Source organism: Pseudomonas sp. PAGU 2196 (genome assembly GCF_022179005.1).
In the GTDB taxonomy this organism is placed as follows: domain Bacteria; phylum Pseudomonadota; class Gammaproteobacteria; order Pseudomonadales; family Pseudomonadaceae; genus Aquipseudomonas; species Aquipseudomonas kermanshahensis.
Genome location: NZ_BNTL01000004.1, coordinates 1 through 45,406 on the forward strand (window position 1 = coordinate 1; position 45,406 = coordinate 45,406).

The following is a 45,406-nucleotide window of genomic DNA, read 5'->3' on the forward strand; positions in this document are numbered from 1 at the left end:
TAGGGGTTTTGTCTTTTCCGGCCGTCAACACTGGCCGTGATGATGAAACATGCGTCATCCATGCCTGATAAAACCTGAGGTAATGCTACCCTCGCGGAAATACTCAGCATGGATACCCATCATGGAAATGAACTGGCACCAGGCCCTGCAAGAGAGCCTGAGCTGGCTGGCAATCGCCTCGTTCATCACCCTGGTCTGCTTCACCGCAGCGGCGACACTGGCAGTGCGCTTTACACGCTGGGGCAGCCAATTCTGGCAGCTCGCCGGGTCGTATTTCAGCTTCAGGCGCAGCTGGCGGCCGCTGTTGGTGTTTGCCCTGTTATTGGTGATGACGCTGTTCTCGGTGCGCCTGAACGTGCTGTTTTCGTTCTGGTACAACGGTTTCTACAGCGCCCTGCAAGGCCTTGATCAGAGCGCCTTCTGGTACCTGCTAGGCGTATTTGCGGTGCTCGCCACCATCCACGTGCTGCGCTCGCTGTTCACGTTCTACGTGACCCAGGCCTTCAGCATTCACTGGCGAGTCTGGCTCACTAAGCGCCTGACGCGCGACTGGATGCACGGCGATGCTTACTACCGCGGCCAGTTCCTCGCCGAGCCCGTAGACAACCCCGACCAGCGTATCGAGCTGGACGTCAATGCTTTCGTCACCAACTCCGTGTCGCTTGCCCTCGGCGCAGTCAGTGCGCTGGTGTCGTTGGTGGCATTCACGGGCATCCTCTGGGGCTTGTCGGCACCGCTGGCAGTGGCGGGGGTCGAGATCCCACGGGCGATGGTCTTTGCTGTGTACCTGTACGTGATCGTCGCCACTTGGATTGCCTTTCGCCTTGGACGCCCGTTGATTCGTCTGAACTTCCTCAACGAGAAACTCACCGCTAACTTCCGTTACGCGCTGATGCGCCTGCGTGAAAATGCCGAGAACATCGCCTTCTATCAAGGCGCACAGGTAGAGCGGGGCACATTGTTGGGTCGCTTTGGCGCATTGATTGTCAACGCTTGGGCATTGGTCTTCCGAAACTTGAAGTTCAGCGGCTTCAACCTGGGTATCAGCCAGGTTGCCGTGGTGTTCCCCTTCATCCTTCAGGCGCCGCGTTTCTTCAGTGGCGCTATCAAGCTTGGCGACGTAATGCAGACCTCCCAGGCCTTTGGCCAGGTGCAGGATTCGTTGTCCTTCTTCCGCGAATCCTACGACGCATTTGCCCAGTACCGCGCCACCCTCGATCGTTTGACGGGCTTTCTCGATGCCAATGAACAGGCCAGTTCGCTGCCGCGCGTCACTACCGAGCAACAGCCGCATGCCCTGGACATTGCCGGTTTGCAGGTACTGCGCCCCGATGGCCATCCCCTTATTGCCGACCTTGATCTGAGCCTGCGCGCTGGCCAGGCGCTGTTGATCAAAGGGCCTTCAGGGAGTGGTAAAACCACCTTGTTGCGTGCACTGGCTGGGCTCTGGCCTTACGCTGAGGGTGAGGTCAGGCGCCCCGTGGGGCACCAGGCGCTGTTCCTGTCTCAGCGCCCGTACCTGCCACTAGGCGACCTAAGCACCGTTATCGCCTATCCATCGGCCAGCGCACCCGAGCATGAAGTGCGCATGCAGCAAGCCCTGCGCCAGGTCAACCTGGCCCACCTTGTCGAACGCCTGGACGTCAGTTGCGACTGGTCGCACATCCTCTCGGTGGGTGAGCAACAGCGCTTGGCGTTTGCCCGGGTGCTGTTCAACCAGCCCCAAGTAGTGTTTCTCGACGAGTCCACCTCGGCCATGGACGAAGGGCTGGAGCATACGTTGTATGGGCTTTTGCGCAGCGAGATGCCGCAGGCCCTGTTGGTGAGTGTTGGCCACCGCAGTACGTTGGCGGCGTTCCACACACATCGACTCGAGGTGGATGGGCATGGGGGCTGGTCGGTCATGGAGCAGCAACCGGCGCACGTTCCGGTTTAGCGGAGGGCTAGGAGGGTAATGACAGCGCAGCGTCAGGGTTGATGCTCGGCATCCTGCATCACGATCAACTCGGCCCCGTCGTTGCGCACATTCCCGACAGCCTTGCTCACCGGGAACCACTCGAACGCCTCGACCGGCAGGCACCGCTCTCGTGCCAGGCGCTCGGCTTCCTCGGCGGGTACGTCAGCGTCAATCCATATGCGCGCATCCGCCGGCTCAAGCACCAGAGGCCGGCGGTCATGGATGTCGACCATGCCCTCGTCACTGGCGGCGGTGATGATCACGAAGCCATCGCCTTCGTTAGGCGCCATCCCCGTGTGCACTTCGGCCAACGCGGCCATGAACATCGGTGCCTGGCTTTTCAGGCGGATGTAGTACGGCTGCTTGCGTTTGGCGTCATGTGGGTCGGCCACCCATTCGTACCAACCATCCGCCATCACCAACGCCCGCCCCTGCGGCCACAGGGCTTTGAAAAACTTGCCGGTGGTAACCGTCTCTACCCGGGCGTTGATCGGGGCGGGGCGTTTGCCGGTGGCCCAGAACGGTGCCCAGCCCCAGTGGCAGGGGTCGACGCACAGCCCGTCCTCGGCACGGTGCAGGATCAGCACCCGGCTGCCGGGGGCGACGTTGTAGCGACCGATCGGCAGGTTGTCATAGCCGCTGATTACGTCCTGTTCGGCGTTCAGTTCACGCAGGTAATCGGCCAGGCCTTGATATTGGGCGAAGCGTCCACACATGACATGTACCCCACTTGTCGAAATGTCCTACGCCGAAATTGACCTGATGCTCGGTAGAACGATACTGTATCTATATACAGTTAAATTCAAGGCCGTGCCATGACTTCCATCCTGGGTCCCATCACCTGCGGTAGCGGTGCTGTTTCGCGTTATCTGTTCCGCATCCCGGCTGGCTTTCCGTCGCCGGCGGCGGATCACATGGAGCAGCCCATCTCGCTCGATGAACTGTTCAACCTGCGTGCCCCGCATATGTATTTGGTCAGGATAGACGGCGACAGCATGCAGGGCGCCGGGATCTTCGACGGCGACCTGGTGCTGGTCGACCGCTCCCTCGAGGCGCGGCATGGCCAGATCGTGATCGCAGCGGTCAATGGCGAACCGCTGTGCAAGCGGCTGCATAAGGTGGGTGGGCAGGTGGTGCTGCGCTCGGAGAATCCGCGTTACCCCCCACGTTACATCCTCGAAGGCGATGAGTTGACGATCTGGGGTGTAGTGACCTTCAGCGTGCGCAGCCACGATCCGAAATAGCGGCCGTTCAGCGCAGCAAGCCAACCCCAGTCAGGGTAATCCCAGCGAACACTGCGCCCAGCAGAAAGGTGGCCTGGAACCCGACCCCATCCCACATCAGCCCGGCCACCACGCTGGCGACCAGCAGTGCAATGCCGGTCAGCAGGTGGAACAGGCCGAACGCGGTACCGCGCAGGTTGGCCGGGGCGCTGTCGGCGATCAGCGCGGCAAAGACGCCTTGGGTGAAACCCAGGTGCAGCCCCCAGGCCACTACCCCCAGCGCCAGCCCGGCCCAACCGGGCCACAATGCCAGCATCACGTCAGCCAGCAGCAGCAGCCCCAGCCCTGCCATCAGTACACCACGGCGGCCAAGCCTGTCCGACAGCACTCCGGCGGGGTAGGCCGACAGCGAATAGGCCAAGGCCATTACCACCAGAACCGCCGGTGCCCATAACGCGGCCAGGCCCATGTCCTGGGCGCGCAGCAACAAAAAGGCCTCACTGAAGCGTGCCAAGGTAAACACCATGGCCAATGCGATCAGTCGCCAGTAGCCGGCGCCAAGCCGCCTCAGTTGGTGCAGGGCCAGTGGCGAACGCACCGGTCGCGACGTGGCCGTGGCCTCGGGCTCGTGCACGAACACCACAAGCGTGCCGACCGCCACAAACGCAGGGATCACCGCCACCCAGAACACCGTCTGGAAATGACTGGCCGTGAGCCACATCAGCAAGATCGCCAGCAACGGCCCAAGGAAGGCGCCGACAGTGTCCAGTGCCTGGCGCAGGCCGAAGGCGGCGCCGCGCAATTCGGGCGGCGTCACGTCGGCCACCAACGCATCCCGCGGTGCCCCGCGGATGCCCTTGCCGATACGGTCGACAAAGCGTGCCGCGATCAACCAGTCCAGGCCCGAGGCCAAGGGGAATACGGGTTTGGTCAGCGCGCCCAGGCCGTAGCCCACGACCGTGAGCAGCTTGCGCTTGCCCAGCCGGTCGCTCAGTGCGCCGGAAAACACCTTGGTGATCGATGCGGTCGCCTCGGCGATGCCTTCGATAAAGCCGACCGCCACCACCGAGGTGCCGAGCACGGTCACCATGTAAAGCGGCAGCAGGGCGTGGATCATCTCCGAGGAAATGTCCATGAACATCGACACGAAGCCCAGCGCCCAAACACTGCGCGGGATCTTTGGCAGGCCATTGGCGGCAATCGTATGGCCGGTTTTTTCGGTGGTGCGCATTGGCCGTCTCGCGGGGGTTGCTACGTTCAGAACTGTAGGAGCCAGCGCGCAGGATGCAAATCGGATGAATGGAGGAGGCGATAGTGCGCTTATAGGGTGTACTGTATAAATATACAGTCAACGTAAGCCTTCCAGATGAACCCACAGCCCGTTTATGCCCTGATCGACTGCAACAGTTTCTACGCCAGCTGCGAGCGCGTGTTCCGCCCCGATCTGCTGCGCACGCCCATCGTCGTGCTCAGCAACAACGATGGGTGCATCATCGCCCGCAGTGCCGAGGCCAAGCAGTGGGTGAAGATGGGCCAGCCGTATTACCAGATGAAGGACCTGTTGCGCCGCCATGGCGTGGTGGCTTTTTCATCCAACTATGCGTTGTACGGTGACATGAGCCAGCGGGTGATGGCGGTAATCGAAGGCATGGTCCCGGCACTGGAGGTGTATTCCATCGACGAAGCCTTCGCCGACCTGACCGGCGTACCCGGAGACCTCGACTACCTGGGCCGCTGCATCCGCGAGCGGGTGCTCAAGCACACCGGCATCCCCGTCGGCGTCGGCATCGGGGGTACCAAGACCCTGGCCAAGCTGGCCAACCATGCGGCCAAACGCTGGGCCGTTCACAGCGGTGGGGTGGTCGACCTGCGCATCGTGTCGCAGGGTGAGTGGGTGTTGAAAAAGTGCGACGTGTCCGAGGTCTGGGGCATCGGCAAACGCCTCACCGCGCACCTGCAGGGCTTGGGAATCCGCTCCGCCTGGGACTTGTCACGCGCCGATCCAGGCCTGCTGCGCAAGACCTTCAGCGTGGTGGTGGAAAAGACCGCGCGCGAACTGGCGGGCACGCCGTGCCTGCAACTGCAGGACATCGACCCGCCACGCCAGGAAATCTGTTGCAGCCGCATGTTCGGCAAGCGCCTGACCGAGCTGGCACCCATCAAGGAAGCCGTGGCCACCTACGTGATGCGCGCCTCGGAGAAGTTGCGTAGCCAGCGCTCCCTGGCGAGCAAGATGCGCGTCAGCATCCGTACCGGTATGTTCAACCCGGACGAGGCCAAGTACGCCAACGGCGTGGTGGTGCAGTTGCCGTATCCGACAGATGACGTGCGGCTGCTCACACGCATGGCCCTGGAGGCGGTGGGGCGTATCTATCGGCAGGGCTTTCGCTACAGCAAGGCAGAAGTGTTGTTGCTGGAGCTGTGCCAGCGTGGGCAATTCACCGGCGACTTGTTTGCCCCGTCGCAGACGGTGCAGGCGGAGCGGGTAATGGGTGTGATTGACGGTGTCAACGCACGTTGGGGTAGGGGCACGCTGCGCAGTGCAGCGGTACCGGCGGCAGCAGAATGGGCAATGCGGCGCGAGTTGATGAGCGCAGGCTTCACGACGCAGATGGCCGGGTTATGGCGGGTTAATCGCTGAGTCTGACGAGGGCTGCATTGCAGCCCATCGTCGGAAACCCAGCTGAGTCCAGCCCGATTTACCGATCCTGCAGAACCTCGCGGAACACGTCTGGGCGAGAAGCTGCGATATGTAACAATGAACGAGCTGCACCAGAAGGGGTGCGGCGGCCTTGTTCCCACTCTTGGAGGGTACGCACCGAAACGCCTAGCAGCTCTGCGAATTTGAGCTGTGAAAGCCCCGTTCTGCTTCGGGCTTCGGCTGCCTCGGTCACCTCCACCTGGTGCACAGCGCCGTAGCGGCCCGCCTTCACATCCCGGATGGACTCCAGTAATTCTTCACCGATATTGCGAGTGGCATCGCGCAACATCAGGTCTTTTTCAGTCAGGGGCATGGGTGAGCTCCTTTGCAATCTTGCGCAGTACGTGCGCGGGGATATTCTCGGTGGCGCTTTTACAGTAAATCAGCAGTGCAACCAACGTACCGTTGGTGAGCTGGGCTGTGTAGATCACCCGGACCGCTCCTCGTTTGCCTTTGCCGTCCAAGCACCAGCGTACCTTGCGGCATCCCCCTGAGCCGGGAATAACCGTTCCGGCATCAGGGTCATTCGCAAGGTAGGACATGAATGCCCCGTGTTCTTCTATGGACCAATAATCGGGCCATTGTCTTGAAAAAAGTGGGGCTTCAATGATTGTTAGCATACTGTATCCCTACGTCCTTGACGTAGGGATTTTGCTAGAGTTGGGCTAGATGACGAAGCGCAAGGTTGCATCAGGTGGTTGCTAATGAAGCAGTCCAGGCACTATCAAATACTCAACCGCACCGCCAAAGCCGCCAATGTCACCAGCAACACCGGCACCGTCAGCAACACCCCGACCTTGAAGTAATACCCCCAGCCGATGCTGACCCCTTTGCGCGCCAGCACATGCAGCCACAGCAGCGTGGCCAGGCTGCCAATCGGGGTGATCTTCGGCCCCAGATCACAGCCAATGACGTTGGCGTAGATCATCGCTTCGCGCACCACGCCTTGGGCCTCGCTGGCATGGATCGACAGCGCACCGATCAGCACGCTGGGCAGGTTGTTCATCAACGACGACAACAGCGCGGCAATCAGCCCGGTACCGAGCGAAGCCGCCCACACCCCATGGCCGGCCAGCCAGTTCAGCACGCTGCCCAGCGAGTCGGTCAGGCCGGCATTGCGCAACCCGTAGACCACCAGGTACATCCCCAGCGAAAACACCACGATCTGCCATGGTGCTTCGCGCAGCACGCGGCGTGTGGAAATCACGTGACCACGGGCAGCGACGGCGAACAGTACGGCCGCGCAGGCCGCGGCCACGGCACTGACCGGGATACCCAACGGCTCGAGCACGAACAGGCTGGCCAGCAGCGCCAGCAGCACCACCCAACCGACACGAAACGTTGCGCGGTCGCGGATGGCCATGGCTGGAAGCTTGAGCTCATCGGTGGCATAGCGCAGCGGGATGTCGCGGCCAAAGTACACCCTCAGCACCAGCAAGGTGGCTGCCACGGCCACCAGGTTCACCGGCACCATGACCGAGGCATAGGCGTTGAAACCCAGGCCGAAGTAGTCTGCCGAGACAATGTTCACCAAGTTCGACACCACCAATGGCAGGCTGGCGGTGTCGGCGATAAAGCCCGCACCCATGACGAAGGCCAGGGTGGCGGCTGGCGAGAAGCGCAGCGCCAGCAGCATCGACATGACGATGGGGGTAAGGATCAACGCCGCGCCGTCATTGGCGAACAGCGCCGACACAGCGGCGCCCAGCAGCACCATGAAGGCGAACAGGCGGCGCCCGTCACCTCCCGCCCATCGCGCCACGTGCAGCGCCGCCCACTCGAAGAAGCCAGCTTCGTCCAGCAGCAGGCTGATGATGATGAGGGCGATGAACGTCGCCGTGGCGTTCCAGATGATGGCCCAGACCGTGGGGATGTCGTGCAGCGACACCACCCCGCACACCAGCGCGAGCACGGCGCCCAAGGTGGCGCTCCAGCCGACGCCCAGGCCTTTGGGCTGCCAGATGACCAGGGTCAGGGTGAACAGGAAAATCAACGCGGCTGGGAGCATGAACACAAGGTCTCGAAGGGCCAAAGAAGCCGCCACAGAGTAGGGCAAGCACGGGCGTTTCAGCAAAGTTCCGTTACAAACATGTAAGTTTCGTAAATAAGATTTAAACTCATTTGAGAATCACTATATTTACCACCCCTGTTGGCCTCCACTTTGTAGTTGCGAGGCCGGTGGGCGAGGGCTCGCCGGCTTCCTGGCAGGGATGTGCCTTTTCGCTCATGAATCGCAGGAGATGTACCGATGCAATCCAGACCTTCACCCAACAGCCTGGCCCTGGCGTTCGTTGCGTTGGCCTCGCCGGCCATGGTCGCGACTGCCGCCCAGGCTGAAGAGCAACGCGCCGGTGAAGTGCTGGAGGTGCCTGCTGCGCAAAGCGCGCTGGTCATTCAGGACACCCTGGTCACCGCCGAGCGCGAAGCGCGGCAGGCGCTGGGTTCGTCGATCATCACCGAAGAGGACATCAAGCGTCATCCCCCGGCCAATGACCTGTCCGAACTGATCCGCCGCGAACCGGGGGTCAACCTGACCGGCAACAGCGCCAGCGGTGCGCGCGGCAACAACCGGCAGATCGACCTGCGCGGCATGGGGCCGGAAAACACCTTGATCCTCATCGACGGTAAGCCCTCCAGCGCCCGCAATGCCGTGCGCTATGGCTGGAACGGCGACCGCGATACCCGTGGCGAAACCAACTGGGTGCCGGCCGAAGCGGTCGAGCGCATCGAGATCCTGCGCGGCCCGGCGGCGGCGCGTTACGGCTCTGGCGCCATGGGCGGGGTGGTCAACATCATCACCAAGCGCCCGACCGATGAGCTCAAAGGCAGCGTCAGCCTGTACACGCAGATACCCGAAGACAGCGCCGAGGGGGCCAGCCGTCGTACCAACTTCAACTTGGGGGGCGGCCTTACCGAAAGCTTGGGTTTCCGCCTGTACGGTGGCCTGGCCAAGACCGACGCCGACGACCTGGACATCAACGCCAGCCATGCCAACAGTGCGCTGTCGGCCGGCCGCGAAGGCGTGCGCAACAAAGACATCAACGGGATGCTGAGCTGGAAACTCAACGACGAGCACCGCTTTGAAACCAGCGCCGGCTACAGCCGACAAGGCAACATCTATGCTGGCGACACCATGAACAGCAACGGCGGCAGCAATGTCGATCTGATCTCCAGCCTGTATGGCCACGAGACCAACGTGATGCAGCGCAACACCTACGACCTGACCCACCTGGGCGATTTCGTCTGGGGCACCAGCAAGACCACGCTGGCCTACGAGTACGTGCGTAACTGGCGCCTCAACGAAGGCCTGGCCGGGGGCCCGGAAGGCGCGATCAACGACAGCGGCGCCGCCATGTCGCGGCTGCGCAATACTCGTCTGAGCAGCGAAGTTAACCTGCCATTCGCCATGGGCAGCACCGAGCATGTACTGACCCTGGGTGGCGAATACCTGTACGAGTCGCTCAACGATCAGGGCTCGTTCCGCCCGCAGAGTTTTGACCCCAGTGGCGGTGGCAACGACGCGATCAGCGGCTTCGACCGCAGCAACTCGAAGATGACCGCCAAGAGCTACGCGCTGTTCGTCGAAGACAACATCATTGTCGGCGACACCACCGTCACCCCAGGCCTGCGCTTTGACCACCACGAGACCTTCGGCGACAACTTCAGCCCCAGCCTTAACCTGTCGCACAAGCTGACCGAGGCGCTGTCGGTCAAGGGCGGTATCGCCCGCGCCTACAAGGTGCCGAACCTGTACCAGTCCAACCCCAACTACCTGCTCTACAGCCGTGGTAACGGTTGCAGCGTGCAGCAGACCAACTCGGGTGGTTGCTACCTACAGGGCAACGCCGACCTCAAGCCAGAAATCAGCGTCAACAAAGAGATCGGCCTGCTGTACGACCGTGGCACCTGGCGTACCAGCGCGACCTACTTCCGCAACGATTACAAGAACAAGATCATCGGCGACACCGATGTGCTCTACACCATCAACAGCGGCCGCCGCGTGACGCAGTGGGAGAACGCCGGCGAAGCGCGCGTGGAAGGGATCGAGGGCAACTTCTTCATCGAGCTGAGCCCGACCCTGGACTGGAACACCAACCTGACCTGGATGCTCGACAATGACAACCGCGAGACGGGCGAGCCGCTGTCGGTGATCCCGGAGTACACGGTCAATACCACCCTCGACTGGCGCGCCACCGACAAACTGTCGTTCCAGGTGGCAGGCACTTACTTCGGCAAGCAGAAGTCGCCGACCTACAACTACCGCACCCAGGAAAGCTACGACCAGGAGGCGCAGCAGGATGTCGAAGCCTACGGCCTGGTGGACGTGAGCACAGGGTACAAGTTCAACACCAACTATGACGTGCGGGTGGGGGTGAACAACGTGTTCGATAAGCAGATCCTGCGAGGTGGCAATGCCAGCAGCTCGGGCGCCAACACTTACAACCAGCCGGGTCGGGCGGTGTTTGCTTCGTTGAATATCACCTTCTGATCCCAGGGCCGCGGTGCGGCCCAATCCCCCTGTAGGAGCAGCCTTGTGCTGCGAAGCGGTCGATGAAAGCCTCGCGAATCTTCGCAGCTATCACCGGCCTCTTCGCAGCACAAGGCTGCTCCTACAGGGCGATCGGGTTGCGCAGCAGCCCACCCAAGACACTCGAGGAGCTTCCGATGATCCAAGCCCCCGCCTGGCTGCAGATCTTCTCCCGCAGCACCGCGGCGTTGCTGGGCGGTTACGCGTTCAGCTACGCCGCCAGTGCCTGCCTGGCCCGGTTGCTGCCGCTGTCGTCCGCCGACGCGGTCATTGTCGCGACCCTGCCAGCCTTCATCTTCTACACCGGCGCAATCCTCTGGGCCTTTGCCAGCCGTGATGCCGTGCGTGCCTGGGCGCCGCTGGTGCTTGCTGCACCGCTGGCACTGATCGGCTTCTGGCCGCAGGCACTGAGGTGGCTGGCATGAAGAATACCTTCACCCAATCGATGGCCTGGTTGCACACCTGGGCCGGGCTGATTTTCGGCTGGCTGCTGTTTGCCATCTTCGTCACCGGCACCCTGGCGGTGTTCGACAAGGAGCTCAATCACTGGATGAAGCCGGAGGTCCCGGCAACCGAGGTGTCCCAGGCCGACGCCGCGCGGCGGGCCGTTGCCTATCTGCAAGCCCACGAACCGAAGGCCGGCAACTGGGGCATCAGCCTGCCCACCGAGCGTTCGCCCGGGTTGCGGGTGTCCACCGGCGAACGTCGCCATGGCGGTGGCGTGCAGCTCGACCCGCGTTCCGGCGAGGCCATCGAGGTGCGTGACAGTGTCGGCGGCAACTTCTTTTTCCGCTTCCATTTCACCCTCGACTTGCCGCGCAACTGGGGCATCTTCGTGGTCGGTGCGCTGGCGTTGGTGATGCTGGCGGCACTGGTCACGGGCATCGTGATCCACAAGAAGATCTTCAAGGAGTTCTTCACCTTCCGGCCCAACAAGGGCCAGCGCTCATGGCTGGACTTTCACAATGCCAGCGCCGTGCTGTTGCTGCCGTTCCACCTGATGATCACCTACACCGGGTTGGTGATCTTCATGCTCATCTACATCCCGGCAGGGGTCGATGCATTGTTCGAAGGCGACAGCCGCGCGTACTTCCAGGCGCAGGGCAATGCCCGCCTGGAGCAGCCACGGCAACTGGCCAGGCAGCCGGGCGAACTGGTTGATGTGGCGCCGTTGCTGGCTCAGGCCGAGGTGCGGCTGGGGCCGATTGGCGGCTTGAACATCCGCAACCCCAACACCGCAGGCGCGCGTATTGAAATCCGCCCCGAGCTGGGCAACCGGATCGCCCTCGCCAAAGGCCAGGCGATGGTCTTCGATGGTGTCAGCGGCGAGCTGCTTAGCGATGTGCCTGAGTGGCGTGCGGCCCCGCTGACCCAGCGGGTGATGGTCGGTTTGCACTTTGCCCAGTTCGGCGGCTACCCGATGCGTTGGCTGTACTTCATTTGCGGGGTGGTCAGTTGCGTAATGATCGCCAGTGGCCTGGTGCTGTTTTGCGTCAAGCGTGGGCGCAAATATGCCAGCGCCACGGCGCAGCCTTCGGCGCGGCGCTGGTACCGGGTGGCCGAAGTGTGCAATGTCGGCTTCGTCAGCGGGTTGTTACTGGCCTGCGTGGCCCTTCTGTGGGCCAGCCGCTTGTTGCCGGTTGAACTCGTGCAACGGGAAAGCTGGGAGGTGCGCGTGTTCTTTGGCACGTGGCTGCTGGCGCTGTTGCACGCGGGGGTGAGGCCGGCACGGCGCGCCTGGGTCGAGCAATTGCTGTTGGTGGCGCTGCTGTGCATCGGCTTGGCCGCGTTGGGTGGCATGGCTGACGCGATGCGCCTGGGTGTGGTGGCGTGTGCGATGGTGTTGGGCGTGTTGCTGGGGCTGGTGGCTTGGCGGGTACGTCAGGCTGCGTCGGCGCCGCAGAAGACTAGGGCAGGGCGAAGCGTGGAGGCGGGCGCATGATGATGTGGGTTACAGGCGGTGTGTTGTTTGCCTACGTCGGGATGCTCGCGTTGTGCCAGGGCTTGGAGCGGCATTACAAGCATGTCTGGAATCGGCCCTGCCCACGTGGCCTACGCCTGGGGTTGCGAGGGGCAGGGTGGCTGGCGCTGCTGGTCAGCCTGCTGCTGTGCGCCCAGGCCTGGGGTTGGGCCATGGGGCCGGTGGCGTGGTTCGGGGCGCTGTCGCTGGCAGGGATGCTGCTGGTGATGCTATTGCCCTACTGGCCGCGGCTGGCCGTCGGCTTGTCGGCGGCAGTGCCGGTGTGGGGTGTGATGTTGCTGCTGGCTTGACCCGCACAGGCCAGGCGCATTTCGTCGCGCAAAAAAAGTGACGGCATGCTAAACCATGCGCTTCCGCCTGCCATGAAGAGAGCACCGGTGAAAGCCGTTCGCCTGACCCTCGTTTGCCATGCCCTGACCCACGCGCAGAAGACCGGCTGCCTGCCCCGGCCGGAGGACGGCATCCTGGCGCTTGAGCAACCGCCCGTGTCAGCTGGGCCTGCCGTGCAGGTGCTGACTGCGCCGGAGCGGCGAGCCTGCGAGACGGCGGCATTTTTATCAGCGCATGCACGGCTCGAACCTGCATTGGCGGATTGCGACCTGGGGTGTTGGCAGGGCTTGTCGCTCAAGCAGTTGCAGGTAGCTCATCCACAGGCGTTGTCCGAATGGCTGGAAAACCCCGACAGCACACCGCATGGCGGCGAATCGTTCGCCCAGCTGTGCCAGCGCGTAGCGGTTTGGCTGGCGGCGTTCGACACGCCGGGTGAATGGCTGGCAGTGACTCACCCCATGGTCATCCGCGCCGTACTGGTCCAGCTATTGGGGTGTCCGATGAGCGCCCATCAGCGCGTTGATGTGCTGCCGCTATCGCGCCTTGAACTCAGCTTCGCCGGGCAGTGGCGTCTGCGTCTGGGTTGATAGCGGTGGCGGTCAGAAGGCCAGTTTGTAGCCGATCAGCAACAGCATCGCGGCCAGGCACGGGCGCAGCACGCGGTCGGAAATCCGCCCGGTAAGGTGGCTGCCCATGTAGATACCCGGCAGCGAACCAAGCAGCAAGTAACCCAACAGCGACCAGTCCATGTTGCCCATGCCGGCGTGGCCCAGGCCCGCGACCAACGTCAGCGGTACCGCGTGGGCGATTTCGGTGCCGACCAGGCGGCGGGTCACCAGGAATGGATAAAGCAGGAACAAGGCCACGGTGCCCAGCGCGCCAGCGCCGATCGAGGTCAGGGTGACCATGACGCCCAGCACGACACCGGTGAGCACGGTCAGCGTGTTCAGGCTGCGGTCACTGAGGTGATAGTGGTCACCGGCATGACGGCTGGCGAATGCCTGCAGGCGCGATTTGAACAGAATGGCCAGTGCGGTGAGGATCAACACCACGGCCAGGCCTTGCTTGATGATGGCGTTGAGCGCCGAGGTGTCGGTATGCAGGGTGCTGAGGAACCACAGGGTGAGTGCGGCGGCGGGCACGCTGCCCAGGCTCAGCAGGCCGGTGATTTTCCAGTCGATGTTCTTGTTGCGGGCATGCACCCAGACGCCACTGGCCTTGGTGATGGCGGCATAGAGCAGGTCGGTGCCGACAGCAGTGGCCGGGTTGATGCCAAACCACAAAAGAATAGGGGTCATCAGCGAGCCGCCACCTACGCCGGTCATACCGACGATGAAACCCACGACCAGCCCGGCAAGGGTGAAACCGAAAGAACCTACATCCATACGCTACTCGACTGCCCAACTTTGCCCGTTATCGGATGGAAGCCAGCATATAGAATTTTTAATAGCCAAATAGACTAGTTCGTTATTAGGTTATAACTACGTATTGCCTGTACGGCACCGCTTAGCGGTCCGTCATGACCACCATCACCTGCGCATCACCGCCGTCTTCGCTTTCCGACAGGTAAATATGCCCCACCTGGCTATTGAAGTAGGCCGTCTCCTGCGGCCCGATGCTGACGGCTTCACCCGTTTCGAACTCGATGCGCACACGCCCGCTGAGCACCAGTGCGAACTCTTGGCCCGGGTGGCGGATAAAATCGTCGAACTGCCCGCGTTCGCGGGCGATGATGCGGGCATAGGCGGGTGTCATGCGCCGCTCGGGGAATGCACCGGCGATCGGGTGGTAGTCGTAGGTACCCGTCGCGTAGCCTGAGACCGCGGCCAGTGAATCCACCACCACGGTGACCGGCACCGGCGTATCCGCCGTGCCGCTGGCACGGAACAACTGCGCGATATCGACATTCAGCGCGCGGGCAGCGGCGGCCAGTTTTTCGTAACTTACCGAGACCTGGGCAAGCTCCATTTTCGACAAGGTCGACACCGGCACGCCGCTGGCTTCGGACAATTGCTTGAGGGTCAGCTGGCGCGCCTTGCGCACCTGGCGCAGGCGCCTGCCGACGGCGGCGCGGTCTAGCAAGGGCAGTGCATCGGGACGGTCATCGGGCATTCGGGGCACTCGGCATACGGCGTTGGTCGGGCATATTACCTTGGACCCTTGCGCATTTCTAAATTCTCATATATTAGAATTCTCATAAATGATAATTATCGAAGCAGGAGCGTGCATGACCCCGATCTACGACACCCTGATCATCGGCGCAGGCATTGCCGGCGCCTCCCTGGGTTATCGCCTCGCTGGCCAGCAACGGGTGCTGCTGCTCGAGCGCGAGTCACAGCCTGGCTATCACTCGACCGGGCGCTCGGCTGCCATGTTCATGGAGGCCTACGGCACGCCGCAGATTCAGGCACTGACCCGTGCCAGCCGGGCGTTCTACGAAGCGCCGCCCGCAGGCTTCTGCGAACACCCTTTGCTTGAGCCGCGCGGCTGCCTCTATGTCGCCAGCCATGAACAACAGCAACTGCTCGAACAGACCCATGCGCAGAACCTGGCCAATGGCACTGAAGTCAGCCTGCTCGACCGCGACGCGGCGCTGGCGCTGGTGCCGAGCCTGCGGCCTGAAGTAGTGGCCGGCGCGGTGCTAGAGCCAGGCGCCATGGACCTGGATGTACACGCGCTGCACCAAGGGTTTTTGCGCGGCTATCGGGCTGCCGGGGGGGAACTGCGCTGCAACGCGGAATTGGCCAGGGCCCGCTTGCTCGATGGCGTATGGCAGGTGGAATTGAGCGATGGGAGCTGTGTCCAGGCTCATCATCTGGTCAATGCGGCAGGTGCCTGGGCCGACCGCGTCGCCGAGCAATGCGGCGTGGCGCCCATCGGCCTGCAGCCGTGCCGCCGCAGCGCGTTTACTTTCCCCGGCCCCGCCGAGCAGGACTTCGCCCGCTGGCCAGCGGTGATTGGCGTCGACGAGAGCTTCTACTTCAAGCCCGACGCCGGGCAACTGCTCGGCTCGCCCGCCAACGCCGACCCGGTCGAACCCCAGGATGCCGCGCCCGAAGAGCTCGATGTGGCGTTGGGCATCTACAACATCGAAGCCATGACCACGCTGACTATCCGCCGCCCAAGCCACAGTTGGGCCGGTTTGCGCTCGTTTGTTGCCGATGGCGACCTGGTGATTGGTTTTGATGCACGCATGCCTGCGTTTTTCTGGCTGGCGGCGCAAGGTGGCTATGGCATCCAGTCGGCCGCAGGCGCTTCGCGCCTGGCAGCAGACCTGCTGCTCGGCCAGCCGCTGTGCCCTAGCCTTGTCAGCCAGGGGGTGGCGCCTGAACGCCTGTCCCCGGCACGTTTCCAGCAACCGTGAAAGGAGCTTTCCATGAGCAATGATATCCAGCGTTTTCCCAGCAGCCTGCCATTTCCGTTTTCCCGTGGCGTAAAAGCCGGCGGCTTCCTGTTTCTGTCTGGCCAAGTACCGATGAGTGCCGGCGGCGAAGTGGTACGGGGTGACATCCAGACCCAGACCCGCGCGGCCTGCGAACGCATCGCCGAGAGCCTGGAGGCGTGCGGGGCACGCTTCGACCAAGTGGTGAAAGCCACGGTGTGGCTGTCGGACATGAGTCACTTCGCCGGCTTCAACGAGGTTTACAAGGAATTCTTCGGCGCCGCCTTGCCGGTTCGTTCGACGGTGGCCTCGGCGTTGGCGCTGGGGGTGGATGTGGAGATCGAGGTGCAGGCGTTTATCGGCCAAGCGTAACCGTTCACTGATCCAGCAGGAAATTGTAGGCGCCGCCTTGTGCTGCGAAAGGGGCCGGATTGCCCATGGCATTGCTGTGGTGCTGAAGGCCTCTTCGCAGCACAAGGCTGCTCCTACAGGGGTTCTTTGCCGCAGTGACGCACAACAACAATAAAACCAGAGGTTCACATGCAAGAGCAGCTGAAAATCGCCGGGGCCTTCGTTGGCGTGATCGTGGGGGCGGGCTTTGCTTCGGGGCGGGAACTGTTGTTGTTCTTTGTCGATTTCGGGGTGTGGGGGCTGGTCGGCGCGCTGGTCAGTGCCGCCTTGTTCACCTTCCTCGGCATGGCCCTGGCGGGCTTGGGCAACCGCCAGCGGGCCACATCGCACAAGGATGTGATACAGGCCATCTGTGGCCGTCACCTGGGCCTGTTCGTCGACTGGCTGATCACCTTCTTCATGTTCGCCGTCACCGTGGTCATGCTGGCCGGTGGGGGTGCACTGCTGGAGCAGCAGTTCGGCATCCCGGCGTTGACCGGCAGCGTGCTGATGACGGTCGTGGTGGTGGGCATCGTGTGCCTGGACGTGCGCAAGGTGATCCTGGCCATCGGCGCGATCACCCCGTTGTTGATCCTGGTGGCGTCGGCGATTGCACTGTACGCAGTGTTCACCCGCGAGCAGAGCTTTGCCGACCTCGATCACCTGGCGAGCCAGCAGCAGGCCGGTACCCGTCATTGGCTGTTGGGCGCGTTCTTGTATGTGTCCTACAACATCGTTGCCGGTGCGCCGATCCTGGCCATTCTGGGGGGCTCGGCCAAGGGCGAGAAGACTGCGGTGTGGGGCGGGTTGCTGGGCGGTGCAGCGCTCGGTGGCTTGATGTTGGTGATGAGCGCCGGGCTGTTGTCGCGCCTGGACAGCGTCGCCGATCTGCCGATGCCGATGCTGTCGATTGCCAATGAGGTGTCGCCGCTGCTGGGGCTGGTGATGTGCCTGATCATTTTCGGCATGATCGTGAACACGGCGGTGGGCACTATGTTCTCGTTCCTTTCGCGGCTGTTGCCGGCGGGCACGGCGACGTTTCGCTGGGGCTCGGTGGTGACCGGGGTGGTGGCGTTTGGCTGTAGCCTGGTGGGGTTCATCAGCCTGGTGGGCGAGGTGTATCCGCTGTTTGGCTACCTGGGTTTTGTGCTGATGGCGGCGGTGTTGCTGGCCTGGGTGCGGCGGGGTAAGGCGGTAAAAGCGGTGGTGGTTTAGGGGGGGGCTGCTGCGCAGCCCATTCGCGGGCAAGCCCGCTCCCACAGGGGGGAGCGGGCTTGCTGGCGAACGTGACAGTTAGATTCTGAAGCTGCCCACCAGCTGCTTCAATCGGCCAGCCTGTTGGGCCAGCTGATCGCAGTGCAGCAGTGTCTCGTTCAAGTTCTCGACGCCTTGCTGGTTGAGGGCGTTGATCTGGGTGATGTCCAGGTTGAGGCTCTCGACCACGGCAGTCTGCTCTTCAGTGGCAGTGGCCACCGACTGGTTCATGCCATCGATCTCGCCAATGCGCTGGGTCACGCTGGCCAGGCGCACACCGGCCTGGTTGGCCACTTGCACGGTCTGTTCGCTGGAGACCTGGCTGGTGTTCATGGTGTGCACCGCCTCGCGCGAGCCCACTTGCAGGCTGGTGATCATGCGATGGATCTCTTCGGCCGACTCCTGGGTGCGGTGCGCCAGGTTGCGCACCTCGTCGGCGACCACGGCGAAGCCACGGCCGGCTTCACCGGCACGCGCGGCTTCGATGGCGGCGTTGAGTGCCAGCAGGTTGGTTTGCTGGGAAATGCCTTTGATCACATCGAGAATCTTGCCGATTTCGTCGGTGCTGGCGTTGAGCGTTTCAATCTGCGCGCACGATTCGCTGATGCGCTGAGACAGGGCGGTCATGGCACTGATCGCTTCCTCGACCACTTCGCGGCCACCGTGGGCCTGCTCGCTGGCGCCGCTGGCATGCTGCGAGGCGTCGGCGGCGTTGCGCGCGATCTCCTGGGTGGCAGCGCCCAGCTCGTTGATCGCTGCCGCCACACTGTTGGTGCGCATGCTCTGTTCTTCGGAGCCGGTGATCGAAGCGTTGGAGGCGTTGACCACCTTTTCCGACAGGTCATGCACCAGGCGCGTAGCCGACGACACTTCACTGATCGAGGCATGGATGCGTTCAACGAACCGGTTGAACGACATCGCCAGTTCGCCGAACTCGTCCTTGTTCTGCACGGCCAGGCGGCGGGTGAGGTCACCTTCACCTTCAGCGATGTCGCGCATGGCACGGCCCATGGTGGTCAGCGGTTGCATCAGCACCGGGATCAACAAGCCCAGCAGGCCGGCGATGGCGGCCACGGCGATGAGCATGGCGATGATCGCCGAGGTGCGGAATTGGCTAAGGGCGGCGTAGGCCTTGTCCTTGTCGATCGACAGGCCGATGTACCACTGGGCCGACGGCAGGCCGTTGACCGGGGCAAAGGAGATCAGGCGGTCCTGGCCATTGAGGGTGACATCCTGCATGCCCGAGGCGACGCGCAGGCCACTGCCGGGGTAGATGTCCTTGAGGTTTTTCATCACCTGGTCTTTGTCCGGGCTGACGATGACCTGGCCATTGCTGTCAGCAAGGAAGGCATGGCCGATGCCGCCGAAATCGACCGAGTTGATGATTTCGACCAAGGTGTCGAGGGTCACGTCGCCGCCGACCACACCGATCAGTTCACCGTTGCCTTTGCCCTTCACGGGGGTCGCAATGGTGACCATCAAGCCGCCGACGGCGCCTTGGTAAGGTGCGGTCAAAACGGTCTGCCCGGCGCTTGCCGCGGTGCTGTACCACGGGCGTTGGCGGGGGTCGTAACCGGCGGGCATCTGCGCGTCTGGGCGCTGGGTGAATGCACCGTTGGCCTGGCCCAAGTAGGTGAACAGGAAATTACGCGTATAGGACGGTTGCTCGACCAGGCCGTTCAGGGTATCACCGGCGCCTTGCTGGCCGATGTCCTGGGCCAGGTTTTCCAGCACCAGGATGCGCCCGCTCATCCAGTTCTGCACGCTGCTGGCGGTCAGTGCGCCGGATTGCTGCACCGAGGACTCGATATTCTGGCGAATGGTGTTGCGTTGCAGGTAGTCGTTGTAGAGGGTGAACAGGGCAAAAGCCAGGACCACGACGCCGCACGCGCTGAGCAGGATCTTGTGGCGAAATTTCAGGTTCATGTTTCGAGACCTTGAGCCAATCAGGGGGGAGGGCATAGCGCACTCATGACGCGCTGCGCCCTGTCGTCTGGCTATCGGCTTGAGGGGTAAAAAATTGAAACACTTAGCGAAATTTCTTTAGGCCGTTTCGACGAACGGCATTCAGCGTTTACACAGCTGTTCGATCAACAGCCGCGCCGCCTGGCGCAGCGGGTGCTGCTTGCGCCACAGGATGTGCACGGGCAACTGCAGTTCATTACGGGTATTGCGAAAATCCAGCCGCACCAGCCGCCCGGCCGCCAACAGCGGTGCAATGCGCGAAAGCGGCAAGTCACCCCAGCCCAGGCCGGCCTCGACCATCTGCAGGGCAACGTCGAAGCTGTCGGTGGACCAGTGCGTGGCACCGATCAGGGCGCGCGGGTCGGTCAGCGGCAGATCGCGGCTGCGCACCAGGATCTGGCGCACATTGATCAGGTCTTCAAGGTAGTGAATGCGTGCGTCGAGCAGCGCCGGATGGGTGGGTGACAGGGTAGCCACCAGCGACTCCATGCCGATGTACTGGAAGCCGCGATGGGCATCGACCTGCAGGCCGGCGAAGGCTACGCAGAGGTCGGCGCGGCCACTGTCGAGCAAGTGCAGGGCTTCTTCCTGGGGGGCGCTGAGCAGCGCGATGTCCAGCAGCGGGTAGCGCTCACCGAGCTGGGCGATGGCGCCTAACAGCGGGCGATGGTCGACGTCGGGGACCACCGCGATGGTCAGTCTGCTCTCAAGCCCCTGGGACAACTCCAGGGCATGCACCTGCAGCAGCCCGAGTTGTTCGGCGATCAACCTGGCGTGGGGTTCCAGGGCCAAGGCCTGGGCGGTCGCCCGCACTTCGCGCGGGCCGCGTTCGAACAGGCTGTAGCCAAGCTCTGCCTCAAGGTTGCCGATGGCCATGCTCACGGCCGACGGCACCCGGTGCAGGGCGCGTGCGGCAGCGGAGAACGAACCGCGGTCGAGCACGGCGAGAAATAGCTGAATATTGTCGCTGGAAAAGTTCATGGCAGCCTCCTGTCAGTTGATCTGACAGCTGCTGACTTTTACTGTCAAGAAGATTGAAGCATGCTCGCCCCATCGTTTTTTTGACTTTGGAGGTAAACCCAGGTGCAGGGGCTCAAACGCAAACTGGTCTATGTGACTTTCTATGAACTGATCGGGTTGTGCATGTCCACCCTCGGGCTGGCGTATCTGTCAGACACCCAGGCCTCCCACACCGGGCCATTGGCCGTGATGATCACCACCATCGCGATGCTCTGGAACTTGATTTACAACACCCTGTTCGAGCGCTGGGAGGCCCGCCAGGCCAAACGCGGGCGCAGCGTGGCCCGGCGCGTGGCGCATGCCATCGGTTTTCAACTGACGTTGGTGGTGTACCTGATTCCGCTGATTGCCTGGTGGCTGGACATGAGCCTGGTCGAGGCGTTTCTGGTGGACCTGGCGTTCATCATCCTGGTGCCGTGCTACACCTTTGCCTACAACTGGGCATTCGACCGGCTCTTCGGCTTGCCCACCTCGGCGCTGGCCACTGCCTGACAGGTTGCTGAACGTCCCTTGTAGGAGCAGCCTTGTGCTGCCAAGAGGCCCGCACAAGCAACCCCTAAGGCGGCAGGCGTATCAGCAAAGGCGCCTGCCGCTGTTCCGCCTGCGGCGCTATCGGCTGCTCCACCGGCCGCGGCGCACTGGCCAGCAAACTGTCCTCGACCTGCCCCGACAGGTAATACACCCCCGCCATCGCCCCGCTCTGGCGGTTCTCCATCAACTCCTGCCATTCCTGGTTCAGCGCCACGTTGAGGATCACCCGCAACTGTTCGACCATCTGCGGTTGTTCACGTCCGTGGGTGATCATGCCGTACCCGGTTGCCGCCACCGAGATCATCGCCCCAGCCACCTTGCCCACCGCAGAAGCCACGGCACTGGCGATGCCGCGTGGGGCCAGGGTGGCGCCGAGCTTCTCGCTGGCGCGGGTGGCCACCGACGACAGGCCCACGTCGGTCTGCCCCGGGCCTTTGCTGGCTTGTTGGTGCAAATGCTCGCGCATGGCTTGCCAGGCCGGTTGCTGGTCCAGCGACTTGGCCCGCAGCAGTTGGTAGAGGCTGGCGTTGCGCGCGGCGGGCGGGCCCAGGGCGATGGCGGGTATCCGGTTGAGGCGCTGGCTTAATTGCTCAGCCGGTGCGTTGTAGCGGGCGATGATGCCAGGCAGTTGCTGGCCGAACAGTTGCACGTACAGTTCACAGGCCCGGTCGCGAATACCCTCGGGGTTGATCTGCTCGGCCACGGGCTCGATCACCCGTTCGTGGTACTGCTCCTGCAGGTACAGCGCCAGGCGTTTTTCTGCAGGCTCACGGCCCTCGCCACTGTCGATCTTGTACCAGGCGACCTTGAGGGTCAGCCATTGTTGGGTCCAGTAGCCGGTGAACCAGGGGATGAAGTCGCTCTCGGTGCGTTGCTGCACCTGCTCCTTCCACACCCGCATCGAGCGGCGGGCGTAGTCGTTGGCCGACCCGGCGGCACCGACCGAGGCCTCGATCAGGTCCTGGTCGATGCGCTGCCAGGCAGCGGGGGTGAGCAAGGCGGGCGGGGGCGGGGCAGGCGGGCGCTTGCTCGCACAGCCGCCGAGGGCCAGCATCAGGCACAGTAGCAGTAAGGGGGTACGCGAGCTCACGCGGCCGCCTCCCTGGGTAGAGGCTGGGGTGGTTTCTCGAGTATAGAGAGAAGGCTGCCTGTAGGAGCGGCCTTGCGTCGCGAAAGGCCGCTCCTATAACGACGAAAAACTCAGCCCAGGTCGAGCTTGTCTTGCAGCCGGTCGAGGTGCTCGTGCATCAGCGCCAGCGCTGTGGGGGCATCACCTGCCTCGACCGCATCGATGATCGCCGCATGTTCTTCCCAGGCACAGTGGTCGCAGCAGGGCGACTCATAGCGGGCGATGATCAGCGAGGTCATCGGCACCAAACCGTTGAGAAACCGCGCCAGCGGGGCGTTGGCGGCGACCTGCGCGAGCTTCAGGTGAAACTCGCCGCCCAGGCGGATGGCCGCGCAGCGCTCACCGTTTTCGTGGTGTTGGCGCTCCCGCTCGACCAGCAGGCGCAGCTGGCGGATCTGCGCCGGCCGGGCGCGTTGCGCGGCGAGGGTGATCAAGGTGGTTTCGGCCAGGCGCCTGGCACTGAGCACCTGGCGCGCCTGGTCGGGGTCGGGTGCGGCCAGGTGCGCGGTGTGGCTGGGGCGCTGAACCACCACCTGTTGGTCCGACAGGCGGCCGAGCACCCGGCGTATCACTGTGCGGCTGACACCAAAGGCATGGCCCAGGGCCTGCTCGGGCAGCAGTGCACCCGGCGGCAAGCGCTGTTCAAGGATTGCGTCGAACAGCCGTGGGTAGATCTGGTCGGCCGACAGGCGAGTCTCGCCGGCGGCGAGCAAGGCAGGCAGGCGGGGGGCGGCGTGGGCGCAGGCGGTCATGGTCGCTCTCCTGGGTCAAGGGCGGGGGTGTTCGTCCGGGATGTTCAGTTGGATGCCCATGCGCTGGCCTTCGGCAAGGATGTGCTGGCGCATCTGGGCGCTGGCCTCGGCGCTGTTGCGTTCGCGGATGGCGCGCACCACGGCATCGTTTTCCTTCAGCCGTGCGGCCAGGTGTTCGGGCGAGTTGCGCAGCATGTCGGCGCTCTGCTTGAGGGCGTTGCTGGTCTGCTGCACCACGCTTTGGAAGATCGGGTTGGTGGTCAGGGCGAACAGCGCCTCATGCAAGGCGATGTAGGCTTTGACCCCGGCTTCGCTGTCATCGGCCTCCAGCGCTTCGCGCATGTCCATCAGCGTCAGGCGCAATTGGCCGATGTCGTGGCTGTTGGCCGATTGCGCGACCAGGCCGACGATGAAGGGCTCGAGGGTGTAGCGCAGCTCCAGTACATCGGCCAGGCTGGCCGACGCGCTGGTGTCGATGCCCGGCTCCTGCAGGGCAGCATCGGCATCCAGCACCAGCACGCCTTTACCGGGCAGCGCGCGCACCAGGCCCAGGGTTTCCAGCACGGTGACGGCTTCGCGCAGGCTGGGGCGGCTGATGCCCAGTTGTTCGGCCAGTTCGCGCTGGCCAGGCAGCATGTCGCCGGAGCGCCACTGGCCTCGGGCCAGGGCTTGGCGGAGTTTTTCCACCACTGAGTTGACGACGGTCGATGAGCTGATCACGGTTCGCTCCTGGAAGGGCCGGCGTCACCGCCGGCCGCGTTCGATCAGAATTCCTGTTGATGAATGTTGGGCTGCTTGCGGGGCGTGTGGGCAAAGCCTGGTTTGCCGGCGAGTACGTTCTGTGCTCGCTCCAGGTCGATGTCTTTCTCCCAGCGCGCGATGGCGACGGTGGCCACGCAGTTGCCGATCAGGTTGGTTAGTGCCCGGCCGATACCCATGAACCAGTCCACCGCCAGCACCAGCACCAAGCCCACCACCGGAATGGCCGGCACGGCGGTCAAGGTGGCGGCGAGAATCACCAGCGCCGAGCCTGGGATGCCATGAGCGCCCTTGGAAGTCACCAGCGAGACCAGCAGGATGGTCAACAGGTCGGTCATCTCCAGTGGCGTGCCGGTGGCGTTGGCGATGAACACGATGGCCAGGGTCAGGTAGATGGAGAAACCGTCGAGGTTGAACGAGTAGCCGGTCGGGATCACCAGGCCGACGGTGGAGGTGCCGATGCCCAGGTGCTCGAGCTTGCGCATGATCTGTGGCAGCACCGCGTCGGAAGAGGCGGTGCCGAGGACGATGGTCAGCTCTTCACGCAGGTATTTGATCAGGGGCAGCAGTTTCAGCCCCGACAGGCGCATGACGGTACCGAGGACAATCAGCACGAAGCCGGCGCAGGTCAGGTAGAACAGTGCCACCAGGCCACCCAGGTGCTGCAGCGATTCGAGGCCATATTTGCTGGTGGTGAAGGCGATTGCGCCGAACACACCAATGGGCGCCAGGCGCACGATCATGCCCATGATGCGGAAGATCACGTGGCTAAGTTCGTTGATCAGCCGCGAAATACCTGCCGCCGAGTCACCCACCAGGTTCAGCGCGCTGCCGAACAGCACCGAGAACAGCAGCACCTGCAGGATGTTGTTGTCAGCAAAGGCGCCGATCACCGACGTCGGAATCAGGTCCATGAAGAAGGCGGTGGCACCATGGATGTGCTGGCCGCGCTCTGCCAGGCTGCTGGCGTCGGCGCTGGACAACTGGTCCAGGTGGATGTTGGCACCGCTGCCAATACCGCTGGTGAAGGCGAACACCAGGCCGATCACCAAGGCGATGGTGGTCAGTACTTCGAAGTAGATGACTGATTTCAGGCCGATCCGCCCGACCTTTTTCAAGTCGCCAGCACCGGAGATACCGCTGACCACCACACAGAAGACGATCAAGCCGATGAGCATCTTGATCAGCTTGATAAAGCCGTCACCGAGGGGTTTGAGTTGCAGGGAGACTTCGGGGAAGCTGAGGCCGCAGGCAATGCCGAGGGCAAGGCCCAGCACGACTTGCAGGAAGATCGAACGCGAGCACCATTTGAGCATGGGAGTGATCTCTGGTCGGTGTCCTTGCTTCGATGCCGCGAGGGTCAAAGAGCGCAGGACTTAATTATTGTGGTCTTACCGGTTTGTTCAGCGCGAGGCCATAAAAGCGCGAAAAATCCTACATTGCAAGTGATTTTGGCCTTACCGGTCTGACCAGTTGTGGGGCAATTGGCCCTGCCAGGCTCTAATTCGGTGCATGCCATTTATCGGGGCTGAACAGCGCCCCCAGGTAAACCGATGAATCAGGTCAGGGCTTGGCCAACGCCTGGTCCACTGCTGCAATCAGCTTGCCAAGATCTTTGGGCGGGGCGTTGTGGATGACACCGAACAGATAGGCGCGCTGCTCCTCTTCGTCGTCCGGTTCGGCGAAGAAGTCCTTGGGTTTGACACCCAGTACGCCTGCGAACGCCATGAGCGCGTCGACGCTGGGGGTATAGGCGCCGGTCTCGAAACGGCTGATGGTCTTGGGGTCGAAGCCGGTTCGCTCGGCGAATTGTGCCTGGGTCAGACCCGCCAGCTTGCGGTAGCGGCGCAGGGCAAAACCCAGAGCTGATCTCGTCATCACTTAATTCCCATTTAGAATCAAGAACTTAACGATATCTATCCGCATGGCGCAACGCCATGATCGATCACCTTTATTTGATTTATGTGATGAATTTCGTAGAATTCGCGGCTTGACCGGACAGTCATCGTCGAGTTTCCAGTGTCATTCGGCCTCATGCCGGTATGGCTGGAAGCGCATGTGCACATTGGAGCGGATCGCTGCGTATCGGTTCCGATGGTCGTCGATGGGCAGGGTGCCGGTTCGTCAGTGAATGGAGTCTCATCGTGCGTCTCAATCTCCCGGTAACCCCGGTCGAGCAACGTTTCCCCTCGGGTCAGCGGCTGATTTCCGCCACCGACACCGCCAGCCACATTACCTACTGCAACCCCGAATTTGCCGCTATCAGCGGTTACAGCGAGGCCGAGCTGATCGGCAGCCCGCACAACCTGGTGCGCCACCCCGACATGCCGCCAGCGGTGTACGCATTGATGTGGCGCTACCTCAAAGCCGGCAAAAGCTGGATGGGCATCGTCAAGAACCGCTGCCGCAATGGCGACTTTTACTGGGTCAATGCCTACGTCACGCCGATCCTTGAAGACGGCCGGGTGATCGGCTACGAATCGGTACGGGTCTGCCCGACCCGCGAACAAGTCAGCCGTGCCGAGGCCCTGTATGCGCGACTGCGCCAGGGCCAGGCGCCGCTGTCGTCCGGCCGCCGCCTGGCGTTGCTGAGCCAGGCCATGGCCTTGCCGCTGCTGGGTGGTGTGTTGGCGGTGGGCGCCAACCAGTTCTGGCCAGGCTGGCCAGGGCAGGGCCTAACCCTTGTGTTGTTCGCGGCCTATGGCCTGTGGATGCGCAACGACCTGGGCCGCCAGTTGCGGCGGGTTATCCAGGGCGCCGAAGGCACCTTCGCCGACCCCACCGCTGCGCTGACCTACAGCGACCTGCCGGGCGCTGCCGGGCAACTGCAGCTGATTTTGATCGGGGAAGAGGCGCGCCTGAAAACCGCGTTGACCCGGCTCAGCGACCTGGCCACGCAGATGGCGGTAGCCGCGCACGATGCCGGGCGTCTGTCGCGCGGTACCGAAACGGCCCTGCTGGAGCAGCGCGCCGAAACCGACCTGAGCGCAACCGCGATGACCGAGATGACCGCCTCGATCGGCGAGGTGGTCAACCATGTGCAACTCACCGCCGCCGAGGCGCATACCGCGCACCTGCTGGCCGAGCAGGGCAGCCGCGTGGCCGATGCCAGTGGCACGGCGATTCGCGCCCTGGCCGGCACCGTGGACCAGATCAACCAGGCGGTCACCCACCTGGCTGGTCAGACCGGTGCCATCGCCGAGGCGGCGGGGATGATCCGGGGCATTGCCGAGCAAACCAACCTGCTGGCGCTCAATGCCGCCATCGAGGCTGCCCGTGCCGGTGAGCAGGGCCGCGGCTTTGCCGTGGTGGCCGATGAGGTGCGGGCGCTGGCCGACAAGACCCGGCAGTCGACGTTGCATATCCAGGCCATCATCGATGGACTGCGCAGCGGTGCCGAAGAAGCCGTGGCCATTGCCAGCCAAGGCATTCAGGGCGCCGAGCAGGGCGTTGCCCAGGTCCAGGAGGCCCAACAGGCGCTGCACGGTATTCGTGAAGCGGTGCAACGCATCAGCGGCATGAGCCAGCAGATGGCCACAGCCTCGCAGCAGCAGTCGGCCGTGGCTGAAGAGGTGTCGCGGCAGATCAACGGTGTGGCGGGCATTGCCCAGCACAGCGCCCATAGCGCCAACGCGGCCGCCTCGCGCGGTGCCGAGCTGGAGGAGGTGTGCGCCGGATTGCGCGCCCTCGTGGAGCGCTTCAACCGTTAGGGCAGGATGCTTATGGACGATAACTATCGCGCGGCCGTGGACGCGGCCGCGATCTTTTCCGAAACCGACCTGCGTGGCTGCATCACTTACGTCAACCAGCAGTTCTGCAGCATCTCCGGTTACAGCCGCGACGAACTGCTGGGCGCCAACCACCGCATTCTGAATTCCGGCCTGCACGAGCCGGAATTCTTCCTCGGCATGTGGCGAGCGCTGACGGCGGGCAAGGTGTGGAAGGGCGAGATCTGCAACCGCGCCAAGGACGGTTCGCTGTACTGGGTCGACAGCACCATGGTGCCACTGGTCGACCCGCTGACCGGCAAGGTGCGCAAGTATGTGTCGATCCGCTTCGACGTCACCGAGAAGCGCCAGTTGCTGCACACCTTGCAATGGCGGGTGGGGCACGATGTGCTGACCGGGCTGCCCAACCGCGCCTACCTGTCCGACCTGCTCAACCAGGCACTGGCGTTCTCGCGCCGTGAAGACATCCCGCTGGCGGTGTGCATGCTCGACCTGGATGGCTTCAAGGCGGTCAACGATGGGTACGGGCATGCCACCGGCGACCTGTTGCTGGTCGAAGTGGCGCAGCGCCTGAAGGGCATCTTGCGCGGGGGGGATGCCGTGGCCCGCTTGTCGGGTGACGAGTTTGTGCTGATCCTGCGTAATGTCAGCGACGACCGCCAGTTGCATGCGGCCCTGCGCCGGGTGCTGCGGGCGCTGGCGGCCACCTATGTGGTGCGCGAGCACACCCTCTCATTGAGCGCCAGTATCGGCGTCACGCTGTACCCGCTCGACGATGAGGACGCCGATACCCTGGTGCGTCACGCCGACCAGGCCATGTATGTGGCCAAGCAGCGTGGGCGCAACCGTTACCACCTGTTCGATGTGTCCCAGGAGCAGGAACTCAAGGCCACCCACCAGACCGTGACACGGGTGCGTCGGGCACTGCGCAATCGCGAGCTGTGCCTGTATTACCAGCCCAAGGTCAACCTGCGCAGCGGCGAGGTGCTGGGTTTCGAGGCGTTGCTGCGCTGGCAACGGCCGGGCCGTGGCCTGGTGCCGCCGGGCGAGTTCCTGCCGTTGGTGGAACAGACCGACCTGATCATCGAAATTGGCGAATGGGTGATCCACCAGGCGCTGAGCCAGTTGCAGGCCTGGCAAGGGCAGGGGCAGCCGTGGTCGGTGAGTGTCAACATTGCTGCGCGCCATTTGCAGCGCAGTGATTTCGTCGAACGCCTGGAACAGTTGCTGGCGGAGCACCCCGGGGTTGACCCGGCACGGCTGGACCTGGAAATCGTCGAGTCGGTGGCCATCGACAACCTGCAGCATGTCAGCCGGTGCCTGGATGCTTGCCGGGCCTTGGGCGTGCGCTTTTCGCTGGACGATTTCGGCACCGGCTATTCGTCGCTGAGCTACCTCAAGCGCTTGCCGACCCAGACCATCAAGATCGACAAGTCGTTCGTGCGTGACATCCTCCATGACCAGGATGACCTGGCCCTGACCGGGGCGGTGATCGGGCTGGCGCGTGCGTTTGGCCGCGAGGTGGTTGCCGAAGGCCTGGAGCGTGTCGAGCATGGGCGTGTGCTGATGGCACTGGGTTGCGAGCTGGCGCAGGGGTATTTCATCGCCAGGCCGATGCCGGCGAGTGAAGTGCTGGCCTGGGCGCAGGGGTATCGGCAGCCTGAGCAATGGCGTGGCGGCTAGGGTTGCGGCGCCATGCTTTTGATTACGGCCAGTTCGGGGTGGGCGACCAGCTTGTCGATGTGCAGCGCGTCGTCGTTCATCCAGCTTTCGCTCAGCAGCCGGTAGTGCTCCATGTCGCGGCAGCGCAGGCGCAGGCTGTAGTCGAAATGGCCGCTGATCAGTTGGCATTCGTAGACGTGCGGGCAGGCGCGCAGGGTAGCCTCGAACGCTTTTTGCGCCGCCCGGCCGCTTTGGTTGGACAGGGCCACCAGCACCAGCAACGACACCCCGGGGGCGATTTTCTGCAAGTCGATGATTGCGCCATAGCCGCGAATCACGCCACGTCGTTCCAGCTTGCGGACGCGCTCAAGGCAAGGGCGTGGCGTGAGGTGGACCAGGGTCGAGAGCTTCTCGAAGGTGATGCGGCCGTCATGGCGCAGCACATCGATGATGGCTTCGTCGATTCGGTCCAGAGGGTGGGGGGTGGCGTCCTGGGTGTCCATGTGCGGGGCCTCGTTGTAGAGGGACATGGACAGGGTAGGCGGTAATGCGGGGGGTGTCCTGCGTGCCGGTGCACGTGGGGGCCGTCATGCACAGGCAGTCGTTGGTGTAGCGCGAAAACCGACCACGCGTGGCTGCAGCAGCGCATACAGGTCTTTTGGGTTTTCCAGCGTCGGCACCAGCGCAATGTCCTGCCCGATCCCAAGTGCCTGGGCCATGTCCAGCACATAGCGCAGCGCCGAGTAGTCCTCCAGGGCAAAGCCTACCGAGTCGAACAACGTCACTTGTCGTGCGTTCTCGCGGCCGTTGGCCTGACCTGCCACCACCTGCCAGAACTCGGTCACTGGCGAATCGGCCGGCATCTGCTGAATCTCGCCTTCCACCCGGCTCTGCGGGGCGTACTCGACCACCACCCGGGCCTGCTCGACGATCTCGCGGTGCAGCTCGGTCTTGCCTGGGCAGTCGCCGCCTACGGCGTTCAGGTGCATGCCCGGCTCGATCATGGCGGGCGTCAGGATGGTGGCAAAGGCTTTGTCGGCCGTCACCGTGGTGACGATATCGGCCCCCCGCACCGCTTCGGCCACAGACTGGGCGACGATTAGCTTGAGCCCTGGCCGGCCGGTCAGGTTGGCCACCAGTTTTGCCGTGGCCGCAGGGTCGATGTCATACAGGCGGATCTCATCGATGCCCAGCAGGGTATTGAAGGCGATGGCCTGGAATTCGCTCTGCGAGCCATTGCCGATCAGCGCCATGCTGCGGCTGTCTTCGCGCGCCATGTAGCGGGCGGCCAGGGCCGAGGTGGCTGCGGTGCGCAGCGCGGTGGCCAGGGTCATCTCGCTGAGCAGCAAGGGCGCGCCTGAGCTGACGTCGCTCAGGGTGCCGAACGCCATGACCGTGGGCAGGCCGTTGTGGGTGTTCTTCGGGTGACCATTGACGTACTTGAAGGCGTACAGGCTGGCGTCGGCAACCGGCATCAACTCGATCACGCCGTCATGGGAATGGCTGGCCACGCGTGCGCACTTGTCGAAATCGTGCCAGCGCAGGTAGTCCTGACGGATGTACTCGGCCATCTCCACCAGGCAGGTGGCCACGCCTTTGCGATTGACCAGGCGGGCGAGGTCTTGCACATCGATGAAGCGGGTCATGGTGTTCTCCCTGCAGCGACGCACCGGAATGTCGAGCAGGCATTCTGGGTGGGCTGTAGGTACATTTTCTGACAGGTACAGCTCAGATGCTGGTTGAAGAGGGGCGGCAGCGCAGCGGTTAAGGCTGAAGTTGAAGCGCTTGCAGCCGAATCGGCTGCGGGCGACACGCCCTGCAGGGGCCTGCCACCCGCTGTACGTCAGCCGGCCTGGAACAGAGCCTGGGTCAACTGCCGGTAGAGCTGGTCTCGCGCCTGCTGGCGGGTGCTGAGCAGCAGGCGGCCAGCCAGCGCGTAAAGCTCATCTTCGCCATTGTAGCGCCCCGACACCAGGTCGATGCGCTGCAAGGTGCCCTCCACCCGCCATGCCAGCCCCGGTACAGTGCGTGTTTCGTGTTCCAGCGCGATAATGAAGGCCAACGGAACAGCGGGTCCGCGGTAGGCCCCGGGCGCGGTGGTGGGTTCACTCAATTCGGTGTAGTACTCCGAAGCGGCCTCCCAGTCACGTGCGAGCGTTTCGAATGGCTCAGGCCGTAGCCGCCGAACCCAGGCGCGCCAGAAGCGTTGCTCGCTCGCCCAGCGTGCCAGGAAGGCAGCATCCGCATCGGCCTCAACTGCCTGGGCCAGGCGTTGCAGGGTGGCCTCGCTCAGTTGTGCCAGGTAGCCGAAGGCGATCTGCCCAGGTTGTTCGGGGAGGCCCAGGCGTTCGCGCAGGGCGATGCGTGCGACCAGGGCGATTTCAATTTCGTCGGGCGGGGTTTGCGGGTCGCTCAGGTGCGCATCGCTCAAGTCGTCTTCCGCCACCAGGGCCGGTGCGGCCTGGCGTTCGCTGTCGTTTTGCGCATCGCTCAAGGCCTGCCGGCGTGCCCGGCGAGCGTTGTACAGGGCGCCTATGCGTTCATCCAGGCGGCCCTGGCGGGCCAGGCCGGTGGCGACGGACACAGCGACCGCTTCGTTGGTGGCGCCGGGGTGCGCGGCAGCCACGCTACGCCATACCGACACCTGCGTTTCGACCCGCTGGAACAGCAGGCTGGCCTGGTCCACGCAGGCCTCGGCTGCGTCGTTGATCTCGGTGAGTACTTGCTCACGCAGCTCGGCGAGGCCCCAGCCCGCGTCACCGACGTCTTCGTGGGTGAGCGTGCGCAGTACATGCACGATGCGCTCACGCGTGCGCACCGGGTTAGCCAGGTACTCCGGCGTTTGCGCCATGCGTTCGGTCAGGCGGTACACGGGCGCCCACTCAGCGTCTTCGGCATTGGCCTCGCGGTGTGCCTCAAGCGCGGGGGGCAATTCGATCACCCAGGCTTCGCCCTCCAGGGCTTCCATGTCAGGGATGGCCGTCAGCCCTGCGCCGAACAGGCTGCGTTGGGCCTGCTCACTGAAAGGGTTGTCGTCAAAGTCGTAGTAGGTGCCTTCATCCCCGTTGCGTATCGCTTCAGCGAACGCCGTGTCGTGCAATTCGGGTGCATCGACCAACCGGTTGCCACTGAGGTCGAGCGAGCGCAGCACGAGTGGGCGTTGGTTCATCAAGCCTGGCAGGCCTTCGGGCCATTGGGTGATACCGACGCGGTCGAGGTCGAGGGTATGCAAGTGCTGCCAGCCGGTCACGTCGGGTGTCAATTGCAGTGGGTTATCCCCTAAGCGCAGCGAGTGCAGCTGGTTGAGGCGGCCCAGCGCCGCGCGGCTTTCTGCGGTGAGGGTGATCTCGCATGAGCCCAGGCTCAATTCGGTCAGCGCGGGCCAGCCTTGTAACGCTTCGAAGTGTTCGGTTTGCAGTGCGAGCCTGTTCAAGTCGGCCCTCAGCGCATACAGGTGCTGCAACTGGCCAAGCCGCTGCAGAGCGGCGACAGGTAGGCTCTCCAGGCCGCCAGAGAGGTTGAGCCGCTGGAGGCGGGGCAGGCGTGTCAGTAGATCGATAGTGTGTGCCTCCTGCAAAGCCACGACGTTGCACTGCAGGTCCAGGGTTTCCAGTTCGGTCATCTGGGCCAGGGCGCCAGGCAGTAAACGCAGCCTGTTGTTGGCCAGGTCCAGGTTACGCACGCCAGGGAAGGCCTGCAGGAAGCCATCGAGGTTGATCGCTTCGCCATGGGGTGAGTCGACGACCGTCAGCCACCGGACGTGTTCCAGGCGCGTGGGTAAGGTCGGCAAGGCGCCCAGGTCCTGGGCTTCCAGTACCAGGTCCAGCTGATCGGCCTCCACGCCTTCCCTGCGCCAAGCCTGGCGTATGCGCCGTGCGGCCTCCGTCCGCGCAGCGGTGCGTTGTTCGAGGGTATCCACCGCCAGGCCTTCTGTGTCATTTACCCAGCCATCCAGTGTGGTGTTCAGGCGCTGGTACGCTTCGCGCAACTGTTCGAGCAGCCGGGTAAAGGCGCCTGGGCTTTCACCGGCCTCCAGGCGCAAGCGCTGGCGCAGCCACTCGCGATCACCGGGGTGGCGGCTGGGGTACAGCGTGTCGAACAGCTCGTCGTCATTCAGCCAGCCCCGGCCACGGCCGCTGAGGGGGTAGCCGACACGGCCGCCCGACGCGAGCCGCGTGGGCCGCCGATACAGGGTGCGCACAGGCGCCATACCTAATTGCTCGGCGGCGTACGTGCGGTTGCCGGCGGCCTGTTCGAACAGGGCGTCACGCAAGGGCAGAGGGTCATGTATCTGCAAGCCCAAGGCGATGCGCTCGCTGTCAGGCAGGGCGTTGAGAATGGCCTGGTAGAGCGTCGTGTGGCCGGCCAGGGGTTGGCCGTGTTCGTCGTAGGGTTGGTAGCCCCGATCATCGCGCACCACGGTTTTGCCGGCTCGTCCCTGGGCGTCAGTGCCCTGCAGTCGTGGGCCTTGCAGGTTGCCCTCTCGCAATTCGAGGTGCACCTCGCCCGTCCAACCCGGTAGCCGTCGCAGAAAACCCACGGCCAGGGCATCACGGTCCTGCACCGGGCCGCTGTGCTGATAAAAGCGCAGCAGGGCGCGGTCGAGGCGTGCTTCGTGCTGGTAGGCGCGGGCTGTTTCGGCTACCGAGAGCGGCAATCGGCCCCTGCGTTGGCCAAGGGCCAGGTCCTTGGTACGAGTATTGGCAAGGATCTCGGCCTTGGCTCTGCGGCTAAGGGACGGGAAGTCCCGGCCAAGCAGCAGCGTGATGGCGTCGGTGCTGGCCGCTGTGGGGGTATCGGTGGCGCCCAGTGCTTGCAAACAGTCGAGCAGCAGGGCGGGGGTGGCTTCCTGATCGACCACCACGCGGCGCACGGCTGCTTCGCTGAAACCACTGCTGCGCAGGGCGCGCAGCAGGGTTTCATCACTCACCGCCGGGCCGCTGTTGGCGATGCGCCGCAGCAGTTTGGCTGCGTCCCACGCCAAGGGCTGTTCGTGCTCCAGCAACCACGGCACCTGGCCATTGCCGAGCAGGCGAGGGGCGCGTTGATGGCCTTTCGCGTGTGCCAGCTGCCAGCGACTGTCGGGGGCTTTTTCCAGCGGCATGGCCTTGCCCTCCAGGTTGATCCACGGTTGGCCCTGCCAGTGGTGCAAGCCATCCGCCCCAGGGGTGCCTGGCGGCCAGGGCGCCTCGCGGGTGAAGGGGCGCAGGTCGCCGTGCCACAGGCGCTGGCCTGTTCTGCCGGGGAGGCGTGTCCAGTTTTCAAGGGGGCCTGCCAGCTGGACCGCACTGTGCACGGCACCCAGTGCCGCAACCTGCAGCAGGCTGTTGAGCACACCGAACAGATGGCTGATGGCGGCCTCGGTTTCGCCTTCGTTCAACGCATGGACGCCTTCGAGGAACTCGCCCACGATTTGCGCCCCGCCGACCACCAGCATCACCTCGCCCAAGGCAGGCACGAAGAAGCTGGCCACATTCAGTACAGTCAGCCCCACACCCAGCCAACCGAGCAGCCGGGCAGTTTGCGCCGCCGCGTCGAACTGCGCCGTGGGCACGGCCAGTGTCACGGCATCTGCCAAGGTGGTTTGCACCTGGTTGCTGGCCCTGGCGGTGAAGCATTCGCCGGGCCACGGCGTGAAGTCCAGTGGCAGGCGGGCGTTCTTGTCCAGGGTTTCTTGCCACAGGTCGTGGGGCGAGGGGAACAGCCGGTTGATCCAGTTGAATGACTCACCTTTCTCCAGTGTAGGCGGAGTCGGGTGCAGCGCTGCGTAGGGGTAGCGCGGGTAGAGTGTGTGCCGCAAACGCGCAGCGAAGGCGGGTTGTTGCGCGTGGCTGACAAAGCGTTTGAAATACACACGAAAAGGCTCCTCCCATAGCCGCTTAGTGAGTGCTGTGCCGACGGCCTGCAAGGACGAGTACTGGTGCAGGGCGCCTTGGGTGTCCCCAGGCAGGTAAAGCAGGCACGGCTCGGTCTGCCCGTGTGGCTCGAGTCGCAGCAGCAGGGCGCCACTCAGCGGGAAACCGAGCAGGCTCAGGTAGCCACATTGCAGGCGTCTCGCCCCGCCGAGCGTCTGTACCTCGCGCGCGCCAGCAAGCGCGGCCTCGCCCAAGGCTTCGCCGCGGCTGTCGATGTGCCCTTGCAGCCGCGCTGATAACAATTCGGCCGAAAAGGCGGCGCGGTCCTGCTCGCGCAGCAACGCGCGAAAATCAGCGCTGTCGACGTGCTCGCGCAGGTGGTCCAGGTAGCGCTGGCCGAGGTCGAGGCGCCGTACACCTTTCACGAATCGCACGCTGTCGAGCTGTTCCAGTTCAGGCGCATCCTGGTTGGCATAGAGGCGTACCGGCGTGTCCGCTTGCAGATTCTGCAGGGCAGCTTCCAGCCAGGACCGACTGCGCAGGTGGCCCGTGGTGCGCTCGGTCAACACGGTGGTATCGAGTGGAGGCAGCGACACGCCGGGGTACCAGTGTGCGAGCGCGTCCTTCAACAACGGTTGGCAGAACGCCTCTACCGATTGCAGCGGGGCAAGGGTCTTCTGCAGTGCACGTGTGGCGCGGTGGCTGTGTAGCAGGTGGGTTTTCAGGGCCTCGCGCTGATGCGGGGAAGTCTGGCGAAGCCAGCCGGGCAGGCGCTGTTGAATCAGGCCTACGTGATGGGGGTGCAAGTGGCTCATGGGCTGCTCCTGACAGGTTGGAGCAGCGAGGGTAATGACCCGCATCAGCCCGGCTTCAGTATGCTGATAGCACCTTCAGCGGCCACCCTGCAGGTGGGCGGGTTCGAGCCCCTGTTCACGCAAGCGTTTGTACAGGGTGGTGCGGCTGATGCCGAGCAGGCGTGCCAGCGATGAGATGTTGCCGCCGCAGCTGTGCAGCAGGTTGGCCAGGTCCGAGGCAGGGGCGGGTGGCGAGCATGCGCGAGGTGTGCCGGCCTGGGCAAGGAAACACGCTGAAAAGTGTTCGGTGCCGATGGGCTGGCTGCCAGCGAGGGCCAGCGCCACCTGCACTACGCTGTTGAGCTGGCGCAGGTTACCTGGCCAGGGGTGGTGCAACAGCAGGTCGAGTATGTGCGGGGGCAGTTGCCGGGGTTGCCCGGGAGCGAGATGCCGGGCGTGCACCTGCTCGATCAGCGCGCGCCGATCACTGCGCTCGCGCAAGGCGGGCAACACCAGGGTCAGCCCGGCCACGCGGTAGTAGAGGTCTTCGCGAAATTGCCCGTTGCGCACGGCCTCGGCCAGGTCGCGGTTGCTGGCCGAAACCACGCGGATGTCCACGGTCACCGGCTCGCCGCTGCCCAATGGCTGGATGCTGCGCGATTGCAACACGCGCAGCAGCCGGGCTTGGGTCGGCAGCGGCATGTCGCCGATTTCGTCGAGAAACAAGATGCCGTGGTCGGCCTTGCGGATCAGCCCGGGGTTGCCCTTGTGGTGGGCGCCGGTAAAGGCCCCTTTGTCATAGCCGAACAGCTCCGACTCGACCAGCTCAGCGGGGATCGCCGCGCAGTTGACTGCAATCAGCGGCTGCCCGGCGCGGCGGCTGGCGCGGTGCAGGGCCTCGACGAAGACTTCCTTGCCAACCCCGGTTTCGCCTTGGATCAACACCGGGATGTCTTTTTCCAGTAACAGGCTGGCCTGGGCCAAGGCGTTGTCCAGGCGTGGGTCGACAGGGCCAGGGGCCGGGCGCTTGGGGCCGTGGCGCGGCGCTTGCCACTGGCAGTGGAAGCGGTGGCGCCCGGCGGCCTGCAAGGCGAAGGGCTGTTGCGGCGGCTGGGCTAGCAACTGCTGCAACGGGACTTGGAACAGTTGCTCGAGGTTTTGCCGCAGCGGGTTGTCGCCGAGCAGGCTGTCGGCCCGGTGATTGGCCGCAATGACCTGGCCGCGCTCATCGAACACCAGCAAGCCCGCCCAGGGGCTGTCGAGGTTGTCGGAGGCGCTGTTGAACAGCAGTTGGGCGTGGTGGTCGGCGTGCTGCGCCAGTATCAAGCGGTTCTCCAGGCTCTGGCCCATCATCCGTACCAGGCCGAGCGTCTGGCTGGCGGGCAAGTACCCGTCGCTGGCCACATCGAGCGCGCCGACCAGTTGCCGCTCGCCATCGAACACCGGCGCTGCGGCGCTGCACAGGTAGCGGTTCTGGCGCAGGAAGTGCTCTTCCTGGCCCACATGAATCGCCTCGGCGCAGACCAGCGCCGTGCCGAGTGCGTTGGTGCCGACGCCGCGCTCGTGCCAGTGTGCGCCGGCACTGAAACCGTGGCGCTGGCGCGGGTCGACGAAGCGCCGCGAACCCCAGCTGTCGAGCAGGCAGCCACCGGCGTCGGCCAGCATCACCAGGTAGCTGGCGTTGCCTAGCAGGTGTGCGTATTGCGGCAGCACCTCATCGCGTGTCAGGCGCAGCAGGGCCTGGCGGCGTTCCAACAGGGCGCTCAGTTCGGCCGGCGGCAGGCAATCGAAATCGGGTGGGTTTTGCGGTTGCAGGCCGTGGTCGCGACAACGCGCCCAGGATGCCTGGATCAGTTGGGCATGCGGCGAAGCGGATGCGGCCATGGGCCTGTCCTGTGTGATTGTTGTTATCAGCCGACCGCTGTTCAGTGTTGTCCACCGTTGTTCATTGTCAAACCTGCGCGAGTTCAGTTGTGCAGCGACTGTGTTCAGCTGTGAACAGGCCGTGGCTGACCTTGGGCGGTGAGGGCGCGCGGCAGAGCGTTCAGGCGGGGCTGGCACGAAACTCGCTCTGCCCAGCGGACAACAATCCTAAAAAGGCCACGCCATGTCCTTGGTGCTGCAGCAGGTCAGCCGCAGTGTCGATAACCAGGCCTGCATCGTCGATGCGTCCCTGCGTTTCGAGCCGGGTTCGTTCAACGTTTTGCTCGGCCGCACCCTGGCCGGCAAGACCAGCCTGATGCGCCTGATGGCCGGGCTCGATCGCCCGGACCTGGGCCGTGTGCTGCTGGACGGCAACGATGTCACCGGGGTGCCGGTGCGCCTGCGTAACGTATCGATGGTGTATCAGCAGTTCATCAACTACCCGACCTTGAGCGTGTACGAAAACATCGCCTCGCCCCTGCGCCAGGCGCGCCTGGCCGAATCGGAAATTCGCCGGCGGGTGCAGGAAACCGCCGAGATGCTGCGCATCGAAGCCTACCTGCAGCGGTTGCCGCTGGAGCTGTCCGGCGGCCAGCAGCAACGCACGGCGATGGCCCGGGCGCTGGTCAAGGACGCCTCGCTGATCCTCTTCGACGAGCCCTTGGTCAACCTCGATTACAAACTGCGTGAAGGCCTGCGCCAGGAACTGCGGGCGTTGTTTGCGGCGCGTAATTGCATTGCCGTGTACGCCACCACCGAACCCAACGAAGCGCTGGCGCTGGGCGGCACCACGACGATCCTGCATGAGGGGCGCATCGTGCAGAGCGGCCCGACCGCTGCGGTCTATCAGCAGCCCAGCAGCGTGCTGGCCGCCGAGCTGTTTTCCGAGCCGCCGATCAACCTGGTGCCTGGGCGCATCGCCGGCAACGAGGTGAGCCTGGCGCAGGCGGTGCACTTTGCCCGCAATGCCGACCTGCAGCGCCTGGGCGATGGTGACTACCGCTTTGGCGTGCGCCCCAGCCACATCACCCTGGTGCCGGCCCATGACGATGACCTGGAGCTGGCGGTGCTGGTGGAGCTGGCCGAGATCAGTGGCTCGGAAACGTTCCTCCACGTGCGCAATGAATACTGGCGGATGACCCTGCACCTGCCGGGTGTGCACGAGTACCAGGTGGACACCCCGATCCGCGTGTTCATCCCCACGCACAAGCTGTTTGTCTTCGACGCTGCCGGGGCCTTGGTGCAGGCTCCAGGCGTGCGTCAGGCGAGGAGTCGCTGATGGCCGAGATCCGCCTGCGCCAGCTGGCGCACAGTTACAGCCGTCAACCGACCTCGGAGGCGGACTACGCCCTACATGCGCTGGAGCATGTGTGGGAGCAAGGCGGCGCCTATGCCTTACTCGGGCCTTCGGGGTGCGGTAAGTCGACCTTGCTCAACATCATTTCGGGGCTGCTTATTCCCTCCCATGGCGACGTGCTGTTCGACGGCAAGCCCGTGAACGCGCTGTCGCCGCAGGCGCGCAACATCGCCCAGGTGTTTCAGTTTCCGGTGGTGTACGACACCATGACGGTGTTCGACAACCTGGCCTTCCCCCTGCGAAACCAGGGCGTGGACGAGGGCAGGGTGCGTGCCCGGGTCGAAGAGATCGCCGAGGTGCTCGACCTGTCCGCTGTGTTGAAAAAGAAGGCGCGCAACCTCAGCGCCGACGAGAAGCAGAAGGTTTCGATGGGCCGTGGCCTGGTGCGCGATGACGTGTCGGCGATCCTCTTCGACGAGCCATTGACGGTGATCGACCCGCACCTGAAGTGGAAGCTGCGGCGCAAGCTCAAGCAGATCCATGAGCAGTTCAACATCACCATGATCTACGTCACCCACGACCAGTTGGAGGCTTCGACCTTCGCTGACAAGATCGCGGTGATGCACGGCGGGCGCATCGTCCAGTTCGGCACCCCGCGCGAGTTGTTCGAGCGCCCGCGGCACACCTTTGTCGGCTACTTCATTGGCAGCCCCGGCATGAACTTCATCGACGTGCGTGCCGAAGCCGATGGCGTCAGCTTTGATGGCTGGCACCTGACGCTGCCCGAGGGCCTGCGCCAACGCTTGGCGGCAACCGCCGGCGGGCGCCTGCAAGTGGGCATCCGGCCGGAGTTCGTGCAGCTTTGGGACAGTCCGCTCGACAACGCGTTTACCGTGCAGGTGCTGGATATCGAAGACCTGGGCACCTACCGCATCGTCACCTTCCAGCTCGGCAGCGCCACGCTCAAGGCGCGCCTGGGCGAGGATCGCCCGCTGCCGGCGGGGCAGGCCTGGGTCACCCTGCCGAGCCAGTGGCTGATGCTGTATGTCGACGATGTACTGCTGGAGGTCGGGCCATGAACAAGGTGCGCAACAACAAGGCGTGGTGGCTGGTGCTGCCGGTGTTCGTGCTGGTGGCGTTCAGCGCCGTGGTGCCGATGATGACCGTGGTCAACTATTCGGTGCAGGACATCTTCGACCAGTCCAACCGCTATTTCGTCGGCACCGACTGGTACCGCCAGGTGTTGCGCGACCCGGCCTTGCACGATGCCTTGCTGCGCCAGTTCATCTATTCCGGTTGCGTGCTGCTGATCGAAATCCCGTTGGGCATCGCCATCGCCTTGACGATGCCGACCAAGGGGCGCATGGCCTCGGTCTGCCTGATCGTGATGGCTATTCCGCTGCTCATTCCCTGGAACGTGGTCGGCACCATCTGGCAGATCTTCGGCCGCGCCGACATCGGCCTGCTCGGTGCCACGCTGGCCAAGCTTGGGGTCAACTACAACTATGCCGGCGACCCGTTCGATGCTTGGCTCACGGTGCTGGTGATGGACGTCTGGCACTGGACGTCGCTGGTGGCGCTGCTGTGTTATTCGGGCCTGCGCGCCATCCCGGATGTCTATTACCAGGCCGCCCGCATCGACCGGGCTTCGGCCTGGGCAGTGTTCCGCCATATCCAGCTGCCAAAGCTGAAGAACGTGCTGCTGATTGCGGTGATGCTGCGTTTCATGGACAGCTTCATGATCTACACCGAGCCGTTCGTGCTGACCGGTGGCGGGCCTGGCAACGCCACCACCTTCCTCAGCCAGACCCTCACGCGCATGGCGGTAGGGCAGTTCGACCTGGGGCCGGCCGCGGCGTTTTCGCTGGTGTACTTCCTGATCATCCTGCTGGTGTCGTGGCTGTTCTATACCGCCATGACGCACGCCGACAAGGACTAGGCCATGAGCGCGCGCAAAGCAGTGCCACTGTTGCTGTACTTCTTCTTCCTGCTGGTGCCGATCTACTGGCTGCTGAACATGTCGTTCAAGAGCAACACCGAAATCCTTGGCGGCCTGACCCTGTGGCCGCAGGCATTCACGCTGGACAACTACCGGGTGATCTTTACCGATGCGAGCTGGTACAGCGGCTATATCAACTCGCTGTATTACGTGTGCCTGAACACAGTCATTTCGCTGGCGGTGGCGTTGCCGGCGGCCTATGCCTTCTCGCGCTATCGCTTCCTCGGCGACCGTCATCTGTTTTTCTGGTTGTTGACCAACCGCATGGCGCCGCCGGCGGTGTTCCTGCTGCCGTTTTTCCAGCTGTATTCCTCGATTGGCCTGTTCGACACGCACATTGCCGTGGCGTTGGCCCATTGTTTGTTCAACGTGCCGCTGGCGGTGTGGATTCTTGAAGGCTTCATGTCGGGGGTGCCGAAAGAGATCGACGAAACGGCCTACATCGACGGGTACAGCTTCCCGCGTTTCTTCGTGAAGATCTTCATCCCGCTGATCGGCTCCGGCATCGGTGTGACCGCGTTTTTCTGCTTCATGTTTTCCTGGGTCGAACTGCTGCTGGCGCGCACCCTGACTTCGGTGAACGCCAAACCTATCGCAGCGGTGATGACCCGAACCGTGTCCGCTTCGGGGATCGACTGGGGCGTGCTGGCGGCGGCCGGGGTGTTGACCATCCTGCCCGGCATGTTGGTGATCTGGTTTGTCCGCAACCATGTCGCCAAGGGCTTTGCCCTCGGCCGAGTGTGAGGAGGGGAGCACATGGAATGGATGGCCTGGACCTTGCCCACGGCGCTGTTCTTCGCGGCCATCGGCGTGCTGCTGTTGTGCATGACCCTGCTTGAACTGCGCCGCCCCTGCGTGGAGCGTCGCGGCTTCCTGCCGATCGTCACCAGCCGTGGCGACCGGTTGTTCATCGGCCTGCTGGTCAGCGCCTACCTGCACTTGCTGGTAGTCGGGGTCAGCGACTGGCCTTTGTGGGTGGCCTCGCTGCTGTCGCTGGGCTGGCTCGTGGTGGTGTTGCGCTGGGGCTGAGCGACGGCTCCGGGAATAACTCAATCGGGAGATCACAATGTTCCACAACAATCATAAACGGCGACATTTGACCCTGGCCGCGTTGCTGGTGCTGGCCAGCGTGCACGGGATGGCGTGGGCCGACCAGTACGAAGACGCGGCGAACAAGTGGATCGGCAGTGAGTTCAAACCGTCGACCCTGACCCCTGAACAGCAGTTGGCCGAACTCAAGTGGTTCATCAAGGCCGCCGAACCGTTTCGTGGGATGAAGATCAACGTAGTGTCGGAAACCATCACCACCCATGAATACGAGTCCAAGGTGCTGGCCAAGGCATTCAGCGAGATCACTGGCATCCAGCTGACCCACGACCTGCTGCAGGAAGGCGACGTGGTAGAGAAGCTGCAGACGCAGATGCAGTCGGACAAGAACATCTATGATGGCTGGGTCAACGATTCGGACCTGATCGGCACGCACTTTCGTTATGGCAAGGTCGAGTCGATCACCGACCTGATGGCCAACGAGGGCAAGGCCTACACCTCGCCGACGCTGGACTTGAAAGACTTCATCGGCATTTCCTTCACCACCGCGCCGGATGGCAAGGTCTACCAACTGCCTGACCAGCAGTTCGCCAACCTTTACTGGTTCCGTGCCGACTGGTTCGAGCGGCCTGAGCTGAAAGCCAAGTTCAAGGAAAAGTACGGCTATGAACTGGGCGTGCCGGTGAACTGGTCGGCCTACGAGGACATCGCCCAATTCTTCACCGAAGACGTCAAGGAAATCGACGGCAAGCGCGTGTACGGCCACATGGACTACGGCAAGAAAGACCCCTCGCTGGGGTGGCGCTTCACCGATGCCTGGTTCTCGATGGCCGGTGGTGGCGACAAAGGCCTGCCCAATGGATTGCCAGTGGACGAGTGGGGAATTCGCGTCGAGGACTGCCACCCGGTGGGCTCGAGCGTTACCCGAGGCGGTGACACCAACGGCCCAGCGGCGGTCTATGCAACGCAGAAGTACGTGGACTGGATGCGTGCCTACGCGCCCAAGGAAGCCCAGGGCATGACCTTCTCTGAGGCGGGCCCGGTGCCGGCCCAAGGTAACATTGCCCAGCAGATTTTCTGGTACACGGCTTTTACCGCCGACATGACAAAACCCGGCTTGCCGGTGGTCAATGCCGACGGCACGCCGAAGTGGCGCATGGCGCCGTCGCCCAAGGGGCCGTATTGGGAGGAGGGGATGAAACTGGGCTATCAGGACACCGGGTCGTGGACCTTCTTCAAATCCACCCCAGAGAAGCAACGCCTGGCCGCCTGGTTGTATGCGCAGTTCGTCACCTCCAAGACCGTGTCGCTCAAAAAGACCATCGTCGGCCTGACGCCGATTCGTGAGTCGGACATCAACTCCCAGGCCATGACGGACCTGGCGCCCAAACTGGGTGGGTTGGTGGAGTTCTACCGCAGCCCGGCGCGGGTGCAATGGACGCCCACTGGCACCAACGTGCCTGACTACCCGCGGCTGGCGCAGTTGTGGTGGAGCCATATCGCCGAAGTGGCCAGTGGCGAAAAGACCCCGCAGGAGGCGCTGGATGGCCTGGCCCGCGATCAGGACCGCATGATGGAACGGCTGCAGCGTTCCAACGCCCAGGCGACCTGTGCACCGAAGCTTAATCCGGAAAAGGATGCCCAGTATTGGTATGACCAGCCGGGTGCGCCGAAGCCGAAGCTGGCTAACGAGAAGCCCAAGGGCGAGACGGTGAGCTACACCGAGTTGCTGAAGTCGTGGGAGGCAGCGCGCAAGTGATCGGCTGATGACCGCGTTGGCCTCTTCGCGAGGCAAGCCCGCTCCCACAGGTTCATCGCTGTCTTGAAGACAGGTGCCGAACTTGTGGGAGCGGGCTTGCCCCGCGAAGAGGCCGGTGCAGCAAGCCGAAAACCTTCAGGCAAAAAAAACGGCACCTGCAGCAGGTGCCGTTTTCATGTCACGCCTTGTTACTTATGCAGCTCTTCCGCCGCATACAGCGTGTTTTCCAGCAAGCACGCCCGGGTCATCGGCCCGACACCACCCGGCACCGGGGTGATCCAGCCCGCGCGCGGCAGGGCGGTCTCGTAGACCACATCGCCGACCAGCTTGCCGTCTTCCTGGCGGTTGATGCCCACGTCGATGACGATGGCGCCTTCCTTGACCCACTCACCCTTGACCAGCCCCGGCTTGCCGGCGGCCACGACCACCAGGTCGGCACGGCCGACGTGGCCGGCCAGGTCCTTGGTGAAGCGGTGGCAGACAGTGACGGTGCAGCCTGCCAGAAGCAGTTCCATGGCCATGGGGCGGCCCACGATGTTGGACGCGCCGACGATCACCGCGTTCATGCCGTAGAGGTCCTGACCGGTGCTTTCGAGCAGGGTCATGATGCCTTTGGGCGTGCACGGGCGCAGCAGCGGGATGCGCTGGGCCAAGCGACCGATGTTGTAAGGGTGGAAGCCATCGACATCCTTGTCCGGACGAATACGCTCGAGCAGCAGCGAGGCGTCCAGGTGCGCGGGCAGCGGTAGCTGCAGCAGGATACCGTCGACAGCCGGGTCATCGTTGAGGCGGTCGATCAGGTCGGTCAGGGTTTGCTGCGTGGTTTCGCTGGGCAGGTCGAACGCCTGGGAAATGAAGCCGACCTCTTCACAGTCCTTGCGCTTGTGCGAGACATAGACTTGGGAGGCGGGGTCGGTGCCGACCAGGATCACAGCCAGGCCTGGGGTGCGCAGGCCTTGCTGGCGACGCTCCACGACACGTTGAGCGATCTGCTGGCGCAGGCTGGCGGCGATCGCCTTGCCATCGATTAGGTGTGCAGTCATAGACGCGTGATTAACCATCGAGAAGGAAACAATAAAGAGGGCACATTCTCGCACGACACGGCCCGAGGGCAAAGGCGGGTGGTCGGGCAAATCCCCTAACCCCTTAAATAATTTAAATTTTTTTGAGAAAGATGTTGACGACCCTGCGCCTCGACTATAACATTCGCCGCACTTGTCGGGCACTGCCTAGCACTGGTTGGCAAAGTCGGGCAGAATGAATGGTTTAGCGGTTCTCTGCTAAAGCATCGTTCGGTTAGGCTGATCGCTTATGCGCCCGTAGCTCAGCTGGATAGAGCATCCGCCTTCTAAGCGGATGGTCGCAGGTTCGAGTCCTGCCGGGTGCGCCATCAGGCAGCTTAGGCAAGCAAGTAGATGTACCGCAATATGGTGGGCGTAG

39 protein-coding genes, 1 tRNA gene and 1 pseudogene are annotated in these 45,406 nt (G+C 63.6%); 22 read left to right on the forward strand and 19 right to left on the reverse strand.

What is annotated here, in order from left to right:
* Positions 1-121 precede the first annotated feature (121 nt).
* Positions 122-1,936, forward strand: coding sequence for an ABC transporter ATP-binding protein/permease (locus MFF34_RS04425; RefSeq protein ID WP_238210524.1), 1,815 nt, complete (start codon positions 122-124; stop codon positions 1,934-1,936).
* 32 nt (positions 1,937-1,968) lie between these two features.
* Here MFF34_RS04425 and MFF34_RS04430 read toward each other — a convergent pair whose 3' ends face one another.
* Positions 1,969-2,673 (reverse strand): SOS response-associated peptidase family protein, encoded by a 705-nt coding sequence (locus MFF34_RS04430; protein ID WP_238210532.1) that lies wholly within the window; start codon positions 2,671-2,673, stop codon positions 1,969-1,971.
* Between the two features lie 99 nt (positions 2,674-2,772).
* On the opposite strand from MFF34_RS04430, the gene MFF34_RS04435 reads away from it, so the two are divergent.
* Positions 2,773-3,201 carry a LexA family transcriptional regulator gene (locus tag MFF34_RS04435; protein WP_027593988.1) on the forward strand — a complete coding sequence of 143 codons (429 nt, stop codon included), beginning with the start codon at positions 2,773-2,775 and terminating at the stop codon, positions 3,199-3,201.
* A 7-nt stretch (positions 3,202-3,208) separates the two neighbouring features.
* Here MFF34_RS04435 and MFF34_RS04440 read toward each other — a convergent pair whose 3' ends face one another.
* Complete coding sequence (locus MFF34_RS04440) at positions 3,209-4,411, reverse strand: MFS transporter (protein ID WP_238210534.1); 1,203 nt, start codon at positions 4,409-4,411, stop codon at positions 3,209-3,211.
* Positions 4,412-4,546: 135 nt separating this feature from the next.
* Between MFF34_RS04440 and umuC the strand changes: the two genes are divergently transcribed.
* The gene (gene umuC, locus MFF34_RS04445; protein WP_238210536.1) at positions 4,547-5,821 is read left to right on the forward strand and encodes a Y-family DNA polymerase; all 1,275 of its coding nucleotides are present in this window, start codon (positions 4,547-4,549) and stop codon (positions 5,819-5,821) included.
* A gap of 58 nt (positions 5,822-5,879) precedes the next feature.
* Here the strand turns inward: umuC and MFF34_RS04450 are convergent, their stop codons facing one another.
* The 3 genes from MFF34_RS04450 to MFF34_RS04460 form a co-directional block, all read right to left on the reverse strand.
* On the reverse strand, positions 5,880-6,194 hold the full coding sequence (locus tag MFF34_RS04450) for a DNA-binding transcriptional regulator (RefSeq protein WP_238210538.1): 315 nt from the start codon (positions 6,192-6,194) through the stop codon (positions 5,880-5,882).
* The gene (locus MFF34_RS04455) at positions 6,181-6,501 is read right to left on the reverse strand and encodes a transcriptional regulator (RefSeq protein ID WP_099429957.1); all 321 of its coding nucleotides are present in this window, start codon (positions 6,499-6,501) and stop codon (positions 6,181-6,183) included. The genes MFF34_RS04450 and MFF34_RS04455 overlap by 14 nt, the downstream gene beginning before the upstream one ends.
* A gap of 104 nt (positions 6,502-6,605) precedes the next feature.
* The gene (locus tag MFF34_RS04460; protein WP_238210789.1) at positions 6,606-7,889 is read right to left on the reverse strand and encodes an arsenic transporter; all 1,284 of its coding nucleotides are present in this window, start codon (positions 7,887-7,889) and stop codon (positions 6,606-6,608) included.
* Positions 7,890-8,129: 240 nt separating this feature from the next.
* On the opposite strand from MFF34_RS04460, the gene MFF34_RS04465 reads away from it, so the two are divergent.
* The 5 genes from MFF34_RS04465 to MFF34_RS04485 all read left to right on the forward strand — a co-directional run bounded on the left by MFF34_RS04465 (position 8,130) and on the right by MFF34_RS04485 (position 13,307).
* Positions 8,130-10,370, forward strand: a complete 2,241-nt coding sequence (locus MFF34_RS04465; RefSeq protein WP_238210540.1) for a TonB-dependent siderophore receptor — start codon at positions 8,130-8,132, stop codon at positions 10,368-10,370.
* Between the two features lie 176 nt (positions 10,371-10,546).
* The gene (locus MFF34_RS04470) at positions 10,547-10,834 is read left to right on the forward strand and encodes a hypothetical protein (RefSeq protein WP_027593983.1); all 288 of its coding nucleotides are present in this window, start codon (positions 10,547-10,549) and stop codon (positions 10,832-10,834) included.
* A complete protein-coding gene (locus MFF34_RS04475) occupies positions 10,831-12,351 on the forward strand; it encodes a PepSY domain-containing protein (protein ID WP_238210542.1) in 1,521 nt (506 codons plus the stop codon). The genes MFF34_RS04470 and MFF34_RS04475 overlap by 4 nt, the downstream gene beginning before the upstream one ends.
* On the forward strand, positions 12,348-12,680 hold the full coding sequence (locus MFF34_RS04480; RefSeq protein WP_238210544.1) for a DUF3325 domain-containing protein: 333 nt from the start codon (positions 12,348-12,350) through the stop codon (positions 12,678-12,680). The genes MFF34_RS04475 and MFF34_RS04480 overlap by 4 nt, the downstream gene beginning before the upstream one ends.
* 87 nt (positions 12,681-12,767) lie before the next feature.
* Positions 12,768-13,307: a histidine phosphatase family protein gene (locus MFF34_RS04485; RefSeq protein WP_238210545.1), complete on the forward strand. Its 540-nt coding sequence runs from the start codon at positions 12,768-12,770 to the stop codon at positions 13,305-13,307.
* Positions 13,308-13,319: 12 nt separating this feature from the next.
* On the opposite strand, the gene MFF34_RS04490 is transcribed toward MFF34_RS04485, so the two are convergent.
* Both MFF34_RS04490 and MFF34_RS04495 read right to left on the reverse strand, forming a co-directional pair.
* Entirely contained in the window at positions 13,320-14,105 is a 786-nt protein-coding gene (locus MFF34_RS04490) for a sulfite exporter TauE/SafE family protein (protein WP_027593979.1), read from the reverse strand.
* Positions 14,106-14,226: 121 nt separating this feature from the next.
* A complete protein-coding gene (locus tag MFF34_RS04495) occupies positions 14,227-14,832 on the reverse strand; it encodes a helix-turn-helix domain-containing protein (RefSeq protein ID WP_238210548.1) in 606 nt (201 codons plus the stop codon).
* Between the two features lie 115 nt (positions 14,833-14,947).
* Here MFF34_RS04495 and MFF34_RS04500 point away from each other — a divergent pair, with 115 nt between their 5' ends.
* From MFF34_RS04500 to MFF34_RS04510, 3 genes are all read left to right on the forward strand, one after another.
* On the forward strand, positions 14,948-16,084 hold the full coding sequence (locus tag MFF34_RS04500; RefSeq protein WP_238210550.1) for an FAD-binding oxidoreductase: 1,137 nt from the start codon (positions 14,948-14,950) through the stop codon (positions 16,082-16,084).
* Between the two features lie 12 nt (positions 16,085-16,096).
* Positions 16,097-16,474 (forward strand): RidA family protein, encoded by a 378-nt coding sequence (locus MFF34_RS04505; RefSeq protein ID WP_027593976.1) that lies wholly within the window; start codon positions 16,097-16,099, stop codon positions 16,472-16,474.
* 168 nt (positions 16,475-16,642) lie between these two features.
* Positions 16,643-17,707 carry a hypothetical protein gene (locus tag MFF34_RS04510; protein ID WP_238210552.1) on the forward strand — a complete coding sequence of 355 codons (1,065 nt, stop codon included), beginning with the start codon at positions 16,643-16,645 and terminating at the stop codon, positions 17,705-17,707.
* Positions 17,708-17,785: 78 nt separating this feature from the next.
* Here the strand turns inward: MFF34_RS04510 and mcpA are convergent, their stop codons facing one another.
* Complete coding sequence (gene mcpA / locus MFF34_RS04515) at positions 17,786-19,672, reverse strand: methyl-accepting chemotaxis protein McpA (RefSeq protein WP_027593974.1); 1,887 nt, start codon at positions 19,670-19,672, stop codon at positions 17,786-17,788.
* A 141-nt stretch (positions 19,673-19,813) separates the two neighbouring features.
* Positions 19,814-20,692 (reverse strand): LysR family transcriptional regulator, encoded by an 879-nt coding sequence (locus MFF34_RS04520; RefSeq protein WP_238210554.1) that lies wholly within the window; start codon positions 20,690-20,692, stop codon positions 19,814-19,816.
* Between the two features lie 102 nt (positions 20,693-20,794).
* Between MFF34_RS04520 and MFF34_RS04525 the strand changes: the two genes are divergently transcribed.
* The gene (locus MFF34_RS04525; RefSeq protein ID WP_027593972.1) at positions 20,795-21,223 is read left to right on the forward strand and encodes a PACE efflux transporter; all 429 of its coding nucleotides are present in this window, start codon (positions 20,795-20,797) and stop codon (positions 21,221-21,223) included.
* 64 nt (positions 21,224-21,287) lie between these two features.
* Here MFF34_RS04525 and MFF34_RS04530 read toward each other — a convergent pair whose 3' ends face one another.
* The 5 genes from MFF34_RS04530 to MFF34_RS04550 form a co-directional block, all read right to left on the reverse strand.
* Positions 21,288-22,352 (reverse strand): hypothetical protein, encoded by a 1,065-nt coding sequence (locus tag MFF34_RS04530; RefSeq protein ID WP_238210556.1) that lies wholly within the window; start codon positions 22,350-22,352, stop codon positions 21,288-21,290.
* A 110-nt stretch (positions 22,353-22,462) separates the two neighbouring features.
* Positions 22,463-23,143, reverse strand: a complete 681-nt coding sequence (locus MFF34_RS04535; RefSeq protein ID WP_238210558.1) for a GntR family transcriptional regulator — start codon at positions 23,141-23,143, stop codon at positions 22,463-22,465.
* A gap of 15 nt (positions 23,144-23,158) precedes the next feature.
* Positions 23,159-23,863 (reverse strand): FadR/GntR family transcriptional regulator, encoded by a 705-nt coding sequence (locus MFF34_RS04540; RefSeq protein ID WP_099453459.1) that lies wholly within the window; start codon positions 23,861-23,863, stop codon positions 23,159-23,161.
* 44 nt (positions 23,864-23,907) lie between these two features.
* Positions 23,908-25,218: a C4-dicarboxylate transporter DctA gene (locus tag MFF34_RS04545; protein WP_027593968.1), complete on the reverse strand. Its 1,311-nt coding sequence runs from the start codon at positions 25,216-25,218 to the stop codon at positions 23,908-23,910.
* Positions 25,219-25,465: 247 nt separating this feature from the next.
* Positions 25,466-25,780, reverse strand: coding sequence for a helix-turn-helix domain-containing protein (locus tag MFF34_RS04550; RefSeq protein WP_027593967.1), 315 nt, complete (start codon positions 25,778-25,780; stop codon positions 25,466-25,468).
* A 164-nt stretch (positions 25,781-25,944) separates the two neighbouring features.
* Between MFF34_RS04550 and MFF34_RS28220 the strand changes: the two are divergent.
* From MFF34_RS28220 to MFF34_RS04560, 3 genes and pseudogenes are all read left to right on the forward strand, one after another.
* Positions 25,945-26,376: pseudogene (locus tag MFF34_RS28220) on the forward strand (PAS domain-containing protein); the annotation flags it as partial.
* A 126-nt stretch (positions 26,377-26,502) separates the two neighbouring features.
* On the forward strand, positions 26,503-27,612 hold the full coding sequence (locus tag MFF34_RS04555; RefSeq protein ID WP_374707380.1) for a methyl-accepting chemotaxis protein: 1,110 nt from the start codon (positions 26,503-26,505) through the stop codon (positions 27,610-27,612).
* A gap of 12 nt (positions 27,613-27,624) precedes the next feature.
* A complete protein-coding gene (locus MFF34_RS04560) occupies positions 27,625-29,313 on the forward strand; it encodes a bifunctional diguanylate cyclase/phosphodiesterase (RefSeq protein ID WP_238210562.1) in 1,689 nt (562 codons plus the stop codon).
* On the opposite strand, the gene MFF34_RS04565 is transcribed toward MFF34_RS04560, so the two are convergent.
* The 4 genes from MFF34_RS04565 to MFF34_RS04580 all read right to left on the reverse strand — a co-directional run bounded on the left by MFF34_RS04565 (position 29,310) and on the right by MFF34_RS04580 (position 37,825).
* Positions 29,310-29,795, reverse strand: a complete 486-nt coding sequence (locus MFF34_RS04565; RefSeq protein ID WP_238210564.1) for an Lrp/AsnC family transcriptional regulator — start codon at positions 29,793-29,795, stop codon at positions 29,310-29,312. The genes MFF34_RS04560 and MFF34_RS04565 overlap by 4 nt on opposite strands.
* Positions 29,796-29,879: 84 nt before the next feature.
* The gene (locus tag MFF34_RS04570; RefSeq protein ID WP_238210567.1) at positions 29,880-30,938 is read right to left on the reverse strand and encodes an ornithine cyclodeaminase; all 1,059 of its coding nucleotides are present in this window, start codon (positions 30,936-30,938) and stop codon (positions 29,880-29,882) included.
* 197 nt (positions 30,939-31,135) lie between these two features.
* Positions 31,136-35,962, reverse strand: coding sequence for a dermonecrotic toxin domain-containing protein (locus MFF34_RS04575; protein WP_238210568.1), 4,827 nt, complete (start codon positions 35,960-35,962; stop codon positions 31,136-31,138).
* Between the two features lie 75 nt (positions 35,963-36,037).
* Positions 36,038-37,825, reverse strand: a complete 1,788-nt coding sequence (locus tag MFF34_RS04580; RefSeq protein ID WP_238210569.1) for a sigma-54-dependent Fis family transcriptional regulator — start codon at positions 37,823-37,825, stop codon at positions 36,038-36,040.
* A gap of 223 nt (positions 37,826-38,048) precedes the next feature.
* On the opposite strand from MFF34_RS04580, the gene MFF34_RS04585 reads away from it, so the two are divergent.
* From MFF34_RS04585 to MFF34_RS04610, 6 genes are read left to right on the forward strand one after another with little or no spacing between them, the layout of a single operon-like run.
* A complete protein-coding gene (locus tag MFF34_RS04585; RefSeq protein WP_238210570.1) occupies positions 38,049-39,143 on the forward strand; it encodes an ABC transporter ATP-binding protein in 1,095 nt (364 codons plus the stop codon).
* The gene (locus MFF34_RS04590; protein WP_238210571.1) at positions 39,143-40,240 is read left to right on the forward strand and encodes an ABC transporter ATP-binding protein; all 1,098 of its coding nucleotides are present in this window, start codon (positions 39,143-39,145) and stop codon (positions 40,238-40,240) included. Before MFF34_RS04585 ends, MFF34_RS04590 begins: the two co-directional genes overlap by 1 nt.
* Positions 40,237-41,100: a carbohydrate ABC transporter permease gene (locus tag MFF34_RS04595; RefSeq protein WP_238210572.1), complete on the forward strand. Its 864-nt coding sequence runs from the start codon at positions 40,237-40,239 to the stop codon at positions 41,098-41,100. Before MFF34_RS04590 ends, MFF34_RS04595 begins: the two co-directional genes overlap by 4 nt.
* A gap of 3 nt (positions 41,101-41,103) precedes the next feature.
* Positions 41,104-41,904 carry a carbohydrate ABC transporter permease gene (locus MFF34_RS04600; RefSeq protein ID WP_027593960.1) on the forward strand — a complete coding sequence of 267 codons (801 nt, stop codon included), beginning with the start codon at positions 41,104-41,106 and terminating at the stop codon, positions 41,902-41,904.
* Between the two features lie 12 nt (positions 41,905-41,916).
* Complete coding sequence (locus tag MFF34_RS04605; protein WP_238210581.1) at positions 41,917-42,189, forward strand: DUF2160 domain-containing protein; 273 nt, start codon at positions 41,917-41,919, stop codon at positions 42,187-42,189.
* Positions 42,190-42,226: 37 nt separating this feature from the next.
* On the forward strand, positions 42,227-43,966 hold the full coding sequence (locus tag MFF34_RS04610) for an ABC transporter substrate-binding protein (RefSeq protein WP_027593958.1): 1,740 nt from the start codon (positions 42,227-42,229) through the stop codon (positions 43,964-43,966).
* A gap of 188 nt (positions 43,967-44,154) precedes the next feature.
* Here the strand turns inward: MFF34_RS04610 and folD are convergent, their stop codons facing one another.
* Entirely contained in the window at positions 44,155-45,009 is an 855-nt protein-coding gene (folD, locus tag MFF34_RS04615; protein WP_027593957.1) for a bifunctional methylenetetrahydrofolate dehydrogenase/methenyltetrahydrofolate cyclohydrolase FolD, read from the reverse strand.
* A gap of 270 nt (positions 45,010-45,279) precedes the next feature.
* Between folD and MFF34_RS04620 the strand changes: the two genes are divergently transcribed.
* Positions 45,280-45,356, forward strand: a tRNA-Arg gene (locus MFF34_RS04620).
* Positions 45,357-45,406 lie beyond the last annotated feature (50 nt).

What these genes read in the sequence shown, in the direction of transcription:
- MFF34_RS04495 (WP_238210548.1), bottom strand. Translation starts at nt 14,832, where the DNA reads ATGCCCGATGACCGTCCCGATGCACTGCCCTTGCTAGACCGCGCCGCC.
- MFF34_RS04610 (WP_027593958.1), top strand. Translation starts at nt 42,227, where the DNA reads ATGTTCCACAACAATCATAAACGGCGACATTTGACCCTGGCCGCGTTG.
- MFF34_RS04480 (WP_238210544.1), top strand. Translation starts at nt 12,348, where the DNA reads ATGATGATGTGGGTTACAGGCGGTGTGTTGTTTGCCTACGTCGGGATG.
- MFF34_RS04595 (WP_238210572.1), top strand. Translation starts at nt 40,237, where the DNA reads ATGAACAAGGTGCGCAACAACAAGGCGTGGTGGCTGGTGCTGCCGGTG.
- folD (WP_027593957.1), bottom strand. Translation starts at nt 45,009, where the DNA reads ATGACTGCACACCTAATCGATGGCAAGGCGATCGCCGCCAGCCTGCGC.
- umuC (WP_238210536.1), top strand. Translation starts at nt 4,547, where the DNA reads ATGAACCCACAGCCCGTTTATGCCCTGATCGACTGCAACAGTTTCTAC.
- MFF34_RS04565 (WP_238210564.1), bottom strand. Translation starts at nt 29,795, where the DNA reads ATGGACACCCAGGACGCCACCCCCCACCCTCTGGACCGAATCGACGAA.
- MFF34_RS04470 (WP_027593983.1), top strand. Translation starts at nt 10,547, where the DNA reads ATGATCCAAGCCCCCGCCTGGCTGCAGATCTTCTCCCGCAGCACCGCG.
- MFF34_RS04590 (WP_238210571.1), top strand. Translation starts at nt 39,143, where the DNA reads ATGGCCGAGATCCGCCTGCGCCAGCTGGCGCACAGTTACAGCCGTCAA.
- mcpA (WP_027593974.1), bottom strand. Translation starts at nt 19,672, where the DNA reads ATGAACCTGAAATTTCGCCACAAGATCCTGCTCAGCGCGTGCGGCGTC.
- MFF34_RS04550 (WP_027593967.1), bottom strand. Translation starts at nt 25,780, where the DNA reads ATGACGAGATCAGCTCTGGGTTTTGCCCTGCGCCGCTACCGCAAGCTG.
- MFF34_RS04545 (WP_027593968.1), bottom strand. Translation starts at nt 25,218, where the DNA reads ATGCTCAAATGGTGCTCGCGTTCGATCTTCCTGCAAGTCGTGCTGGGC.
- MFF34_RS04450 (WP_238210538.1), bottom strand. Translation starts at nt 6,194, where the DNA reads ATGCCCCTGACTGAAAAAGACCTGATGTTGCGCGATGCCACTCGCAAT.
- MFF34_RS04460 (WP_238210789.1), bottom strand. Translation starts at nt 7,889, where the DNA reads ATGCTCCCAGCCGCGTTGATTTTCCTGTTCACCCTGACCCTGGTCATC.
- MFF34_RS04430 (WP_238210532.1), bottom strand. Translation starts at nt 2,673, where the DNA reads ATGTGTGGACGCTTCGCCCAATATCAAGGCCTGGCCGATTACCTGCGT.
- MFF34_RS04440 (WP_238210534.1), bottom strand. Translation starts at nt 4,411, where the DNA reads ATGCGCACCACCGAAAAAACCGGCCATACGATTGCCGCCAATGGCCTG.
- MFF34_RS04520 (WP_238210554.1), bottom strand. Translation starts at nt 20,692, where the DNA reads ATGAACTTTTCCAGCGACAATATTCAGCTATTTCTCGCCGTGCTCGAC.
- MFF34_RS04585 (WP_238210570.1), top strand. Translation starts at nt 38,049, where the DNA reads ATGTCCTTGGTGCTGCAGCAGGTCAGCCGCAGTGTCGATAACCAGGCC.
- MFF34_RS04465 (WP_238210540.1), top strand. Translation starts at nt 8,130, where the DNA reads ATGCAATCCAGACCTTCACCCAACAGCCTGGCCCTGGCGTTCGTTGCG.
- MFF34_RS04455 (WP_099429957.1), bottom strand. Translation starts at nt 6,501, where the DNA reads ATGCTAACAATCATTGAAGCCCCACTTTTTTCAAGACAATGGCCCGAT.
- MFF34_RS04600 (WP_027593960.1), top strand. Translation starts at nt 41,104, where the DNA reads ATGAGCGCGCGCAAAGCAGTGCCACTGTTGCTGTACTTCTTCTTCCTG.
- MFF34_RS04570 (WP_238210567.1), bottom strand. Translation starts at nt 30,938, where the DNA reads ATGACCCGCTTCATCGATGTGCAAGACCTCGCCCGCCTGGTCAATCGC.
- MFF34_RS04425 (WP_238210524.1), top strand. Translation starts at nt 122, where the DNA reads ATGGAAATGAACTGGCACCAGGCCCTGCAAGAGAGCCTGAGCTGGCTG.
- MFF34_RS04575 (WP_238210568.1), bottom strand. Translation starts at nt 35,962, where the DNA reads ATGAGCCACTTGCACCCCCATCACGTAGGCCTGATTCAACAGCGCCTG.
- MFF34_RS04475 (WP_238210542.1), top strand. Translation starts at nt 10,831, where the DNA reads ATGAAGAATACCTTCACCCAATCGATGGCCTGGTTGCACACCTGGGCC.
- MFF34_RS04490 (WP_027593979.1), bottom strand. Translation starts at nt 14,105, where the DNA reads ATGGATGTAGGTTCTTTCGGTTTCACCCTTGCCGGGCTGGTCGTGGGT.
- MFF34_RS04555 (WP_374707380.1), top strand. Translation starts at nt 26,503, where the DNA reads ATGGCCTTGCCGCTGCTGGGTGGTGTGTTGGCGGTGGGCGCCAACCAG.
- MFF34_RS04510 (WP_238210552.1), top strand. Translation starts at nt 16,643, where the DNA reads ATGCAAGAGCAGCTGAAAATCGCCGGGGCCTTCGTTGGCGTGATCGTG.
- MFF34_RS04435 (WP_027593988.1), top strand. Translation starts at nt 2,773, where the DNA reads ATGACTTCCATCCTGGGTCCCATCACCTGCGGTAGCGGTGCTGTTTCG.
- MFF34_RS04560 (WP_238210562.1), top strand. Translation starts at nt 27,625, where the DNA reads ATGGACGATAACTATCGCGCGGCCGTGGACGCGGCCGCGATCTTTTCC.
- MFF34_RS04605 (WP_238210581.1), top strand. Translation starts at nt 41,917, where the DNA reads ATGGAATGGATGGCCTGGACCTTGCCCACGGCGCTGTTCTTCGCGGCC.
- MFF34_RS04535 (WP_238210558.1), bottom strand. Translation starts at nt 23,143, where the DNA reads ATGACCGCCTGCGCCCACGCCGCCCCCCGCCTGCCTGCCTTGCTCGCC.
- MFF34_RS04500 (WP_238210550.1), top strand. Translation starts at nt 14,948, where the DNA reads ATGACCCCGATCTACGACACCCTGATCATCGGCGCAGGCATTGCCGGC.
- MFF34_RS04580 (WP_238210569.1), bottom strand. Translation starts at nt 37,825, where the DNA reads ATGGCCGCATCCGCTTCGCCGCATGCCCAACTGATCCAGGCATCCTGG.
- MFF34_RS04505 (WP_027593976.1), top strand. Translation starts at nt 16,097, where the DNA reads ATGAGCAATGATATCCAGCGTTTTCCCAGCAGCCTGCCATTTCCGTTT.